43 protein-coding genes (2 of these 43 running past the window's edge) are annotated in these 57,671 nt (G+C 70.8%); 13 read left to right on the top strand and 30 right to left on the bottom strand.

Translation table 11 applies throughout. The features are described 5' to 3' along the window. The 15 genes from P1K89_RS00750 to P1K89_RS00680 form a co-directional block, all read right to left on the bottom strand. A protein-coding gene (locus P1K89_RS00750; RefSeq protein WP_284614437.1) for a TonB-dependent receptor crosses the window boundary here: on the bottom strand, positions 1 to 1,871 show its 5' portion. It extends 358 nt beyond the left edge of the window; only the first 1,871 of its 2,229 coding nucleotides appear in the window; the start codon lies at positions 1,869 to 1,871; the stop codon falls past the left edge of the window. Between the two features lie 220 nt (positions 1,872 to 2,091). Next, entirely contained in the window at positions 2,092 to 2,853 is a 762-nt protein-coding gene (locus P1K89_RS00745) for an oxygen-binding di-iron domain-containing protein (protein WP_284614436.1), read from the bottom strand. A gap of 92 nt (positions 2,854 to 2,945) precedes the next feature. Further along, entirely contained in the window at positions 2,946 to 5,468 is a 2,523-nt protein-coding gene (locus tag P1K89_RS00740) for a hypothetical protein (RefSeq protein ID WP_284614435.1), read from the bottom strand. 169 nt (positions 5,469 to 5,637) lie between these two features. Next, positions 5,638 to 6,036 carry a GtrA family protein gene (locus tag P1K89_RS00735; RefSeq protein WP_284614434.1) on the bottom strand — a complete coding sequence of 133 codons (399 nt, stop codon included), beginning with the start codon at positions 6,034 to 6,036 and terminating at the stop codon, positions 5,638 to 5,640. Beyond that, positions 6,036 to 7,388 (bottom strand): NAD(P)/FAD-dependent oxidoreductase, encoded by a 1,353-nt coding sequence (locus P1K89_RS00730; protein ID WP_284614433.1) that lies wholly within the window; start codon positions 7,386 to 7,388, stop codon positions 6,036 to 6,038. Before P1K89_RS00730 ends, P1K89_RS00735 begins: the two co-directional genes overlap by 1 nt. Continuing rightward, complete coding sequence (locus P1K89_RS00725) at positions 7,388 to 8,341, bottom strand: NAD-dependent epimerase/dehydratase family protein (RefSeq protein WP_284614432.1); 954 nt, start codon at positions 8,339 to 8,341, stop codon at positions 7,388 to 7,390. The genes P1K89_RS00730 and P1K89_RS00725 overlap by 1 nt, the downstream gene beginning before the upstream one ends. A 19-nt stretch (positions 8,342 to 8,360) precedes the next feature. Beyond that, complete coding sequence (locus P1K89_RS00720) at positions 8,361 to 10,172, bottom strand: hypothetical protein (RefSeq protein WP_284614431.1); 1,812 nt, start codon at positions 10,170 to 10,172, stop codon at positions 8,361 to 8,363. Further along, the gene (locus tag P1K89_RS00715) at positions 10,172 to 10,936 is read right to left on the bottom strand and encodes an SDR family NAD(P)-dependent oxidoreductase (RefSeq protein ID WP_284614430.1); all 765 of its coding nucleotides are present in this window, start codon (positions 10,934 to 10,936) and stop codon (positions 10,172 to 10,174) included. Before P1K89_RS00715 ends, P1K89_RS00720 begins: the two co-directional genes overlap by 1 nt. Continuing rightward, entirely contained in the window at positions 10,933 to 12,249 is a 1,317-nt protein-coding gene (locus tag P1K89_RS00710; RefSeq protein WP_284614429.1) for an FAD-binding oxidoreductase, read from the bottom strand. The genes P1K89_RS00715 and P1K89_RS00710 overlap by 4 nt, the downstream gene beginning before the upstream one ends. Then, complete coding sequence (locus tag P1K89_RS00705; RefSeq protein ID WP_284614428.1) at positions 12,237 to 13,676, bottom strand: UbiA family prenyltransferase; 1,440 nt, start codon at positions 13,674 to 13,676, stop codon at positions 12,237 to 12,239. Before P1K89_RS00705 ends, P1K89_RS00710 begins: the two co-directional genes overlap by 13 nt. Before the next feature lie 189 nt (positions 13,677 to 13,865). Further along, positions 13,866 to 14,903 (bottom strand): AraC family transcriptional regulator, encoded by a 1,038-nt coding sequence (locus P1K89_RS00700; RefSeq protein ID WP_284614427.1) that lies wholly within the window; start codon positions 14,901 to 14,903, stop codon positions 13,866 to 13,868. Between the two features lie 95 nt (positions 14,904 to 14,998). Beyond that, positions 14,999 to 15,313 (bottom strand): hypothetical protein, encoded by a 315-nt coding sequence (locus P1K89_RS00695; RefSeq protein ID WP_284614426.1) that lies wholly within the window; start codon positions 15,311 to 15,313, stop codon positions 14,999 to 15,001. Between the two features lie 112 nt (positions 15,314 to 15,425). Further along, complete coding sequence (locus P1K89_RS00690; protein ID WP_284614425.1) at positions 15,426 to 17,099, bottom strand: GGDEF domain-containing protein; 1,674 nt, start codon at positions 17,097 to 17,099, stop codon at positions 15,426 to 15,428. Positions 17,100 to 17,190: 91 nt separating this feature from the next. Further along, positions 17,191 to 21,192: a phosphoribosylformylglycinamidine synthase gene (gene purL / locus P1K89_RS00685; RefSeq protein WP_284614424.1), complete on the bottom strand. Its 4,002-nt coding sequence runs from the start codon at positions 21,190 to 21,192 to the stop codon at positions 17,191 to 17,193. Between the two features lie 97 nt (positions 21,193 to 21,289). Beyond that, a complete protein-coding gene (locus P1K89_RS00680) occupies positions 21,290 to 22,870 on the bottom strand; it encodes a methyl-accepting chemotaxis protein (protein ID WP_284614423.1) in 1,581 nt (526 codons plus the stop codon). 329 nt (positions 22,871 to 23,199) lie between these two features. Here P1K89_RS00680 and P1K89_RS00675 point away from each other — a divergent pair, with 329 nt between their 5' ends. The 4 genes from P1K89_RS00675 to mnmH are packed head-to-tail and all read left to right on the top strand — an operon-like array spanning position 23,200 to position 28,118. Further along, positions 23,200 to 23,571 carry an ANTAR domain-containing protein gene (locus tag P1K89_RS00675; RefSeq protein ID WP_284614422.1) on the top strand — a complete coding sequence of 124 codons (372 nt, stop codon included), beginning with the start codon at positions 23,200 to 23,202 and terminating at the stop codon, positions 23,569 to 23,571. A gap of 26 nt (positions 23,572 to 23,597) precedes the next feature. Beyond that, positions 23,598 to 24,401 (top strand): type I methionyl aminopeptidase, encoded by an 804-nt coding sequence (gene map, locus P1K89_RS00670; protein WP_284614421.1) that lies wholly within the window; start codon positions 23,598 to 23,600, stop codon positions 24,399 to 24,401. Between the two features lie 4 nt (positions 24,402 to 24,405). Beyond that, a complete protein-coding gene (locus P1K89_RS00665) occupies positions 24,406 to 27,042 on the top strand; it encodes a [protein-PII] uridylyltransferase (RefSeq protein WP_284614420.1) in 2,637 nt (878 codons plus the stop codon). After that, positions 27,039 to 28,118, top strand: a complete 1,080-nt coding sequence (mnmH, locus tag P1K89_RS00660) for a tRNA 2-selenouridine(34) synthase MnmH (protein ID WP_284614419.1) — start codon at positions 27,039 to 27,041, stop codon at positions 28,116 to 28,118. The genes P1K89_RS00665 and mnmH overlap by 4 nt, the downstream gene beginning before the upstream one ends. On the opposite strand, the gene phbB is transcribed toward mnmH, so the two are convergent. The 3 genes from phbB to phaC all read right to left on the bottom strand — a co-directional run bounded on the left by phbB (position 28,087) and on the right by phaC (position 31,882). Next, positions 28,087 to 28,824, bottom strand: a complete 738-nt coding sequence (gene phbB, locus P1K89_RS00655; protein WP_284614418.1) for an acetoacetyl-CoA reductase — start codon at positions 28,822 to 28,824, stop codon at positions 28,087 to 28,089. The two genes, mnmH and phbB, sit on opposite strands and share 32 nt — an antisense overlap. A 117-nt stretch (positions 28,825 to 28,941) precedes the next feature. Further along, positions 28,942 to 30,123: an acetyl-CoA C-acetyltransferase gene (locus tag P1K89_RS00650; protein ID WP_284614417.1), complete on the bottom strand. Its 1,182-nt coding sequence runs from the start codon at positions 30,121 to 30,123 to the stop codon at positions 28,942 to 28,944. A gap of 70 nt (positions 30,124 to 30,193) precedes the next feature. Next, positions 30,194 to 31,882: a class I poly(R)-hydroxyalkanoic acid synthase gene (gene phaC / locus P1K89_RS00645; RefSeq protein ID WP_284614416.1), complete on the bottom strand. Its 1,689-nt coding sequence runs from the start codon at positions 31,880 to 31,882 to the stop codon at positions 30,194 to 30,196. 173 nt (positions 31,883 to 32,055) lie between these two features. On the opposite strand from phaC, the gene P1K89_RS00640 reads away from it, so the two are divergent. Beyond that, positions 32,056 to 32,328: a hypothetical protein gene (locus P1K89_RS00640; RefSeq protein ID WP_284614415.1), complete on the top strand. Its 273-nt coding sequence runs from the start codon at positions 32,056 to 32,058 to the stop codon at positions 32,326 to 32,328. Here P1K89_RS00640 and pgeF read toward each other — a convergent pair. The 3 genes from pgeF to P1K89_RS00625 form a co-directional block, all read right to left on the bottom strand. Further along, positions 32,257 to 32,988, bottom strand: coding sequence for a peptidoglycan editing factor PgeF (gene pgeF / locus P1K89_RS00635; protein WP_284616283.1), 732 nt, complete (start codon positions 32,986 to 32,988; stop codon positions 32,257 to 32,259). The genes P1K89_RS00640 and pgeF overlap by 72 nt on opposite strands. An 85-nt stretch (positions 32,989 to 33,073) precedes the next feature. After that, positions 33,074 to 33,709, bottom strand: coding sequence for a maleylacetoacetate isomerase (gene maiA / locus P1K89_RS00630; protein ID WP_284614414.1), 636 nt, complete (start codon positions 33,707 to 33,709; stop codon positions 33,074 to 33,076). A gap of 16 nt (positions 33,710 to 33,725) precedes the next feature. Beyond that, entirely contained in the window at positions 33,726 to 34,418 is a 693-nt protein-coding gene (locus tag P1K89_RS00625) for a fumarylacetoacetate hydrolase family protein (RefSeq protein ID WP_284614413.1), read from the bottom strand. An 83-nt stretch (positions 34,419 to 34,501) separates the two neighbouring features. Here P1K89_RS00625 and P1K89_RS00620 point away from each other — a divergent pair, with 83 nt between their 5' ends. After that, positions 34,502 to 35,053, top strand: coding sequence for an NUDIX hydrolase (locus tag P1K89_RS00620; RefSeq protein WP_284614412.1), 552 nt, complete (start codon positions 34,502 to 34,504; stop codon positions 35,051 to 35,053). Here P1K89_RS00620 and P1K89_RS00615 read toward each other — a convergent pair. From P1K89_RS00615 to aceE, 5 genes are all read right to left on the bottom strand, one after another. Next, positions 35,032 to 37,053: a bifunctional diguanylate cyclase/phosphodiesterase gene (locus P1K89_RS00615; RefSeq protein WP_284614411.1), complete on the bottom strand. Its 2,022-nt coding sequence runs from the start codon at positions 37,051 to 37,053 to the stop codon at positions 35,032 to 35,034. The genes P1K89_RS00620 and P1K89_RS00615 overlap by 22 nt on opposite strands. Before the next feature lie 214 nt (positions 37,054 to 37,267). Continuing rightward, complete coding sequence (gene lpdA / locus P1K89_RS00610) at positions 37,268 to 39,067, bottom strand: dihydrolipoyl dehydrogenase (RefSeq protein WP_284614410.1); 1,800 nt, start codon at positions 39,065 to 39,067, stop codon at positions 37,268 to 37,270. 38 nt (positions 39,068 to 39,105) lie between these two features. Continuing rightward, positions 39,106 to 39,690 carry an Ntn hydrolase family protein gene (locus P1K89_RS00605; protein ID WP_284614409.1) on the bottom strand — a complete coding sequence of 195 codons (585 nt, stop codon included), beginning with the start codon at positions 39,688 to 39,690 and terminating at the stop codon, positions 39,106 to 39,108. Then, entirely contained in the window at positions 39,687 to 41,387 is a 1,701-nt protein-coding gene (gene aceF, locus P1K89_RS00600) for a dihydrolipoyllysine-residue acetyltransferase (protein ID WP_284614408.1), read from the bottom strand. The genes P1K89_RS00605 and aceF overlap by 4 nt, the downstream gene beginning before the upstream one ends. 24 nt (positions 41,388 to 41,411) lie before the next feature. Beyond that, positions 41,412 to 44,126 carry a pyruvate dehydrogenase (acetyl-transferring), homodimeric type gene (gene aceE / locus P1K89_RS00595; RefSeq protein ID WP_284614407.1) on the bottom strand — a complete coding sequence of 905 codons (2,715 nt, stop codon included), beginning with the start codon at positions 44,124 to 44,126 and terminating at the stop codon, positions 41,412 to 41,414. Between the two features lie 171 nt (positions 44,127 to 44,297). Here aceE and P1K89_RS00590 point away from each other — a divergent pair, with 171 nt between their 5' ends. The 5 genes from P1K89_RS00590 to P1K89_RS00570 all read left to right on the top strand — a co-directional run bounded on the left by P1K89_RS00590 (position 44,298) and on the right by P1K89_RS00570 (position 51,292). After that, positions 44,298 to 46,964, top strand: coding sequence for a PAS domain-containing sensor histidine kinase (locus P1K89_RS00590; RefSeq protein ID WP_284614406.1), 2,667 nt, complete (start codon positions 44,298 to 44,300; stop codon positions 46,962 to 46,964). Continuing rightward, on the top strand, positions 46,961 to 47,587 hold the full coding sequence (locus tag P1K89_RS00585) for a response regulator transcription factor (protein ID WP_284614405.1): 627 nt from the start codon (positions 46,961 to 46,963) through the stop codon (positions 47,585 to 47,587). Before P1K89_RS00590 ends, P1K89_RS00585 begins: the two co-directional genes overlap by 4 nt. 69 nt (positions 47,588 to 47,656) lie before the next feature. Further along, on the top strand, positions 47,657 to 48,508 hold the full coding sequence (folD, locus tag P1K89_RS00580; RefSeq protein WP_284614404.1) for a bifunctional methylenetetrahydrofolate dehydrogenase/methenyltetrahydrofolate cyclohydrolase FolD: 852 nt from the start codon (positions 47,657 to 47,659) through the stop codon (positions 48,506 to 48,508). A 58-nt stretch (positions 48,509 to 48,566) separates the two neighbouring features. Beyond that, positions 48,567 to 50,630 (top strand): M3 family metallopeptidase, encoded by a 2,064-nt coding sequence (locus tag P1K89_RS00575; protein WP_284614403.1) that lies wholly within the window; start codon positions 48,567 to 48,569, stop codon positions 50,628 to 50,630. A gap of 56 nt (positions 50,631 to 50,686) precedes the next feature. After that, positions 50,687 to 51,292, top strand: a complete 606-nt coding sequence (locus P1K89_RS00570; protein ID WP_284614402.1) for a glutaredoxin family protein — start codon at positions 50,687 to 50,689, stop codon at positions 51,290 to 51,292. Between the two features lie 48 nt (positions 51,293 to 51,340). On the opposite strand, the gene P1K89_RS00565 is transcribed toward P1K89_RS00570, so the two are convergent. The 3 genes from P1K89_RS00565 to P1K89_RS00555 form a co-directional block, all read right to left on the bottom strand. Further along, positions 51,341 to 52,504, bottom strand: coding sequence for an MFS transporter (locus P1K89_RS00565; RefSeq protein WP_350079684.1), 1,164 nt, complete (start codon positions 52,502 to 52,504; stop codon positions 51,341 to 51,343). 202 nt (positions 52,505 to 52,706) lie between these two features. Beyond that, on the bottom strand, positions 52,707 to 54,086 hold the full coding sequence (locus P1K89_RS00560; RefSeq protein ID WP_284614401.1) for a DNA recombination protein RmuC: 1,380 nt from the start codon (positions 54,084 to 54,086) through the stop codon (positions 52,707 to 52,709). 73 nt (positions 54,087 to 54,159) lie between these two features. Next, positions 54,160 to 55,086 (bottom strand): LysR family transcriptional regulator, encoded by a 927-nt coding sequence (locus tag P1K89_RS00555; protein ID WP_284614400.1) that lies wholly within the window; start codon positions 55,084 to 55,086, stop codon positions 54,160 to 54,162. A gap of 65 nt (positions 55,087 to 55,151) precedes the next feature. On the opposite strand from P1K89_RS00555, the gene P1K89_RS00550 reads away from it, so the two are divergent. Then, entirely contained in the window at positions 55,152 to 56,360 is a 1,209-nt protein-coding gene (locus tag P1K89_RS00550; RefSeq protein WP_284614399.1) for a YbfB/YjiJ family MFS transporter, read from the top strand. Next, positions 56,326 to 56,937: a carboxymuconolactone decarboxylase family protein gene (locus P1K89_RS00545; protein WP_284614398.1), complete on the top strand. Its 612-nt coding sequence runs from the start codon at positions 56,326 to 56,328 to the stop codon at positions 56,935 to 56,937. The genes P1K89_RS00550 and P1K89_RS00545 overlap by 35 nt, the downstream gene beginning before the upstream one ends. A gap of 7 nt (positions 56,938 to 56,944) precedes the next feature. On the opposite strand, the gene P1K89_RS00540 is transcribed toward P1K89_RS00545, so the two are convergent. Next, positions 56,945 to 57,671 carry the 3' portion of a 2-hydroxyacid dehydrogenase gene (locus P1K89_RS00540; RefSeq protein ID WP_284614397.1) on the bottom strand. Its footprint extends 260 nt past the window's final position, so the window shows 727 of its 987 coding nt (coding positions 261-987); its start codon lies off the right edge, out of view; the stop codon is at positions 56,945 to 56,947.

The raw sequence follows: 57,671 nt of genomic DNA, 5'->3' as shown, positions 1-57,671 counted from the left end.
ACGTTGCGCGGCGGCTGCATGTTGCGCAGATCGGTGTTGACGAAGTCGGTGTAGGTCGGGTCCATCAGGCCGATGCCGACACCCAGCGTCCAGTCGGCCGCGGGCTTGACGCCCAGTTCCATCTCCAGCCCGTGGATGCGCGCCTTCGACGCGTTGGTCAGGATCACCGTCGCGGTGCCGACCTGCGAGACCTGCATGTCCTTGTAGTCGGTCGAAAAGAGCGCCGCGCTGAACGCGCCGCGGCGCTGCCAAAAGCTCGACTTGAAGCCGAGCTCGAGGCCGAGCGATTTCTCCGGCCGCACCAGGTTGCCCTGCACCGAGCCCAGGTTCACCGCGCCGGACTTGAAGCCGCTGGCGAGGCGGGCATAGGCCAGCGTGTCGGCGCTGAACTTGTACTCGGCGCCGATCGATGCCGGCGTGCTGGTCCAGCTGTCGCTGGGCGTTCCGCGGCCGGCCAGGCCGAAGGCGGCGATGTTCAGGTACTCGTCGGCACGCTTGCTGTCGCGGTTGTAGCGGATGCCGCCCAGCAGCGCGAGCTGCGGTGTCAGCGCGTAGCGGAAGTCGCCGTAGACGGCGCTGGAACGGGTGTAGACCTTGCCACCGAGCGCGAAGTTGACGCCGCCGGGCACCGGCACGGTGAACGGCGCGCCGGGCACCAGGAAGCCGAGCGGAATCTGCGTCTGGATGTCGATGTCCTGCTGCTGGTCGAATCGCAGGTGCGTCGCGCCGACCAGCCACTGCAGCGCCTGGCCGTCCTCCGACGCCACGTGCACGTCGATGCTGCGGTCGGTGCTGCGGGTGGAGAAGCCGCTGGTCGCCACCGCCGCCTCGGTGGTGTCGGAGTCCCAGAAGCGGTCCGCTTCGCTCTTGCGCCAGCTCAGCGTGGCGCGCAGCGTGTGGGCGCCGATCGGCTGCTCGAGGATCGTCTGCAACGAGCTGACCTCGATGCGATTGCTGGCTCCCTGGCTCTCGACGCTCCGCGGATCGGTGCTCGGCAGTGCGCCGAACAGCAGCTGCGGAATCGTGACCGGGTCGGCCAGCAGCGGCATGCTGGGACCCGCGTCCTTCTGACGATAGTGTCCGGCGATGATGCGCAGGTTGGTGCCGCCGGAGAAGTCGGTGGCGGTCTGCAGGCGCAGCGCGCGCGAGTCCTGGTCGTCCAGCTTGTCGGGGCCCACCGTGCTGCGGCCGCCCGGCAGCACCGGGCCGAAGGCCTGACCGGCCAACGGGTTGCTGGTATAGCCGTCGAGCTCCTTGACCTGGAACGACAGCCGCCCCAGCGTGCCGGCCCCGAGGGGTCCGGAGACGAAGCCTTCGGCTTCCTTGCGGCCGTGGTTGCCGAACAGCAGCCCGCCCCTGGCCTGGAAGTCCGCCGTCGGCCGCGCCGAGATCAGGTTCATCGCGCCGCCGGTCGCATTGCGGCCGTAGAGCGCGCCCTGCGGACCGCGCAGCACCTCGACGCGCTGGGTGTCGAAGAGGCTGACGTTCGAGCTGGTCTGGTCCGACACGTAGCTGCCGTCGGCATACAGCGCCACGCCGGGGTCGCCGCCGGCGAGGATGAAGACGTTGCCGATGCCGCGCACGAAGATCTGCGACGCACCCTGGCCCGTCGTGAAGCTGGTGTTCGGGCTGAGGCTCAGCATGTCGGCGAAGCTCGTCGCGCCCTGCTCGGCGAGTTTCGTCCCGCTCAAGGCGGTGATGGCCGCGGGCGTCGTGTCGAGCACGGTCACGCGCTTCTCGGCGGTGATCGTGATGCGCTCGATCTGCGTGCTGCCCGGCTCGGGCGCGGCCTGCGCGCGGGCGCCGATGCTCACGCCGGCCAGCAAGCCGCCGACGATCACCTGGGTCACGGGATTCAGGGTCCACTTCATCGCGTCGTCTCCGAGTTGCGCCCGCCCTCGTTCGGGTCTGGACGGCATCGTCGGCGCGCGTGGACCACGCGTCTATGGCGGATCGGAAGCGCGTTGTCGCGAATCGGAACTCGCGGGTAAGCCCGGGGAGCATCGCGCGCCCGCCCGCATGCGATCAGCGCGCTCCCGCGCGCGTGCGATCAGCGCGGCGGCACCGCCGGCGCGCGGCGCAAGCGCCCGGTCACACCGGCAAGGCGTAGTCGGCCTGGCTCATGCGGTCGATGCCGCACTCCAGGTCCTGCACCCATTCGATGAACTCGTTCACCGCCGGCCCCTCGAGCGGTGCGCCGTGCTGCGGCACGATCATCCGGATCGGCAGCGGCTTCACCATGCGGGCCCACAGGCGGAGGATCTTGCCGCTGGCCATGTAGCGGCGGTGGAACGGCACCATGTGCGGCAGCTGTTCGGCCAGCGAACGAACCGCCGTGCGCGGGTCGACGCCCAGCGAGACGCCCAGGTCGCCGGAGAACAGGATGCCGGCTTCCGGGTGCCAGAAGTGGAAGTTGCCTTCGGCGTGCAGGAAGTGCGCCGGCAACGCCCACAGCGGGCTTTGGCCCACTTGAAGGCGGGCCCCCTCGTCCGGCAGGCCGACGATGCGGCCTTCGGTCTTGCCCGGCTTGCAGAAGTGCGGCGCGAAGCGCTCCCACAGCCGGCTGATGTAGACCTTGGCCGGCGTGGCGGTCATCCAGCGATCGAGCGACGCGATGATGTCCGGATCGGCGTGCGACGCGAGGATGGCCGACAGCCGGCTCGGCGGAAAGTAGCGCGTCATGCCCAGGTACAACTCGTGATAGGCGAGGTTGCCGCCGGGATCGATGATGGCGCCGGTGTCGTCGTCGACGATCAGGAACTGGTTGGCTTGCACCGCCTCCTCGCCCGGACCGCTGAGGTCGCTGAACATCAGGCACAGATGGCCATTGCGGCGGAACAGTTCGACGGGCATGGAAGTGGTGCGGCCTGCGCTGGCCGTGCCAAGGAGAAACCCTGAAGTCTAGGCAGCAATGGGCGCGGGCCTTTGACGCCGATCAACGGCCGTCATGAGGCCCCTACGACAGGCAGGTAGGCGAGCCCGGAGTCCTGCAGTCCCGCGAGGCCGATGTTGGCGGCGTTCAAGACCGAGTCGCAGGCCAGCTGCGCCAGCTGTGCCTGCGTGACGCTGCCTTGATCGATCAGCGCGACATACGCCGCCCGCTCGTCCGCCGTCGGCGCGTGGCCGAACACATGGCGGTAGACGATGTCGACGAAGGCCGCATGGGAGTACGCCCCGCCGGCTTGCGCCCGGAAGAGCTCGCTGTCGACCGCGGCCGCGACGAGGGTCGGGTAGTCGAGGCCGGCGTCGAGCAGCGACAGCCCCAGGCCGACGAGCGCGCGATCGGCCACCGCCTGCGGACCGAACAGTGCGCCGAGCACACGGGCCACCGAGCCGGCGTGGCCGTCGAGATCGAGCGCGAGGCCGGCGTCGGTGCCCTGCACGCGCTCGACGGCGGTCAGCGAGGCCGCCCCGCCGGCGCTGAGATTTGTCAGCGTCCACCGGCCCCCCGCGTACTCGGCGAGCATGGTACCCAGCGTGGCATCGACAACGAGGGTGTCGATGCCGTCGCCGCCCTCGACGACGTCGCCGTCCAGCCGGCTCTCGATGCGATCGTTGCCGGCGCCCGCCTGGATGAAATCCGGCCTTGCACTGCCGGTCAGGACGTCGTCGCTCTCGGAGCCGATGAGGGGCAAGCCCGCCGGCTCGAAGCCCGTGTTGGCATTCAGCCATTCTCCGTTGGCCGGCAGATCGGCTTCGTCGTCGGCGCCTGGTTGCCAGTGCTCGACCTGCACGGTGTAGCTCGTCACGAAGCGCGGCCGCACGATGTAGACGCCGTCGGCCGGCGCGAAGAAGAGTGCACCTTTCATGCCGGCCGGCCAATGGCCGTCGACCGTCAACAGCGGCTGCGCGCCGCCGGCCAGCGACACTTCGAGCCGGGGCGAGAAATCCGGGTACCACATCGAGGGCAGGTCGAGCGGTGTCGTCAGGGCAAAGCTGTAGGCCTGTCCGGCGACGAGCGACACGGCGAACAAGTCCTCGTCGCCGGGGCCGCTCAACGCGCCGGTGAGCGGCGAGCCCAGCGCCAGCGGCGTGGCGGCAGCGGCGGACTCGGCGTGATCGTCGGGCGCGACCGCGCGCAGCTCGACGCGCCAGTCGGCCGACAGATCCAGCGTGCGCGGCAGCAGCGCCAGATAAACGGGTCCGGACGTGTCTGCCGTGAAGTACCACGAGCTCGCGGGCTGGAGGTCGCGATAGCGCGCCTCGCCAACGTGCGTCGGCACCGGCTCGCCGTCCTCGATGAAGAAGGCGTCGGTCCGGCCTGACGTTCCGGTCGGTCCCTTGATCTCCGCGACATAACGCTGGCCGGCCACGGCCTCGAAGCGGAACACGTCGACATCGCTGCCGCCGTCGAAGCGGAACGTGGCCGTGCCACCGACGGCGAGCAGCGAGGCGTCGCCGGGGGTATCGGCGCGGTCGTCGGCGGGGATCGGCTCGACGCGCAGCCGGTAGCCCACCGGCGACGTCGCGCGCTGCAGGTCGTTGCTGCCTTCGACGGCGATGTAGTAGGTGCCACCGCCCATGGCGCGGTACACGAGCCCGGCGTCGGGGTCGGAGCGGACCAGCTCGTATCCGCCGGCACCGAGCGAGACGACGAGGTCGTTGTCGACGAGCGCCTGGTCGTCGACGAGCGTGATGCGATAGCGCTGACCGAAGGCCAGGTCGACACGGAACCAGTCGCGATCGCCCGACAGCTCGATGCGGCCCGTGGCCTCGGTGCCGACCTTCATCGACGTCGCGCCGAGGTACCCGTCGGCATGGTCGTCCGGCGGCAGCAGCGCGGTCTCGATGTGGTAGCTGAGGACATTGGCGTCGCCCGGCGATGTGGTTCCGTCGGCATTGCGCAGCTCGATGAAGTAGGTGCCGGCGCTGGTCGCGGAGAAGGCGAAGGAGATGCCGACCGCGCCCGACGAGATCTCCCGCACGTCGTTGTCGTTGGGGCCGAGCACGCGCACGACCGGGTCCTCGTTCGGGAACGGGGCGCTGTGGCGGATCGTCACCTGGACCCGCTGTCCGGCGGCCAGCGCCAGCGCGAAGCAGTCGATGTCCTGCGAGAGGTCGAGCGTGCCGTCGACATGGCCGCCCAGCTCGATTCGGCGAGCCATCCAGCGCTCGTCGGGGACGTCGTCGACATTCGTGGTCCCGATCGACAGCGCGTAGTCCGTCGGCTGCACCCAGTTCGCCGAGCCGCCGGTGACCTGAAGCGCATACGTGCCATTCGCCGGGGCGACGAACGACAGCGACGACCGGATCATGCCCCGGTCGGTGACGGCGTTGCCCCCCGTGGCGAGCGCTTCGCCGTGGTCGTCGAGCAGTGCGAGGTCGATCGGGCCGTGGGCGATCAGCTCGACGAAGTAGCGCTCACCTTGAACCAGCTCGACGCGGAAGCAGTCGACATCCTCTGTCGCGTGGAGCCGGCCGAAGGCCAAGCCAGGTTCGAGCTGGAGGAACGGATCGGTGAAGGGCATCGACGGAAGCGCTGCGGCGCGTCAGGTGGACGAAGCGGCGAAGGATACGCGGCGGCCACGGTGCAGCATCGTCGCAACCGCGCCAGAGCCTCCGTCGATCTAGGGAGCGCCTGCACCGGCACGGCAGCCATCCGATGTCAGCGGGTGACCGCCGGCCCGAGCGGCCCTTTCACCGGAACGACCAGTGCTTGTGGCCGAGGAAACTGGTGAACACCGGCACGATCACGCCGACGCCGTGGGCAATCTCGTGCACGAAGCGCGTGACGCCCAGCGCCGGCAGGCCGTAGTCGGCCAGGCCGACGCTCACCGCCCAGGTCTGCGCCACCGCCAGCAGGTTGACCAGCGCGAACTTGCCCGCCGCGTGGTGCACCGGCTGCGCGCCGGGGCCGAAGACGAAGAGCCGCGCCAGCACGAAGGCGGTGACCATGCCGGTGAGGTAGGCCAGCACCACCGCCCCGGAGAACGGCAGCCACTGGCTGTAGGCGATGCGCGAGCCGAAGTTCACCAGCGCCGCGAAGCCGCCGGTGACGAGGAAGGCAAGGAACTGGCGCGACGCGAAGGCACGCATCAGCGTCTGTCGGCGCCACCGACGGTGTCGTTGGCCGCGTCCTTCGCGAGCTGGCGGCCGAAGCCGATGCTTTCGGAGATGCCACGGTCCTCGGGGTAGTAGTACGAGGTGTCGGCCACCCACAGCCCCTGCACCGGCCCGTGCACCGGCGGCAACTGCTCGAGGTGCCCGGGCTCGCACACCGGCTGCGCATGGCGGTAGCGGCTGGCGCGGATGTCGATGAAGTCGCCGTCCTGCAGCGCCGGGTTGATGCGCTTGAGATACCGCCTGACCTTGTCGGTGAAGACGCTGTCGGGCTCCTGGTACTTCGGATGTTCACCCGGCATGTAGAACGGCACGTAGACCACGTGCTGGTCCAGCGGCCGCAGGTTCGAGTACTCGACGAGGCCGGGGATGTCCATCTCCGGGTCGTTGGTGTTGAGCCAGAAGTTCTCGGTGACCGGGCGCTTGAGCTTGGCGATGACGCAGACGACGGCGATGTTCTTCAGCGCGCGATAACGCGCGAGCAGCGCGTCCGGCAGCTGCGGCAGCAGCCGCGGCACGATGGGCATCGGCACGGTGCTGATCACGCGGTCGAAGGCCTCGATGCCGTCGGCCGTGCGCACGCCGACCACGCGCTGCGCGGCGCCTGCCTCCCCTTCCAGCACCACCTGCTGCACCGGGCACTTCAGCCGCAGCTCGCCGCCGCCGGCCTCGATCGCCCGGCGCAAGGCCTGCAGCAGGGTCGCGGAGCCGCCTTCCAGGTAGCCCAGCTTCTCGCGCATCAGGCTGTAGCGCGAGCGCCCGATGCGGCGGATGCGGCTCCAGATCCACGCCGCCGACAGGTTGTGGGCCTGGTCGTAGAACTTGTAGTCGAATAGGCGCCGCCACAGCACCTCCCAGGCCTCGGCGCCGACCCAGCGCCGGATCCACGCGCTGGCTTCGACATGGTCCAGCGGCTTCCAGTCGTCGCGGCGGACACAGGCCAGCGCGTGCAGCGCGTAGCGGATCTTCGCCACCAGGCCCAGGCCCTTGAAGCGCAGCAGCGCGACCGGATTGCTCCACGGCTGCACGCGGCCCTGGTACCAGTAGCCCATGCGCGTGGCGACCCAGCGCATGCGATCGGCCAGGCCCAGTTCCTTCAGCACTTCGAGGAACGCGTGGTCCGAGGTGCAGTGGAAGTGGTAGTAGCGCTCGATTTCGAGGCCGTTGAAGTCGAAGGTGGCGGTCATGCCGCCGACACGGTCGTCGGCCTCGAACAGCACGGGCCGGTGACCGTCGCGCACCAGCTGGTAGGCCACCGCCAGCCCCATCGGGCCGGCGCCGAGCACGGCGATGCGCTGGCCGCCGCCGGCCGAGGGAGCGCTCGCCATCAGAACTCCAGCGCCACGGCGGCGAACTGCGGGTGGCGGAAGGTCTCGTCGATCGCTTCGGCGAACGGCGTGCAGCGCACGCCGAACAGGCCCGGCCAGTCGATCACCTCGAACTCGTCGCGCGCGACCAGCGCCGCCAGCTGCTGCGTGGTGAACGGCGGGTTGCGGTCGACGCAGGACCAGGCCCACAGCAGCGCGTGGAACAAGCCGTACGGGATGTGCACGATCGGCGTGCGCGCACCGATGCTGCGGCGGATCGCGTGGATGATGTCGACGTAGTCGATGCGCTCGTGGCCCGAGATGTTGAAGATCCCGCTGGTCACCGGCTTCTCGATGCAGGCGATGATGATGTTGCAGAAGTCGCCGACGTACAGCGGCTGGCGCATGTAGCGGCCATGGCCGGGGATCGGGAACACCGGCACGCGGCGCATGAAGCGCGCCAGCCAGCCCAGGTGCTTGCGGTCGAACCAGCCGAACATCAGCGTCGGCCGCAGGATCGGGCACGGCAGCCCGCTGGCGAGCACCAGGGCCTCCTGCGCCCGCTTGCTGCGGGTGTAGAAGTCGTCGGCCACCGACTCGACCACCGACGAGCTGATGTGCACCAGCCGCGGCACCGCATGGCGGCGCACCGCGTCGAGGATCAGCCGCGTCGATTCGACGTTGTTGCGCTCGAACTCGGCGTAGTCCAGACCGCCGATCTGCGCCTGCAGCATCACGCAGACGCCGGCGCCGTCGAAGTGGCGTTGCCACTCGCCGGGCGACGCGAGGTCGGCGTATTCGGCGGTGACGCCGGGCTGCAGGCGCTTGAGCACCTCGAGGTTGGCGCGGTGCTTGTCGAGCACGACGATGTCGCGGTAGCCGCGCTCGCGCAGCCGTGCGACGAGGTTCTGGCCGACGAGGCCGGCACCGCCCGGCAGCACGATGCGCGTGCCGCGGTCCGGCGGGAGGGTCATCACGGAGTTCATCATTTCTTCAGGGCCTGGGCCATTGCAGCGGCAGGTGGCAGGCGCCCGCATCGTCCTGCAGCACCAGCGGGGCGCCGGCCGGGTGGTTTGCCAGTTGGTTCGCCCGGGGGTTCGCCAGTTCGTCGACCAGCACGTAGCCGCGGAACCCGGCCCCGCGTGCACGCCAGCCGACGGCCTGCGCGACATCTTCGCGCGGGCCGCCCGTCAGCGCGAAGCCGGCGGTGCGGCCCTCGGCGGTGACGAAGCGCGCGCGTCGCGGTACCGACCGGCTCACCGGATCGAACAACCAGCCACTGACGCGCAGGAAGCGCGGATCGGTGCCGAGCACTTCCACCGCATCGACGAAACCGCGGCACTGCGCGACCGGCCGTGCCGGCGCCGGCTGGCCGAGCTGCTCGCGCAGCCGCTCGAACGGGAACTGGCCGTAGATCGCCAGCCGCGCCTGCTCGGCGTGGTCGGCGGTGCGCCGCAGCGGTTCGTAGACCGGATAGAGGTGCAGCACCTGGTGTTCGTCGCGCACCTGCAGGACCAGCGCCAGCGCACCGGATTCGAGCTCCAGCACCTCGCCCGAACGCGGCTGCAGCGCCTCCAGCTGCGCGTTGAGCATCGGCAGCGCGAACAGCAGGCCTGCGGCGAGCGCGGCGCGCGGTCGCGCGCCGAACCAGCGTGCCAGCGCTGGCGCATGCAGCACCAGCAGGCAGCCCCAGGCCATCAGCGCCGGCGTCGTGTAGCGCGACGAGAAGGCCTGCTCGATGCCGAAGTTGACGCGCCCGCCGGCCGTGGCCAGCGCGGTGGCGCAGAAGTAGGCGATGAAGGCCAGCAGCGCCAGCTCCAGCGCCGACGCCGCCGGGCGGCGCAGCGCGCGCGCCGCGGCGGCCAGCGCCAGCAGCGCGAAGACCGCGCCCATCACGACGGCCAAGGTGCGGCCGTGGTTCGTCATCGCGGCCAGCTTCTGGAACGGCCCGCCGACGTAGGCGAGCCAGTAGTGCACCAGCGCCAGCGGCTGCTCGCGCAGCGCCTGCCCCAGCGAGCCGTGGCCGCGGATCGCGAAATAGCCGTGGAAGTACGCGGCCAGCGTCAACGCGGCCAGCAGTCCCAGCACGGCGATGCGCCGCCAGCCCTGGCGGGTCAACGCGGCGTACAGCACCATCAGCGGCAGCGCCAGCACGCCGTTGGCCATCGTGCCGATCGAGGCGACGCCGAGCACGCAGGCGATCACGAAGTCGCGCCGCGGCGATGTCGGCACGGTCGCCCGGTACAGGAAGTACAGCGCGGCCAGCGGCACCAGCGTGGCGAGGAAGAACTGGCTCTGGAAGGGCCGCGTCAGGTTCTCGAACTGCATCCACTGGAACAGCCAGGCGGCCAGCCCCAGGGTGAACAGCCGTTCGGCGTCCGGCGCGCTGCCGCCGTCGCGCCGGAAGGCGCTGCGCACCAGCGCCGCGAAGAGCGCGATCGCGGCGACGACCAGCGCGTAGTTCGCGACGATCAGGAAGACGGTGCACCCGCCGAAGAGCTCGAAGTCCAGCCAGAACAACAGTCGCGCCAGCACGATGCGGTGTTCGTTGTGCTGCGCCCACCAGATGCCCAGGGACCCCGCCTGCTGGTGCAGCCGGAAGCCGACGATGCCGTCCCACGCGTCGCCGATCGGAACCGGCGTGAACCAGCGCACGCCGCCGTACAGCGCGGCACCGATCATCGCGGCGGCGAAGAGCAGCATCGCCAGGCGCCACGGCCGCGCCCCCGCGCGCCGCAGCAGCGTGCCGGCATTCGCGCCGGCGGCCAGGGTGGGGGCGCCTGCGGCGCCGATCGAGGGGACCATCAGATGTCCATCCGGTTGAAGACGGCGCGCGGCAGGTGCCGGATGACGCCCATGATCAGCGCCCACTTGCCCGGCGTGTAGCACACCGGCGTGCCGCGGGCGACCGCGCGCACGATGTCGGCGGCGACGCGATCGACCGGCGCCAGCGCCCGTCCGCCGTTCGCGAGGTGCGCGGTCATCGGCGTCGCGGTCGGCCCCGGCTTGACCAGCACCACGCGCACCGCCGTGCCGGCGAAGCGGTGCTGCAGGCCTTCGGCATATCGCGCGACCAGGCCCTTGGCGGCGCCGTAGACGTAGTTCGAGCGCCGGCCGCGGTCGCCGGCCACCGAGCCGATGATCGCCAGCGTGCCGCGGCCGGAATGCTGCAGCGGCGCGGCGAAGGCTTCGGCGAAGAGCACCGGCGAAACCGCATTGATCTGCAGCGCGGCACGGTTGGCTTCGAGGTCGGCCTGCACCACCTGCTGCTCCGGCAGGCTGCCGTGGGCGATCAGCACGATGTCGATCGCGCCGGTCGCGGCCAGCGTCGTGGCCAGGGCCTGGATCGCGCGGGGATCTTCGAAATCGGTCGTGCGCACGTCGATCGCCGATTGCGGCGAACGCACCCGCAGGTCGGCGGCCACGCGTTCGGTGCGCGCCGCATCGCGGCCGACCAGCGTCAGCGTCGAGGGGCCTTCGGCCAGCCATTGGCGCGCGCAGTGCTCGGCGATCGCCGAGGTGGCGCCGACGATCACGATGCGGCGCGGGGAAGAGGAAGGAATCGTCATGCCATCACGCGACGGAAGAAGGCCGACTCGATGCCGGGGTCGCGGAAGGCCCGGAAATCGGCATGGCGCGGATAACCCGCCTCGAACAGGTCGCGCGGCATGCGCGCGTCCTTGGCCGGGTAGATCGCGCCGCCGGACTCGCGCAGGATCGCGTCGAGCCGTTCGAAGAGCTGCAGTGTCGATGCGCCGTCGTTCGGAAAGTCCAGCGCCAGCGTCGTGCCGGGCCGTGCGAAGCTCAGCAGGCCGGGACCGGCGCGCTCGCCGAAGGTCTTCAGCACCGCGAGGAACGAGCCGCTGTTGGCGCGCGCGATCTCGGCCAGCAGCGCGGCGGTCGCGGCCGCTGCCTCGCGCGGCGGCACCACGCACTGGTACTGGTAGAAGCCGCGCGGTCCGTACAGGCGGTTCCAGTGCTGCACGCCGTCGAGCGGGTAGAAGAAGGGTTCGCTGTGCACGGTGCGCCGCCCGGTGCGCGACTTGTTCAGCGCGAAGTAGGCGGCATTGAAGGGCCGCAGCGACCAGCGGTTGACCAGCGAGACCGGTGGTGCCGCGGGCACCGACCACTGGCGCTCGCGCGGTGCGCGCGCGCCATCGCCCGCGCCCGCCGCGGCGGCGTTCGCGCGCATGAAGAGCCCGCGGCCCGGGGCCCCGCCGCGAGCGAAGGACAGGCAGTCGATCCAGGCGACGGTGTGCTCCCAGTCCGCTTCGGACGATTGCGCCAGCGCGAAGAACGCGTCCAGCCCGGCGAAGGGCAGCGTCTCGGCGTCGAGCCAGGGGCCGGCCTGGCGCTTGAGCTGCAGCTCGGCCTCAGTGATCAGGCCGGTGAGCCCGAGGCCGCCGACGGTGGCGGCGAACCACTCCGGCCGCAGCGCGGGGCCGCAGTCGATCAGCTCGCCATCGGTGCGCAGCAGGCGCATGCGGGCGACGTGGTCGCCGAAGCTGCCGAAACGGTGGTGGTTCTTGCCATGCACGTCGTTGGCGATCGCGCCGCCGACGGTGACCCACTGCGTGCCCGGCACCACCGGCAGCGACCAGCCGCGCGGCACCATCAGGCGCTGGATGTCGCGCAGCAGCACGCCGGCCTCGCAGCGCAGGCGGCCGCTGGCCTCGTCGAACTGCAGGAAGCGGTCGAGGCCGGTGGTCTTCCAGGCATGGCCGCCCGGGTTCAGCGCGACATCGCCGTAGCTGCGGCCCATGCCGTGCGCGATGCCCGGCAGGCGCGCGGCGATCTGCGCCGGCAGCGGCTGCGCGTGGTCCAGTTCGAGCACGTCATGGTTCCACGTGCCGAGCCGACCCCAGGCGGTCAGGCCGACCATGGCCACCCGACGGCGCCCAGCGCCAGCACGCCGCCGAACAGCAGGCCGGCGATCAGGCTGGGCACGTCCTTGACGGCGAAGACGAGCGGGTCGTCGTGCATCTGGCCGCGGTGGGCCTTCATCCACATGCGGCTGATCCAGAACAGCACCAGCGGCAGCGTGCCCCACACCAGCTCCGGCGCGCGGTACAGGTACTGCACCGAGGCGCTGTTGATGTACAGCGCCAGCACCAGCACCGCGGCGTAGCCCGAGGTCACGCCCATGGTCTGCAGCAGCGGCGAATCGCTGCTGCGGTAGCCGCGCCCGTGCGGCGCCTCGACCCCGGCGCCCGCCTGCAGCGCGAGCTCGGCATAACGCTTGACGAAGGCCAGCGACAGGAACAGGAACACCGAGAACGCCAGCAGCCAGAACGAGAACTGCAGTTGCGCCGCCGCGGTGCCGGCGACGATGCGCAGCGTGTACAGCATGGCCAGCAGCAGGCAGTCGACCAGCACGATGCGCTTCAGGCCCCATGAGTAGGCGCAGGTCGCCAGGAAGTACAGCCCCATCCAGCCGAGAAAGGCCTGCGACACCTGCGCCGCCAGCGCGAAGCCGCCGGCCAGCAGCACGGGCGCCAGCACGACGCCGCGCCACACGGGGATGTGGCCCGACGCGAAGCCACGCTCGCGCTTGCGCGGATGCCGGCGGTCGCTCTCCAGGTCCATCAGGTCGTTGGCCACGTAGACCGCCGATGCACACAGGCTGAAGGCGAAGAAGGCCAGCAGCAGCCGCAGCCAGGCGCCGGCGTCGTCGAAGCGGTGGCCGGCCGCCAGCGGCACGAACAGCAGCAGGTTCTTCAGCCACTGGTGCAGCCGCAATGCGCGGCGCCAGCCGGTGAAGCCCACGCGCGGCGGCGGGAAGATGCGCTCGACCTCGCACAGCGTGCGCGCCTGGCGCGCCAGCGCGGCGGACGCATTGACCACCACCGCGCCGTGCGCCCGTTCCCACACCGGCAGGTCCGCCCGCGAGTTGCCGGCGTAGTCGAAGCCCCGTGCGCCGTAGCGCGCGGCCAGCGCGTCGGCCTTGTGGCGGCCGGACAGGTTGGTGCGGCCGTCGCTGGCGATGACCTCGTCGAACAGGCCCAGGTGCTGCGCGATCGCCTCGGCGATCGACGCGTCGGCCGCGGTGCACAGCACCAGCGTGCGGCCGCCCGCGCGCTGCTCGCGCAGCCAGGCGAGGAAATCGAGGTTGTAGGGCAGGCCCGCCGGGTCGAAGCTCGACCGCAGGGCCAGGCGCTGCTTCAGCAGCGCCTTGCCGCCGGCGAGCCACACCGGGATGTACAGCGTGTCCCAGGGCTTGTCGCGCAGCACCCTGAGGGCCGACTCGTGCAGCATGTCGGTGTGGATCAGGGTGCCGTCGAGGTCGACGACGAGCGGGCGGGTACTCAAGCGCTTCCTTCCTTGCAGCCTCCGGACGGGCCGCCAGCCCCACGAAGGGGGTCGTTTCTTCTGGTTTCCGGCGCACCCGACGCGCCGGCGGGTGCGAATCGTATCAGCGGCGCATGCGGCAAAGCGCCGGCCGCGGCCCTGTGGCGCGCTGCGGGCCCCTTTGGCCGCGCCTTTCGGACGTTGGGGTGGTCAGCCCGGCGGGATCAGCGGCGAGCGCCGCAGCGTCTGGCTGGGCGATTCTCCGAAGCGCTCGCGGTAGCGTGCGGCGAAGCTGCCCAGCTGCAGGAAGCCCCACTGCACCGCGACCTCGGTGACGGTGGTCTCGCCGCCGGGCGCCAGCAGCGCCTCGTGCACGCGGTCGAGGCGGTACTGCTGCAGGTAGCGCTGCGGCGACACGCCCAGGTGCTTCTCGAAGCCGCGCGCCAGCGCGCGCACGCCGACGCCGGCGGCCGCCGCGATGTCGCCGATCGACGGCAGCTCGGCCGCGTGGGCATGGATGTAGTCGCGCGCGCGCCGCGTGCTCAGCGGCAGCGCCGCCGGCTGCTCGAGGTGGTGCGCGTAGTTGTTGGGCCAGGCCAGCAGGATCTCGAACAGCGCCGCGTCGCGCAGGCTGCCTTCGAGCCGGCTGGCGGCGGCCAGTGCGTAGGCGGGCGTGGCCGCCAGGTGCGTCATCACGCGCAGCAGCGCGGCGGTCTGCGGGCTGTGGGCGGGCACGCGTTCGTCGAAGCGCAACGGATGCGCGAGGTCGGAACCGAGCAGCGACCGGCACGCGGCCAGCATCTCGGACTGGCCGACGCGCAGGTTGCGCATCTCCATGTCGGCGGACATGCGCAGCTGCTGCACGCTGTCGGGCGCCATCACCGCCGCTTCGCCCGGCACGTAGGGGCGCGGCTGCACGTCGGTGGCGACGCTGCCGCTGCGCAGGTACGAGAACACCCAGTGGCCATGCGCCTGCGACATGCTGGCCACGGCCGGCTGCCCGTAGCGCACCTCGCCCAGGTGCAGGTGCGCGAACTCGAAGGCCCGCAGGCGCATGTTCAGCGTGTGGCCGCCGCCGCCCAGCGTCAGCGCATGCGGACCGTAGACGCGCGACAGGAAGGCCTCGGCATGCTCGGGCTCGCGCGTCTCGAACAGCGAGACGAAGCGCCGGTCGGCGAGCACCGCCTCCAGCTCGTCGGCCGAAGGCTCGGGCGCGAAGCGGGACTCAGGCGGAACGGCTGCGGCCATCCCGCTTTCTAGAGCAACTCCCCCGCCCCCGCCATCGGGCCGAGTGCGGCCTGTGGCGCAATCGCCCCGCCCCGGACAGGGGGTGCCCCCGCGAATCAGGGCATCGCGACGCCGTCGATGCGGTCCAGGCGCAGCACGATGCGGCTGTACTGCTGGCTGCGCAGCTCGACCCACTGGCCGGCCTCGATCTTCACGACCGCGCCGCCGATCTGCTGGCCGCCGACGTACACATAGATGCCCTTCTTGCTCTCCTGCGCGGCGGCCAGGGCCTGCTCGATGCCCTTGTTGACGTCGGCGGCCATCGCGGCCGACGGCAGCGCGGACAAGGCACCGGCGAGCGGCAGCGTCAGGGCGCCGGCGAGCGCGGCAACGCGGGCATGGCGCAGCGAACGGACGGGAACGGTTTTCATCGGCAGGCCTCTTCGGGGAATGTCGTGGAAGTGTGAAGCCGCGGCATGTTCGCAGCGGCGCGTTTCAGCGCAGCTTCAGGCGCGCTTCATTTGCGGCCGCAACGGGGCCGCCTCAACCGACCACGACGCGGTTGCGCCCGTCACGCTTCGCGCCGTACAGCGCCGCGTCGGCCCGGGCCATCAGCAGCCCGCTGTCGTCCTGCGGCGCCAGCGCCGAGACGCCGAGGCTGATCGTCAGCACCAGGTCCGGCGGCACGCCCTCGCCCCAGCGATGGCGCTCGACCGCGGCCCGCAGCTGCGCGCACTTGTCGGCCGCCTGCTCGATCGTCGCCCCCGGCAGCACCAGCAGGAATTCCTCGCCGCCGACACGCGCCAGCAGGTCCGAGCTGCGCGTGTGCTGGCGCAGCAGCTGCGCGAGGCTGGCCAGCACCCGGTCGCCCACCGCGTGGCCATGGCCGTCGTTGACGCGCTTGAAGTGGTCGACGTCCAGCATCACCAGCGCCAGCGGCGTGGCCGCGGACAGCGCCGCCCGCAGCACGGCGGGCAGCATGTCCTCGATCAGGCGGCGGTTGTGCAGCCCGGTCAGCGGGTCCTCGTGCGCGGCGCGGGCCATCGCCTCGGCCCGCGCACGCAGGCGGTGCTGCTCGATCTCCAGCTCGATGGCCCGCGCGCGCTGCGCCTGGGCATCGTCGCGCGCCAGCGCGAGCTCGCGCTTGGCCTTCTCGAACTCCAGCCGCTCCAGCAGCACGCGGGCCTGCGCGTCGGCGCGCTGCACGAGGTGCTCGCGTTCCAACCTCGCATGCACCTCGTGGTGCGCCAGCGCCTGCGCGGGACGGGCCAGCGTCTTGTTCGACACGTACAGCGCCTGCTCGACCTTGCGGCGGATCTCGGTGTTGGCTTCGGCGGGCAGTTCGCGCAGCAGCGCGTCGAGCTGCGCGACGGCGCCGGCGTGGTCGCCCTCGCGCTGGCGCAGGCTCGCGTGGTCCAGACGCGCGGCGAGCTCCAGCGGCCGGAAGCCCTGGCGTTCGGCCAGCTCGCCGTATTCGGTGATCAGCGCGGCCGCGCCACCGTTGTCGCCGTCCTCGACCAGCGCCTCGGCGAGGTTGCTGAGCGCCAGCACCTCGCGGTGCACGTTGCCGGAGCGGCGCGCGAGCGCCAGCGCCTCGGTGGCATGGTTGCGCGCGGCGCTGATGGCCGCTCCGGCGGCCGCGAGCCGGCCGCCGTCGCGGTGGCCGGTGGCGGCCACCAGGGCGTTGCTGGCCAGGTTGCACAGCGCGGCGAACTGCTCCTCCTCGCCGCCGTGGCTGCGCGCGAGCGTCAGCGCCTCGTGCAGGTAGCGCGCGGCGAGCTCGGCATCGGCGAGCGCCTCGTAGGCCACGCCGATGCGGTTCAGCGCCCAGCTCTCGATGCGGCGGTCACCCGATTCGCGGGCCGCGGCCAGCGCGCGCACCGCGGCATCCAGCGCATCGCGGTAGAGCCCGAGCGCGACATAGGCCATGCACAGCGAGACCAGCGTCTCGGCTTCGCCGGCGGCATCGCCGAGCTGGCGGTACAGCGCCAGCGCGCGCTGCCCGGTGTGCACCGCGCGCTCGGGCTGGCCGAGCCGCCACAGGTTCAGCGTGATCAGCCGGGTGGCCAGGGCGCGGCCGGCCTCGTCGGCGGCCGGCAGCAGCGCGAGCGCCTGCTCGGCACGCTGCAGCCCTTCGCGGTGGTGGCCGCGCCGCACCGCGTCGAGGGCCTGCTGCAGCAGCACCTCGATCGGATGCGGGTCGCGGGTCTTGCTCATCGCGGTACTTCACTCGCCGCGGGCGCGAGCGCCTCAGTATCGGGCGCCGCCGGAACTTCAACAAGCGCCGCGGGGCGCCCCCGGGCGGTGCTCAGCCCAGACGCTTGCGCGCGTTGGCGAACATGCGCATCCAGGGGCTGCGCTGCGCGATGTCCCCGGGCGTCCAGCTCATCAACACGTTGCGGAATACGCGCTCCGGGTGCGGCATCAGCACCGTGAAGCGGCCGTCCGCCGTCGTCACCGAGGTCAGGCCGCCGGGGCTGCCGTTGGGGTTGAACGGGTAGGCCTCGGTCGGTGCGCCATGGTGGTCAACGTAGCGCATCGCGCGGTGCACCGCGGCGGCGTCGCCGCGCTGCGAGAAGTCGGCGTAACCCTCGCCGTGCGCGACGGCGATCGGCAGCCGGCTGCCGGCCATGCCGTCGAAGAAGATCGACGGGCTCTCGAGCACCTCGACGAGGCTGAAGCGGGCCTCGAACTGCTCGCTGCGGTTGCGGGTGAACTTCGGCCAGGCCATCGCGCCGGGGATGATCGGGCTCAGCGCGGCCATCATCTGGCAGCCGTTGCAGACACCGAGCGCGAAGCTGTCGGGCCGGGCGAAGAAGGCGGCGAAGGCTTCAGCGAGCGCCGGGTTGAACAGGATCGAGCGCGCCCAGCCTTCGCCGGCGCCCAGTGTGTCGCCGTAGCTGAAGCCGCCGCAGGCGACGAAGCCCTGGAACTGGTCGAGCCGTGCGCGGCCGGCCTGCAGGTCGCTCATGTGCACGTCGAAGGTCTCGAAGCCGGCCTGCGCCATCGCATAACTCATCTCGACATGCGAGTTGACGCCCTGCTCGCGCAGGATCGCGAGCTTCGGCTTGGCGCCGCCGGCGACGAAGGGCGCGGCCACGTCGACCGCCGGATCGAAGCTCAGCTGCACGTGCAGCCCCGGATCGCCCTCGGCGCCGGCGGCCGCGTGTTCGGCATCGGCGCAGGCCGGGTTGTCGCGCTGGCGCGCGATGCGCCAGCTGACCTCGTCCCAGGCCTGCTGCAGCTCGCGCAGCGGCGCGCTGAACTGCGCCTTGGTATCCCGCCACACCTCGATCGCGCGGCGCTCGTTGGTCTGCCCGACCACATGGCTGTGCTTGGACAGCCCATGCGCGCGCAGCACCGCCATCACCGCGTCGCGATCCTCGCGCCGCACCTGGATCACCGCGCCGAGCTCCTCGTTGAAGAGGGCCTTCAGCGTCAGCTCGTTGCGGCGCTCGCCGACCTGCGTGGCCCAGTTCTTCGAATCGCCGAACTCGGCGCGGCTGTCGCCGATGCCGTCGCCTTCGGTGACCAGCAGGTCGACGTTGAGGCTGACGCCGCGCTGGCCGGCAAAGGCCATCTCGCAGACCGCGGCCCACAGGCCACCGTCGCTGCGGTCGTGGTAGGCCAGCAGCCGGCCTTCGCCGCGCAGCTGGTTGATCGCGGCGACCAGCGCCTTCAGCTGCGCGGGGTCGTCGAGGTCGGGCACGCCATCCTTCTCGTGGCAACCGAACTGGCCGATCACCTGCGCCAGCATCGAGCCCGCCATGCGGTGGCGGCCCTGGCCGAGGTCGATCAGGATCAGGCTGGTCTCACCCGGCTGCAGCTGCGGCGTCAGCGTGCCGCGCACGTCGGCAAGGCTCGCGAAGGCAGTGACGATCAGGCTGACCGGCGCGGTGACCTGCTTGCCCTGGCCCGCATCGCTCCAGCGCGTGCGCATCGACAGCGAATCCTTGCCGACCGGGATGCCGATGCCCAGCGCCGGGCACAGGTCCATGCCGACCGCCTTCACCGTGTCGTACAGCGCGGCGTCCTCGCCCGGCTCGCCGCAGGCGGCCATCCAGTTCGCGCTGAGCTTGACCCGCGGCAGCTCGATCGGCGCGGCCAGCAGGTTGGTGATCGCCTCGCCGACCGCCATGCGGCCCGAAGCCGGCGCATCCAGCGATGCCAGCGGCGTGCGCTCGCCCATGGCCATCGCCTCGCCGCGGAAACCGGCGTAGTCGGCCAGGGTCACCGCGCAATCGGCCACCGGCACCTGCCAGGGGCCGACCATCTGGTCGCGGTGGTTCAGGCCGCCGACGGTGCGGTCGCCGATCGTCACGAGGAAGCGCTTGCTGGCCACCGTGGGATGGCGCAGCACGCTGAAGGCCACCTCGTCGAGCTTGACGCCGGTGAGGTCCAGCGGCGTCTCGCGGCGCTGGACGCGCGTGACGTCGCGCTGCATCTTCGGCGGCTTGCCGAGCAGCACCTCCATCGGCATGTCGATCGCACGTTCGCCGCCCTCGCCGTCCTCGAGGATCAGGTCGGGTGCATCGGTGGCGACACCGACGACCGCGAACGGGCAGCGCTCGCGCGCGCACATCTGCTCGAACACCGGCATCAGGTCCGGGTCGATCGCCAGGACGTAGCGCTCCTGGCTCTCGTTGCACCAGATCTCCTTCGGCGCGAGGCCGCTCTCCTCGAGCGGCACGCGGCGCAGGTCGAAGCGCGCGCCCTTCTGTGCGCCGTCGACCAGCTCGGGGAAGGCGTTGCTGATGCCGCCCGCGCCGACGTCATGGATCGCCAGCACGGGGTTCGTCTCGCCCAGCCCCCAGCAGTGGTTGATGACTTCCTGCGCGCGGCGCTGGATCTCGGGGTTGCCACGCTGCACCGAATCGAAGTCCAGTGCCGCGGTGTTGGTGCCCGCGGCCATCGAGCTGGCTGCGCCGCCGCCCATGCCGATGCGCATGCCGGGGCCACCCAGCTGCACCAGCAGCGTGCCGGCGCCGAACGGGCGCTTGTGGGTCTGGCCGGCATCGATGGTGCCGAGGCCGCCGGCGATCATGATCGGCTTGTGATAGCCGCGCATCACGCCCGCCACGTTCTGCTCGAAGACGCGGAAGTAGCCGCCCAGGTTCGGCCGGCCGAACTCGTTGTTGAACGCGGCGCCGCCGAGCGGGCCCTCGGTCATGATCTGCAGCGGGCTCGCGATGTGCTCGGGCTTGCCGACCGGGTTGCGCTCCCACGGCTCGGCGAGACCGGGCAGGTGCAGGTTCGACACGCTGAAGCCGGTGAGCCCGGCCTTCGGCTTCGCGCCGCGGCCGGTGGCGCCCTCGTCGCGGATCTCGCCGCCGGCGCCGGTGGAGGCGCCCGGGAACGGCGAGATCGCGGTCGGGTGGTTGTGCGTCTCGACCTTCATCAGCACGTGCGCGGTCGCGGCGCGCGCGCCGTAGGCCGGCGCGTTGGTGAAGCCCTGCGGCAGCCAGCGCTCGACCGGCCCGCCTTCCATCACCGCGGCGTTGTCGCTGTAGGCGACGATGCTGTGCGCGCCGGACACCTGCTCGGTGTGGCGGATCATCTTGAACATCGACAGCGGCTGCGGCGCGCCGTCGATGACGAAGTCGGCATTGAAGATCTTGTGCCGGCAGTGCTCGCTGTTGGCCTGCGCGAACATCATCAGCTCGACGTCGCTGGGGTTGCGTTTCAACGCAGTAAACGCGTCGACCAGGTAGTCGATCTCGTCGTCGCTGAGCGCCAGGCCGAACTCGGTGTTGGCCCGCACCAGCGCGTCGCGGCCGGCGCCCAGCACGTCGACGTGCGCCAGCGGCTCGGCCGGCTGTTCGTCGAACAGGTGGCGCGCGGCGTCGCGCTCGAAGGCGACGCTCTCGGTCATGCGGTCGTGCAGCAGCGCGGCGCAGGCGGCCAGTTCGTCGGCCGACAGCGGCTTGGCCGAGCCGAGCAGCGGCGCCTTCAGCTGCAGCCGGAACTCGGTGACGCGCTCGATGCGGTGAATGCCGAGCCCGCAGTTGTGCGCGATGTCGGTGGCCTTGCTGGCCCACGGCGACACCGTGCCCAGGCGCGGCATCACGACGACCAGCGCGCCCTCGGCGCCCGCCGCGGCCGGATCGCCGTACTTCAGTAGGCCGGACAGCTTGTCGAGCTCGCCGCGGTCCAGCGGCTGGTCGCTCCACGCCCAGTGCACGTGGCGCGCAGCGACGCCGGTGATGCGCGGGCTCACCGCCTGCAACCGCCCGAGCAGCGCCTGCGCGCGAAACGCGGAGAGGGCATCGCCCCCTTCGAAATGCATCAGGTGCTTGGCGGCGGCGGTCATGCTGGAGAGGGCCTTCGGGGGAAACCCGGGATTGTAGGGACCCCCGACCGGCCGCCGGGCGTGCCGAAGCACGCCCGGATGCAGGCGCCGCGCCCGGCTACACCGCGTGCGCCGGGTGCCGCTCGTCGCTGCCGTCGAGCCGGAACACCGACACCGCCTCGACCAGCCGCTGCGCCTGCTGGCGCAGGCTCTCCGCCGCGGCCGCCGATTCCTCAACCAGCGCCGCGTTCTGCTGCGTCACCTGGTCGAGCTGGCCGATCGCGGTGCCGACCTGGTCGAGCCCGGTCGACTGCTCCACCGTGGCCGCCGTGATCTCGGAGATCAGGTCGTCGACCCGCCTGACCTGCGCGACGATGTCCTCCATCGCCTGGCCCGCGCTGCCGGCCTGCTGGCCGCCGAGCTCGACCTTCTCGGCACTGGCGCCGATCAGCGTCTTGATCTCGCGCGCCGCCGCGGCGCTGCGCTGCGCCAGCGTGCGCACCTCGCTGGCGACGACCGCGAAGCCGCGGCCCTGCTCGCCGGCCCGCGCCGCCTCGACCGCGGCATTGAGCGCGAGGATGTTGGTCTGGAACGCGATGCCGTCGATGACGCCGATGATGTCGCCGATGCGGCGGCTCGCGTCGCTGATCTGCTCCATGGTCTGCACCATCTGGGTGACGACGTCGCCGCCGCGCTGCGCCGCCTCGGTGGCCGAGCGTGCGAGCTGCGCGACCTGGCGCGCCGAGTCGGCGTTGTTCTGCACCGCGCTGTTGAGTTGCTCCATCGACGCGGCGGTTTCCTGCAGGCTGGAGGCCTGCTCCTCGGTGCGCTGCGACAGGTCCTGGTTGCCCACGGCGATCTGACCCGAGCCGGTGGCGATCGAGTCGCTGCTGCGTCGCACGGTGCCGACGACGTTCGCCAGGCTCTCGTTCATCCGGCGCAGCGCGCCCAGCAGCTGTGCGGTCTCGTCGCGGCCGTTCACCTCGATGCGCGACCCGAGGTCGCCGGCGGCCACCGTCTCGGCCACGCGCACCGCGTCGCCGATGGGCCGCGTGATCGAGCGCGTCAGCCACCACGCGAAGCCGGTGCCGACGACCAGCGCGACGAGGCCCAGCACCAGCATCAGGTCGCGCGTCGTGGCGACCGTGTGCTCGATGCGCCGGCCCGCGCTCGTCGCGAGCTGGCCCTGCAGCGCGCTGAGCGCCTGGACCTCGGCCTGCAGGGCCTCGATGGCCGGCAGGGTCTCGCCGATGAGGCGCCGCGTGGCCTCGTCGCGATCGCCTTGCTGCAGCAGCTGGTCGACCTTGGTGAACGAGGCCACGAAGGCGCCGCGCCGGTCCTTGATGCGCGCCATCAGTGCGCGGCCCTCGGGCAGGTAGACGAGCTTGTCGAGCGTCTCCAGCGCCTCGGTGATGTGCTGCCGGTTGGCGGCCATCAGCTCGCGCACCTTCGCGAGCCGGGCCTTGTCGTCGTGAAAGAACAACTCCATCGTGCGCTGCGCATTGGCGCGCGTCAGGGCCGTCAGGGTCGACGCGGCCTGGGCCTTGACCCACTCCTTCTCGACGATCTGTTCGGTGCCGTCGCCGATGGATTGCAGCCGCATCACGGCGGCAATGGCCATGAGGGCCGTCAAGGCGAGCACCGCGGCGAATCCCGCACCGAGCCGGGCGCCGATGCGCCAATGGCGAATGAAGTTCATGAGACCTCCCTGCGAGGGCTCGAACACCGCCGAACTCGGGAATCCGTGTGGCGGATTCGCGTCGGCGGCATGAGCCGGAACACGTGGGCAACGGGGTCTCGGTTGCGAGTGCCGGCATCGTGCCGGCCACGCGGGGCGGGCAATCTCCTGAACAAGAAGGATGACATGTCGCTTTCAACCCGATTGCGACGCAGAAGAATGGTTGATTCGCGCGCGCGCTCCGCGCATCATGTTGAAAGCGGTTGCAGTCGCAGGGCCCGACAGATCCACCCACGGGTCGGGCGTTCCTCGCAATGCCCCCCGTAGAAGAAAACGGCGGCAGGAGAGGAATGAAGCGACCCCGATTCCAATTGGCGGTGACCGACACGGCACTGCGCGACGAATTGGCGCGCCTATTGCAGGCGGCCGGCTACGAAGTCCGCACCGACATCGACGGTCATCAAGACTCCGACTTTGCGTTGCTCGAAACCAGCGAGCTCGCGCAGCGGCACGCCACCTGGCAGCAGGCGATCCAGACCAGCCGCAGCATCGCCACCGCGGTCGGCATGCTGATGGAACGCCACGGGCTGTCGCCCGAGCACGCTTTTGATGCACTGCGCCGCCAGGCCCGCACTGAGCGCACCCAGATGGTGCAATTGGCCCGCGACATCGTCGCCGGGAGCGCGCGGTTGCTGACCCCCGGCCCCCCGCCGGCAGCGTGAAAGGCCGGGTGGGATAATCCCGCCCCATGTCGATCACCCTGAAAACCGCTGCCGACATCGAGGGCATGCGCATCGCCGGCCGCCTGGCCTCCGAAGTGCTGGACATGCTCACCGGGCACGTGAAGCCCGGCGTCACGACCGAGCAGCTGGACAAGCTGGCGCACGACCACATCGTGCATGTGCAGGGCGGCACGCCGGCACCGCTGAACTACGCGCCTCCCGGCTACATCCCGTACCCGAAGTCGATCTGCACGTCGGTGAACCACCAGGTCTGCCACGGTATCCCGAACGACCGGCCGCTGAAGAACGGCGACATCGTCAACATCGACGTGACCGTCATCAAGGACGGCTGGCACGGCGACACCAGCCGCATGTTCGTCGTCGGCGAAGGGTCGATCGCCGCCAAGCGCCTGTGCAGCTTCACCTACGAGGCGATGTGGAAGGGCATCGCGAAGGTCAAGCCGGGCGCGCGGCTCGGGGACATCGGCCATGCGATCCAGACCTTCGCCGAGGCGAACGGCTTCTCGATCGTGCGCGAGTTCTGCGGCCACGGCATCGGCCGCAAGTTCCACGAGGAGCCGCAGGTGCTGCACTACGGCCGCCCCGGCACGCTCGAGGAGCTGGTGCCCGGCATGGTGTTCACGATCGAGCCGATGATCAATGCCGGCCGGCGCGAGATCCGCGAGATGGGCGACGGCTGGACCATCGTCACCAAGGACCGTTCGCTGTCGGCGCAGTGGGAGCACACCATCGTGGTCACCGACACCGGCTACGAGGTGCTGACACTCTCGGAAGGCTCGCCCAAGCCGCCGGCCTTCATCTCGGGCTGATCGAATGCTCATTGCCGCGCAGCCGACGCCCGCCGGCGGAGTCGCCACGCTGCGCGCGCGATTGCGCGACGGCAAGAAGGCGCTGATCGAGCATTTCCTGCAGAGCCGCGCCAGCGCGCCCGCCGCGACGCGGCTCGTGAAGCAGCTGACGCGCCATGTCGACGCGACGCTGTGCGACCTCTGGCGCAACGCCGGCATGCCCACGGGCGCGGCGCTGGTGGCCGTCGGCGGCTACGGCCGCGGCGAGCTGTTCCCGCATTCCGACGTCGACGTGCTGGTGCTGCTGCCGGACCACCTGCCGGGCGAGCGCCTGCGCGGCGCGGCCTCGACCGACTCGATGCGCGCGTCGGTCGAGGGCTTCATCACCGCCTGCTGGGACATCGGGCTGGAGATCGGCTCGTCGGTGCGCACGGTGGACGAATGCGTCGCCGAGGCGCGCGCCGACGTCACGGTGCAGACGGCGCTGCTCGAATCGCGGCTGATCTGCGGCACGCGGCGGCTGTATGCCCACTTCAAGCACGCGACCGCCGCGGTGATGGACCCGGCCGCGTTCTATCGCGCGAAGACGCTGGAACTGCGCCAGCGCCACACCAAGTACGAGGACACGCCCTACTCGCTGGAGCCGAACTGCAAGGAAAGCCCCGGCGGCCTGCGCGACCTGCAGGTGGTGATGTGGGTGGCGCGCGCCGCTGGCCTCGGCCGCAGCTGGAGCGAGCTGGCGACGAACGGGCTGATCACGCCCTTCGAGGTCAAGCAGCTGCAGCGCAACGAGGGCACGCTGAAGCTCATCCGCGCGCGCCTGCATGCCATCGCCGGCCGGCGCGAGGACCGGCTGGTGTTCGACCTGCAGACCGCCGTCGCCGAGAGCTTCGGCTACACCGCGAGCAAGGCGCAGCGTTCGTCGGAAGTGCTGATGCACCGCTACTACTGGGCGGCCAAGGCGGTCACGCAGCTGAACCAGATCCTGATGCTCAACATCGAGGAACGCATCGCCGGCAACGAATCGCCGCCGATGCGCGTGATCAACGAGCGCTTCCTCGACCGCAGCGGCATGCTCGAGGTGGCGCGCGACGAGCTCTACGTCGAGGACCCGCACGCGATCCTCGAGACCTTTCTGGTCTACCAGCAGACGGCGGGCATCAAGGGCCTGTCTGCGCGCACGCTGCGCGCGCTGTACAACGCGCGCAACGTGATGGACACGCGCTTCCGCAAGGACCCCGCGAACCGCGCGCTGTTCATGCAGATCCTGCGCCAGCCGCAGGGCATCACGCACGCCTTCCGGCTGATGAACCAGACCTCGGTGCTGGGGCGCTACCTGTGGGTGTTCCGGCGCATCGTCGGGCGCATGCAGCACGACCTGTTCCACGTCTACACGGTGGACCAGCACATCCTGATGGTGCTGCGCAACGTGCGCCGCTTCTTCATCGCCGACCATGCGCACGAGTACCCGTTCTGCTCGCAGCTGGCGAGCGAGTGGGACAAGCCCGAGATCCTCTACATCGCGGCGCTGTTCCACGACGTCGCGAAAGGCCGTGGCGGCGACCACTCGACGCTCGGCGGCGACGAGGTGCGCCGCTTCTGCCGCGAGCACGGCCTGCCGCGCGAGGACGCGGCGCTGGCCGAGTTCCTCGTTCGCCACCACCTGACGATGAGCACGGTGGCGCAGAAGGAGGACCTGTCGGACGCCGATGTGATCCGCGCCTTCGCGCTGAAGGTCGGCAACGTGCGGCGGCTGACGGCGCTGTACCTGCTGACGGTGGCCGACATCCGCGGCACCAGCCCGAAGGTGTGGAACGCCTGGAAGGGCAAGCTGCTCGAGGACCTCTACCGCCGCACCCTTGGCGCGTTAGGCGGCGCCAAGCCCAACCTCGACGCCGAGACCGAGGCGCGCAAGCAGGAAGCGCGGCAGATCCTCGCGCTGCACTCGGCACTGCCGGGCACCGAGGGCCCGCTGTGGAAGACGCTGGAGCTGAGCTACTTCGTGCGCCACGACGCGACCGAGATCGCCTGGCATGCGCGTTCGCTGTGGCGCCACATCGAGGGCCAGGTGCCGGTGGTGCGCGCACGGCCGTCGCCGGTGGGCGACGGGCTGCAGGTGCTGGTGTATTCGCCCGACCGGCCCGACACCTTCGCGCGCATCTGCGGCTACTTCGACGGCGCCGGCTTCTCGATCCAGGACGCCAAGATCCACACCAGCAAGACCGGCTACGCGCTCGACACCTTCCAGATCGTCAAGCCCGGCTACGAAGGCGACCAGGCGAGCTACCGCGACCTGATCTCGCTGATCGAGCACCAGCTGGCCGCGGCGCTGGCCTCGACCGGCCCGCTGCCCGAGCCCAGCCGCGGCCGGGTCTCGCGCCGGGTCAAGTCCTTCCCGATCCTGCCGCGCGTGTCGCTGCGGCCCGACGAACGCGCGCAGCGCTGGCTGCTGTCGGTCAGCGCCAGCGACCGCTCCGGCCTGCTGTACGCCGTCGCCCGCGTGCTGGCGCAGCACCATGTGAACCTGCAGCTGGCGAAGATCACGACGCTGGGCGAACGCGTCGAGGACACCTTCCTCGTCGACGGGCCGGTGCTGCAGCAGACGCGTGCGCAGCTGCAGATCGAGAGCGAATTGCTCGACGCGCTGGCGGCACCCAAGTGAGTTTGAAATCGGTTCCTGCGCCGGCGACGATCGGCGACTTACAGCGCTTCGACGCCATCATCGACGTGCGCTCGCCGGCGGAGTACGCCGAGGACCACCTGCCCGGCGCCGTCAACTGGCCGGTGCTCGACGACGAGGAACGGCGCGTCGTCGGCACGCTGTACGTGCAGGACTCGCCGCTCGCCGCGCGCAAGCTCGGCGCGATGCTGGTGTCGCGCAACATCGCGAACCACCTCGAGCGCTGGGTGCAGGACAAGCCGCGCGAGTGGCTGCCGCTGGTCTACTGCTGGCGCGGCGGCCAGCGTTCGGGCTCGCTGGCGCTGGTGCTCGACCAGATCAGCTTTCGCACGGCCCGCCTCGACGGCGGCTACAAGGCCTTTCGCGCCCGCGTGCGCGACGACCTGCAGACGCTGCCCCAGCGCTTCGACTTCCACGTGCTGACCGGTCGCACCGGCAGCGGCAAGACGCGGCTGCTGCATGCGCTGGCGGCCGAAGGCGCGCAGGTGCTGGATCTCGAGGGGCTCGCGCAGCACCGCGGCTCGGTGCTCGGCGGATTCGCCGACCGGCCGCAGCCGGCGCAGAAGCGCTTCGACACGCTGCTGTGGCAGGCCTTGCAGCAGCTCGACCCCGCACGGCCGGTGTTCGTCGAATCCGAGAGCCGCAAGATCGGCACGCTGCTGGTGCCCGATGCGCTGATCAGCCGCATGCATGCGGCCGGGCGCTGCATCCGCGTCGACATGCCGGACGCCGCGCGTGTGCAGCTGCTGATGGCCGACTACGCCGAGCTGATCGCCGAGCCGGAGCGGCTGTGCGCGCTGCTGCAAGGGCTGGTCGAGCTGCGCGGCAAGGAGACCGTCGCGCGCTGGCAGGCGCTGGCCCGGGCGGGCGACTGGGCGGCGCTGCTGCCGCAGCTGCTGCACCAGCACTACGATCCGCTGTACCTGCGCTCGATCGACAGGCACTACGCGGGCTACGCGGACGCGCAGCCCGTGGCGCTGCAGGATGCCGGCCCGGCGACGCTGCGCGCCGCCGCCGGCGCCCTGCTCACCCCATGTGCATCCCGCCGTTGCAGCTGAAGTCCGCACCGGTGGAGAACCCGGAATCCTCGCTGGCCAGCCAGGCCACGATGGAGCCGATCTCTTCCGGCTTGCCCAGGCGCTTCACGGGGATGGTCGCGACGATCTTCTCGAGGATCTCGGGCTTGATCGCGCGCACCATGTCGGTCCCGATGTAGCCGGGGCTGACGGTGTTGACCGTCACGCCCTTGTTGGCCACTTCCTGCGCCAGCGCCATCGTGAAGCCGTGCATGCCGGCCTTGGCGGCCGAGTAGTTGGTCTGGCCGGCCTGGCCCTTCTCGCCGTTGACCGACGAGATCTGGATGATGCGGCCCCAGCCCTTCTCGACCATGCCCGGCACCACCTGCTTGGTGACGTTGAACATGGAGTTCAGGTTGGTGTCGATGACCGCCTTCCAGTCCTCGGGCGACATCTTCAGGAACATGCGGTCGCGCGTGATGCCGGCGTTGTTCACCAGCACGTCGATCGTGCCGTGCTCGGCGACCGCCTTCGAGAAGGCCTCGACCGTCGAGTCCCAGTCGGCGACGTTGCCCACCGACGCGTAGAAGGTGTAGCCCAGCGCCTTCTGCTCGTCGAGCCACTTGTTGTAGTCGCGGCTCGGGCCGCAACCGGCGATGACCTTGAAGCCTTCCTTGTGCAGGCGCTGGCAGATCGCGGTACCGATGCCGCCCATGCCACCGGTGACGTAGGCCGTTTTCTGACTCATGACTCTCTACTCCTTCGATGTGGATTGTTCGAAGCGCACAGCAGACTGATCCGGCGCCGGATGGCGGTCAAGTCGGGTCCGACCCTGCTGTGCCCGTCCCTGGGAATGCGTGATGCTCTAGCGTTCGACCGTCAGGGCCACGCCCATGCCGCCGCCGATGCACAGCGACGCGATGCCCTTCTTCGCGCTGCGGCGCTGCATCTCGTGCAGCAGCGTGACCAGGATGCGGCAGCCGGACGCGCCGATGGGGTGGCCGATGGCGATCGCGCCGCCGTTGACGTTGACCTTGTCCAGGTCCCAGCCCATCTCGTTGTGCACCGCGCACGCCTGCGCGGCGAAGGCTTCGTTGATCTCGAGCAGGTCGAGGTCGGCGGCCTTCCAGCCGGCGCGCTGCAGCGCCTTCTGCGAGGCCGGCACCGGGCCCATGCCCATGTACGCCGGGTCGAGCGCGACGGTGGCGTAGCTGGCGATGCGCGCCAGCGGCGTCAGGCCGAGCTGGTCGGCCCGCTTCGCGGTCATCACGATGACGCCGGCGGCGCCGTCGTTCAGGCCCGAGGCGTTGCCGGCCGTCACGCTGCCGGCCTTGTCGAACGCCGGCTTCAGGCCCGCCAGCGCTTCGGCGTTCGTCTTGCGGTTGATGTACTCGTCCGCGTCGAAGGCGACCGGATCGCCCTTCTTCTGCGGGATCAGCACCGGCACGATCTCGTCCTTGAACTTGCCGGCGTCCTGCGCGGCCGCGGCCTTCTGCTGCGAGGCCAGCGCCAGCGCGTCCTGCTTCTCGCGCGAGATCTCGTACTTCTTCGCGACGTTCTCGGCGGTGACGCCCATGTGGTACTTGTTGTACACGTCGAAGAGGCCGTCGACGATCATCGAGTCGAGCAGCTTCCAGTCGCCCATGCGCTGGCCGTCGCGCGAGTTCGGCAGCACGTGCGGCGCCATGCTCATGCTCTCCTGGCCGCCGGCGATGATGATGTCCGAGTCACCGGCCTGGATCGCCTGCGCGGCCAGCATCACGGCCTTCAGGCCCGAGCCGCAGACGGCGTTGATCGTCAGCGCCGGCACGCCTTGCGGCAGGCCCGACTTCACCACCGCCTGGCGCGCCGGGTTCTGGCCGGCGCCGGCCTGCAGCACCTGGCCGAGGATGACCTCGCCGACCTGGTCGCCCGAGAGCTTCGCGCGCTCGAGCAGCGCCTTGATGACGGTGGCGCCGAGCTCGGGCGCGGCGATCTTGGCGAGCGAGCCGCCGAACTTGCCGACGGCGGTGCGGGCGGCGGCGACGATGACGATGTCGTTGGACATGAGGGTCTCCTTCGGGGACGAGAGGTCGTGAGTCGGGCGGGATCGGAGGGGCAGGCCCTGTCGGGACTGGTCAGGCTTTCTGCTTCACGTAGCGACCGGGCGCGGGCTCGATCGTCTTGTACTTGCGGCTGCCGTAGGACTTCGGGGCAGCGATCTGCTTGCCGGCATGGCCCTTGAGCCAGCCGGACCAGTCCGGCCACCAGCTGCCGGGCTTTTCGGTCGCGCTGTCGAACCAGTCGGACGCGGCCGCGGGCTGCTTGGCATTGACCCAGTGGCTGCGCTTGTTCTTGGCGGCCGGGTTGATGACGCCGGCGATGTGGCCGGACGCGCCGAGCACGAAGCGCTTCGGGCCCTTCAGGACGCGGGTGGACGCATAAGCCGCGGTCCACGGCACGATGTGGTCCTCGCGCGAGGCATAGATGAAGGCCGGCGCGGCGATCCGGCCGAGGTCGAGCTTCTCGCCGCAGACGGTGAGCTTGCCCGGCTGCTTCAGGTCGTTCTGCAGGTAGGTGTGGCGCAGGTACCAGCAGAACATCGGGCCCGGCAGGTTGGTCGAGTCACCGTTCCAGTACAGCAGGTCGAACGGCGGTGGCGCCTCGCCCTTCAGGTAGTTGCCGACGACGTAGTTCCAGACCAGGTCGTTCGGACGCAGGAAGCTGAAGGTGGTGGCCAGCTCCTGGCCCTTCAGCAGGCCCGGACCGTTGGGCGACTGGCCGCCGATCGTCAGCTCGCGCATTCGCACCGCGGCCTCGTCGATGAAGACCGACAGCACGCCGGTGTCCTCGAAGTCGAGCAGCGTGGTCAGCAGCGTCACCGACGCCGCCGGCTGTTCGCCGCGCGCGGCCAGCACCGCGAGCGCCGTGCTGAGGATGGTGCCGCCCACGCAGAAGCCGAGCGTATTGATCTGTTCGGCGCCGGTGATCTCCTGCACCACGCGGATCGCCTCGATCGGACCTTGGGCGATGTAGTCGTCCCAGGTCTTGCCGACCACCTCGTTGTCCGGGTTGCGCCAGCTGATCACGAAGACGCGATGGCCCTGCTCGACCGTGTAGCGGATCACCGAGTTCTCGGGCTGCAGGTCGAGGATGTAGTACTTGTTGATGCACGGCGGCACGAACAGCATCGGCCGCTCGTAGACCTTGGCGGTCAGCGGCTTGTACTCGATCAGCTGGAACAGCTCGTTCTCGAACACCACCGCGCCTTCGGTCGTCGCGACATTGCGGCCGACCTCGAACACGCTCTCGTCGGTCTGCGACATGTGGCCCTTGCCGATGTCGTGCCACAGGTGCTGCAGGCCCTGCGCGATGCTCTCGCCCTTGGTTTCCAGCGCCTTGCCGAGCGCCTCGGGGTTCAGCGCCAGGTAGTTCGCCGGGCTCGCCGCATCGACCCACTGCTGCACGGCGAAGCGGATGCGCGCACGCGTCTTCTCGTCGGCCTGCACGCTGTTGGCCAGCTTCAACAGGGTGCGCGCGTTCAGCAGATAGCTCTGCGCGGCCATTGCCGCGGCCGGGTTGCTGGCCCAGGCCTGGGCGGCGAAACGTTTGTCGGACACCGGGGTGGCCTCGGCCGCCGCGGCCCCGCCGAGCGCGCCGTTCCACAGCCGCGTCACCTCATTGACGTAATCGGCCTGCAGGCTGGCCAGCGTCTCCATCGGCAGGTTGATGCCGGAGACCGTCTTGAGCATCTCGCCCATCGCACTGCCGAAAGCCTGCGCCTGTGCGCTGACGGCATCGAGGGACGGGACGGACGGGCTCTTCATACGCTGGTCTCCTTGGGGCCCGGCATCGGGCTGACTCGGCACGCCGTTGTCTGTGCAATGCTCCACGGCGCGCGTGCTGTTGTACAGACGGGAGCTTACCCGAGGATGACCCTGGTTTTCGATAAGTGATATTGCGTATCACAATTTGAAATGCAAGATTTGCCGTTCTTACGATGCTGATCGTCGCCGTCGCCTGGATGTTCGTCGTCCTGCTGATGACGCTGGCCGAAGCCACGTCGACGCAGGGCACGTTGCTGGGCGCGTTCTTCACGCTGCTGCTCTACGGCGTGCTGCCGCTGGGCATCGTGCTGTACGTGATGGGCACGCCGGCGCGGCGGCGCGTGCGCCGGCAGGCCGAAGCCGCGCAGGAGAACTCAAGCGCGCAGCGCGATGGCGGCGGCGAGCCGGCCGGTGACCCGGTCGCGCCGGAACGAAAAGAACCGTGACGGCGCCTCGACGGTGCACCAGGTGCCGCCGCTGATCGCACCGACGCCTGCGGCGCGCAGCCGGTCGCGCGCCAGCTGCGGCAGATTCGCCAGCCAGCGCGGCGATCCGTCGTCACGCGGGCGGTAGACGAAGCGCGCCGGATAGGCGCCGGCCGGATCGGCGCCGAACGCCTCCAGCACATCGGCGCCGACCTCGAACTGCCGCGGGCCGATGCAGGCGCCGAGCCAGGCGACGACGTCGGCGGGCGCACAGCCGGCCGCGTCGCACAGCGCGCCCAGCGTGTGCTCGATCACGCCGCCCGCCAGGCCGCGCCAGCCGGCATGGGCCGCGCCGACGGCGCGTCCGCCGCGATCGCAGAGCAGCACGGGCAGGCAGTCGGCCACCAGCACGGCGCAGCCGATGCCGGGTTCGGTCGTGACACTGGCATCGGCGCGCGGGAACGGCGCATCCGGCGCGAGGTGGTCCGGTGTCAGCCGGACGACGTCGGCGCCATGCACCTGGTCCAGCCAGACCGGCCGGGCGCCGAGCGCCGCGGCGAAGCGGCGCTGGTTCTCGCGCACCGCGCCGGGCTCGTCGACCGCATCGCCGCGCAAGCCCGGCGGACGCAGGTTCAGCGTTTCGAACGGCGCTGCGCTGACGCCGCCGGCGCGCGTGCTCATCAGCGCGGCGACGTTCGCCGGCGCCGGCCACTCGGGCCGCAGCGCATCCGGCAGCAGCCGGTGGGCGTCCGGCAGCGGCGTCACGTCAGCCGGCCGCATCCGGGCAGGCCGAGGGCTGCGCGCGCTGGAAGGCCTCGTGCGCCATGCAGGCCTCGAACACCTTCATCACCTGCGGCACGTGGTCGAGCCGGCAGTCGAAGCGCTGCGCGTTGAAGATCTGCGGCACCAGCACGCAGTCGGCCAGCGTCGGCGTGTCGCCGTGGCAATAACGCGATGGCGACGCGGCCAGGCGCTGCTCGACGACGTCGAGCCCGGTCTCGACCCAGTGCCGGTACCAGGCGTTCTTGTCCTCGTCGCTGACCTTCAGCGTCCCGACCAGGTAGCGCAGCACGCGCAGGTTGTTCAGCGGATGGATCTCGCAGGCGATGTCCTGGGCCAGCGAGCGCACGCGCGCGCGGCCGAGCGCATCGGCCGGTAGCAGCGGCGGCTCGGGATGCGTCTCGTCGAGGTACTCGATGATCGCCATCGACTGCGTGATCAGCGCGTCGCCGTCCTTCAGCAGCGGCACCAGCTTCGCCACGGTCAGCGCGCCATAACCCGGCGTCAGGTGCTCGTTCTTCACCAGCGACACCGGCTTGTAGTCGTAGGCCAGGCCCTTCAGTTCCAGCGCGATGCGCACGCGCGTCGAGGCCGACGAGCGGAAGTAGTTGTAGAGCTCCATCGAAGCGCCCGCCGCCTCAGCGCACCGCGACCCGCAGCGTGCCCAGGCCTTCGATCGCGCCCTCCATCACGTCGCCGCGCACCACCGCGCCAACGCCGGCCGGCGTGCCGGTGAAGACCAGGTCGCCCGGCTGCAAGGTCCAGGCCTTCGACAGCGTCGAGATCGTCTCGGCGACGTTCCAGATCAGGTCCGACAGGTCGCCACGCTGGCGCGGCTGGCCGTTGACCGACAGCGTGATGGCGCCGCGGCTCAGTTCGCCGGTGGTGGCGATCGCGCGCAGCGGGCCGATCGGCGCCGACTGCTCGAAGCCCTTGCCGATCGACCACGGCCGGCCCTGCTTCTTCATTTCGCCCTGCAGGTCGCGGCGCGTCATGTCCAGGCCGACGGCATACCCCCAGATGTGCTTCACCGCGTCTTCCACCGCGATGTCGCGCCCGCCGCTGCCGAGCGCGACGACGAGCTCGATCTCGTGGTGCAGGTCGTTGGTCAGCGGCGGGTAGGCCATCTCGCCGGTCGCGCCTTCGGCGACCGGCAGCACGGCGTCGGCCGGCTTCATGAAGAAGAACGGCGCCTCGCGGCCGCTGTGGCCCATCTCCTTGGCATGCTCGGCGTAGTTGCGGCCGACGCAGTAGATCCGGTGCACGGGGAATTCGCCGCCGCCATGGACGGGAACGACGGCCTGGCGCGGTGCGGGAATGACGTAGCTCATGGTGCGGAGGAAGGTCGGTGGGGGCGGTGTAAGGACCGGGGACGGGCGAGCCGTCGATGATGCCACCGCTACACTGACCCCCCATGTTGATCGACCCGCGCCGCATCAAGCACTGCCGCCGCTGCGGCCAGCCGGTCGACTACCGCATCCCCGCCGACGACAACCGCGAACGCGCGGTGTGCCCGGCCTGCGGCGAGATCCACTACGAGAACCCGCTCAACGTCGTCGGCACCGTGCCGGTATGGGGCGAACAGGTGCTGCTGTGCAAGCGCGCGATCGAGCCGCGCTACGGCCTGTGGACGCTGCCCGCGGGCTTCATGGAGCTCGGCGAGACGGTCGCCGACGGCGCGCTGCGCGAGACCACCGAAGAAGCCGGCGCCAAGGTCGAACTGCAGGGCCTGCTGACGCTGATGAACGTCGTGCGTGTCGGCCAGGTGCACCTGTTCTACCGCGCGCGCATGCTGGACACGACGCTCGATCCCGGCCCCGAGTCACTCGAGGCGCGGCTCTTCCACGAGCACGAGATCCCCTGGGACGAGATCGCCTTCCGCACCGTGCGCGAGACCTTGCGCCACTTCTTCGATTGCCGCCGCGCCGGCGACGGCTTTCCGCTTCACACGGCCGACATCGGGTGAGTGTCGATCTCGGCGTTGGCCTGCTCGGCCACGGCCGTGGTGACCGCCGGACCGGTGGCCGCGTCGAAGCCCAGCGACCACAGCAGCTGCAGGTCGCGCTCGTCGTCGACACCTTCGGCGGCGATCGAGATGCCCACGCTCTGCACCAGCTGCACCAGCCCGCGCAGGTAGCGGCGGGCGTCGTCGCCATCGTCCGCCGCCGCCAGGCCGCGCACGAAGCGCGCATCGATGCGCACGCAGTCGAGCCCGAGCTCGGTCAGGCGGTGGATGCGGGCGAGGCCTTCGCCCGCGTGTTCGAGGCCGAGGTAGACGCCCAGCGGCCGCCAGCGCCGCGAGGCTTCCTGGACCAGCGCGGGGCGGTCGAGCGCCAGGGCTTCCGGCAGGTCGATCCACAGCCGCGTCGCGGCCTGCGGTGCGCCTTCGAGCCGGCGTGACACCGCGGCCATGAAGTCGCTGACACCGAGCGACTGCGCCGACAGGTTCACGCAGCGGGCCTGGCCGTCGGCGTCGATCGCCTGCAGCGCGAGCTCGATCGCGCGTTCGTCGACCGCCGCGGCCAGCCGCGCACGCTGCGCCTGCGCCAGCCAGCGCACGGCGGGCTCGAACGCCCCACCGGGTTCGAACTGCACGCGCATCGGGCAGTCGAGGTGCAGCACGCGGCCGTCGGCGGAGGTCACCGGGAACTCGGCGAGCATCACGCGGCCCTGCTCGAGCGCCTGCGACAGGCCCTGTTGCCAGTCCGATGCGGTGCGGGCCGCGTTCATCGCGCCGGCGCCGCCGTCGGCGATCGTCACCGCGGAATACGGCCGCATCGCCTCGGCCTGCACCAGCGCCTCGTCGGCGAGCGCGAGGGCCTGCTGCAGCGACCGGCCGCCGCCGAGCTCGACCGCGCCGATGGCCACCGACGCAGCCGCGTCCAGCGTCACGAGCGGCAGCCGCAAGCCGCGCGCCAGCGATTGCGCGGTTTCGTCGGCCACGCCGCCGACCGGCAGCACCAGCGCGAAATCCGAACCGTTCAGGCGGCCGGCGAAGCAGCCGTCGGCGCGCTGCGGATAACTCTGCAGCACGTGGGCGACGGCCTGCAGCACCTGGTCGGCCGTGGCGTGGCCGACACGCCGGTTCATGCCGGCGAGGTCGCGCACGCGCAGCAGCACCAGCCCCAGCTCGGCCGGTGCCGCTTCGCTGCCGAGCGCCTGCTCGAGCCGCGCCATGAAGTGCCGCCGCATCGGCAGCGCGGTCAGCGCGTCGAGGTGCGCCTGCCGGCGCAGTTGTTCGAGATCGGCCGCCTGGGCCGCGAACAGCGCCTGCACCCGTTCGCCGAGCAGGTTCATGCTGGCGGCCAGCGGCTGCAGCTCCGGCAGCGCCGGGGCGGGAACGCGGGTGTAGCGGCCGTCGCAGAAGGCGTTGGCCTGCTCGACGGCATCGGCCAGCAGCCGGCGCAGCGCACGCACGCCCCAGGCGGCGGCGATCAGCACGCCCAGGCCCAGCAGGCCGAGCACGAGCGCCGACTGCAGCAGGCCCTGCCACAGCACGTCGACCGCATCGCCGCCCTGCGCCTCGACCAGCACGTTGCCGGCCGGCGCGCCGCCGGGGCCGCGCAGCGGGGCGCTGGCAGACGTGTCGTCCAGCGCCAGCAGCCGCGCATAGATCGCCGGCGCCCAGACCGGGGCGACCGCCACCTCCTGGCGCCAACGCACGCGGCCTTCGGAATCGCGCAGGATCACGCGCTGCAGCCGCGCCGAGGCGACGTGCGCGGCGAGCACGGCATCGCGCTTCGTGGGCTCGGCCAGCACCTCGCCCTGCAGCGCCAGCGCCAGCCAATGCGCCGACGCGCGGTTCTGCTGCGCCAGCTGCTGCACCACGGCCTCGCGCGCAGCCCACTGCTGCACGCCCAGCGCGGCGAGCAGGCACAGCAGCACCACGCCGGCCAGCAGCCAGTACTGCTGGCGCGCCAGCAGGGCCGGACGCGTTCCGCCGTGCGGCGCGGTGGGGGTCGGCATCGGCGCCGGTCGGGCAGCGACGGCGTCGACGGAGAGGTCGGAAGCAGGCGGCATGGACACACGCAATCAGGGGCCTGCCGGGGGGCACGCCTGATAGGTTGTCGACCGTTGCAGCCGGTAACTTGAGGCAACAGCGGCGGCGCAGAGTGCGCCGCGTGTCACGAACGGCTGTCGGGAGGACACGATGGCCGCGTCCTCGCCGTGGCAGCGCTGCTCAGCGCCTCTGCGGCGGCAGGTCCGTGCAGGTGCCGTGCGCGACCTCGGCCGCCATGCCGATGCTCTCGCCGAGCGTCGGGTGCGGGTGGATGGTCTTGCCGATGTCGACCTCGTCGGCGCCCATCTCGATCGCCAGCGCGATCTCGCCGATCATGTCGCCGGCATGCGTGCCGACGATGCCGCCGCCGAGGATGCGATGCGTCTCGGCATCGAACAGCAGCTTGGTGAAGCCTTCGTCGCGGCCGTTGGCGATCGCGCGGCCCGACGCGGTCCACGGGAACAGGCCCTTCTTGACCTTGATGCCGCGGGCCTTGGCCTCGTCCTCGGTCAGGCCGACCCAGGCGACCTCGGGGTCGGTGTAGGCCACCGACGGGATCACGCGCGCATCGAACTGCGCCTTGCTGTCGCCCGAGGCGACCTCGGCCGCGACGTGCGCCTCGTGCACCGCCTTGTGCGCCAGCATCGGATTGCCGACGATGTCGCCGATCGCGAAGATGTGCGGCACGTTGGTGCGCATCTGCACGTCCACCGGAATGAAGCCGCGTTCGCCGACGATCACGCCGGCCTTCTCGGCGCCGATCTTCTTGCCGTTCGGGCTGCGGCCCACCGCCTGCAGCACGAGGTCGTACAGCTGCGGTTCCTTCGGCGCGCCCTCGCCTTCGAAGCGCACCAGGATGCCGTCCTTGGTCGCCTCGGCGCCGACGGTCTTGGTCTTCAGCATGATGTTGTCGAAGCGCGGCGCGTTCATCTTCTGCCACACCTTGACCAGGTCGCGATCCGCGCCCTGCATCAGGCCGTCGAGCATCTCGACGACATCCAGCCGCGCGCCGAGCGTGGAGTACACCGTGCCCATCTCGAGGCCGATGATGCCGCCGCCGACGATCAGCATGCGCTTCGGGTTGTCGCGCAGCTCCAGCGCACCGGTGGAGTCGACGATGCGCGGATCGTCCGGCAGGAAGGGCAGGCGCACGGCCTGCGAACCGGCCGCGATGATGCAGTGCTTGAAGCGGATGGTCTGCGTCTTGCCGGTCTTGCCCTGCCCGTCGCCCGAGGTTTCCTCGACCGTCACGTGGTGCGGGTCGGCGAACGTGCCGTAGCCGCGCACGACGGTGACCTTGCGCATCTTGGCCATCGCCGTCAGGCCGCCGGTCAGCTTGCCGACCACCTTGTTCTTGTGCGCGAGCAGCTTCTTCAGGTCCAGCTTCGGCGCGCCGAACTCGACGCCCAGCGCCGCGAAGTGGCTGACCTCGTCCATCACTGCGGCGACGTGCAGCAGCGCCTTCGACGGGATGCAGCCGACGTTCAGGCAGACGCCACCGAGCGTCGCGTAGCGCTCGACCAGCACGGTCTTCATGCCGAGATCGGCGGCGCGGAACGCGGCCGAGTAGCCGCCGGGACCGGCGCCCAGCACCAGCATGTCGCACTCGAGGTCGGCACCGCCGGCGTAACTGGCGGCCTGCGGGGCCGGTGCAGCGGCGGCCGGTGCCGGCGCGGGCGAAGCGGCCGCAGGAGCCGGCGCAGCAGCCGGCGCAGGGGCCGGCGCGGCGGCCGCTGCCTGGCCGCTGCCTTCGAGCAGCAGCAGCAGCGAGCCTTCGTTGACCTTGTCGCCGAGCTGCACCTTCAGCTCCTTGACGACGCCGGCCGCGTTCGACGGAATCTCCATCGAGGCCTTGTCCGACTCCACGGTCACCAGGCTCTGCTCGACCTTGATCGCATCGCCCGGCTTGACCAGGATCTCGATCACCGCGACGTCCTTGAAGTCGCCGATGTCGGGCACCTTCACTTCGATCAGCGCCATCGCTGTCAACCTTTCGTTGTTGCTTGTCGGGCAGGAAATCAGCGCACGCTGTCGGCGCGCAGCTTCATGAAATGCACCCGGATCGGGCCAGCGGAGTTCTTGTCGAACTCGCAGCCGGCGCGCACGCCCATCTCTGCGACCTCGCGCGCGGTCTTCGCCTTGTCCCAGGTCGCGAGCATCGCGCCGAGCGCGAAGCTGCGGCCCGAGCCGATGGCCCAGAAGCGGTCGAACTCGAACACCTCGCGGTACGAGTAGACGCCGAAGATGCCGCTCGCATTGGCGATCAGCACCGTGAACTGGCTGCTCTCGTACGGGTCGGCATCCTCTTCCTTGGTATTCAGGAAGAAGTGGTCCTTCAGCTTCGGGTGCAGCTTCAGGAAGGTGTCGAACACCTCGTCGCGCGAGTGCAGCTTCAGCTCGTCCGGCGGCAGCCCGCCCAGGGCCTTGCGCAGCACCGGGAAGTGAGCAGTCGTACCAGCCATGCCGACCCACGAGTCCCCGATGCGAAAGACCTTGTCGTTCGCTTCGTAGCCGTGGGCCAGGCGCGTGTCGCCGAAGGTCACCAGCGCATCGGCGGCGATCGCGACCTGGCCGTTCTTGCGAGCGACCGCGACGGTGGTCATAGCAGGACGCGGCGGAAGTCGGCCAGGATAGACGCCAGATAGGCGTTGAAGCGCGCGGCCGACGCCCCGTCGATCACGCGGTGGTCCCAGCTCAGGCTCAGCGGCAGGATCAGGCGCGGCACGAAGGCCTTGCCGTCCCAGCGCGGCTCCATGCTGCTCTTGCAGACACCGAGGATCGAGACTTCCGGCGCGTTGATGATCGGGGTGAAGTAGCGCCCGCCGATGCCGCCCAGCGAGCTGATGCTGAAGCAGCCGCCGCTCATGTCCGCCGGGCCCAGCTTGCCGTCGCGCGCCTTCTTCGCCAGCTCGCTCATCTCCTGGCTGATCTGCAGCACGCCCTTCTTGTCGGCGTCCTTGATCACCGGCACGACGAGGCCGTTCGGCGTGTCGGCCGCGAAGCCGATGTGGAAGTAGTTCTTCATCACCAGCTGCTCACCGTCGAGCGAGCTGTTGAACTCGGGGAACTTCTTCAGCGCGGCGACCGAGGCCTTGATCAGGAAGGCCAGCATCGTGACCTTGATGCCGGACTTCTCGTTTTCCTTGTTCAGCTGGACGCGGAAGGCCTCGAGCTCGGTGATGTCGGCATCGTCGTGGTTCGTGACGTGCGGGATCACCACCCAGTTGCGGTGCAGGTTCGCGCCCGAGATCTTCTTGATGCGCGAGAGATCCTTGCGCTCGACCGGGCCGAACTTCGTGAAGTCGACCTGCGGCCACGGCAGCAGGCCGGGGAACGCGCCGCCGGCGGCCGCGCCCGCGGCGGCCGGGGCCTTGGCCTTCTGCGCCGACGTCTGCACGGCACCGGCCATCACGTTCTTGACGAAGCCCTGCAGGTCGTCCTGCGTGATGCGGCCCTTCGGTCCGCTGCCCTTGACCTCGTCGAGCGGCACGCCGAGCTCGCGCGCGAACTTGCGGATCGATGGCGACGCGTGCGGCAGCGCGCCCTTCGGTGCGCTGGGCTCGTGCGGCGGCAGCGCGGCGGTGGGCGAAGTGCGCTCGCCGGCGGCCGGCGCAGGGGCCGATGCGCTCGCGGCCGGTGCCGGCGCGGCGGCGGCTGCCGCGGGTGCAGGCGCGGCAGGCGCAGGTGCCGGCGCGGCCGCACCACCGGCGGCTTCGACCACCAGCACCGCCGAGCCCTTGGACACCTTGTCGCCGACCTTGACCTTGATCTCCTTGACGACACCGGCATGGCTCGACGGGATCTCCATCGACGCCTTGTCGGACTCGACGGTGATCAGGCTCTGCTCGACCTTGATCGTCTCGCCGGGCTTGACCATCACCTCGATCACCGCGACCTCGGCGAAGTCGCCGATGTCGGGCACGGTCACCTCGACGAGGCCACCGGCGGCCGGTGCCGACGCGGGGGCCGCGGCAGCGGGGGCGGCGGCGGGCGGCGTCGGTGCGGGGGCGGCCGCGGTCGCGGCCAGTGCCGCCGCCGGCGCAGGGGCCGGTGCGGCGGCACCGTCGGTCTCCAGCATCGCCAGCAGCGTGCCTTCGTTGACCTTGTCGCCCATCGCGACCTTGAGTTCCTTGATGACGCCCGAGTGGCTCGACGGAATCTCCATCGACGCCTTGTCGCTTTCCACCGTGATCAGGCTCTGCTCGGCCTTGACCGTGTCGCCGGGCTTGACCAGCAGCTCGATCACCGCGACGTCCTTGAAGTCGCCGATGTCCGGGACCTTGACTTCCACCAATGCCATGGCTCGTTGTCTCCGCGGTTGGTCTTATGCGTAGAGCGGGTTGATCTTGTCGGCGTTGATGCCGTACTTGGCGATCGCCTCGGCCACCTTGGCGACCGGCACGGTGCCTTCGTCGGCCAGCGCCTTCAGCGCGGCGACCACGATGTAGTGGCGGTTGATCTCGAAGTGCTCGCGCAGCTTGCTGCGGAAGTCGCTGCGGCCGAAGCCGTCGGTGCCCAGCACCTTGAACGTGCGGCCCTTGGGCAGGAACGCGCGCACCTGCTCGCAGTAGTTCTTCATGTAGTCGGTCGAGGCGATCACCGGGCCGGCGTGCTTGTCGAGCTGCTGGGCGATGAAGGGCACGCGCGGCGTCTCCGTCGGGTGCAGCAGGTTCCAGCGCTCGGCATCCTGGCCGTCGCGGGCCAGCTCGTTGAAGCTCGGGCAGCTCCACACCTTCGCGGCGATGCCCCAGTCCTTCTCGAGCAGTTCCTTCGCGGCCATCGACTCGCGCAGGATGGTGCCCGAGCCGAGCAGGTTCACGCTCGGCTGCTTGGCCTTCGGCTTCGCATCCTGCAGCAGGTACATGCCCTTGATGATCTGCGCTTCGGTGCCCGGGGTCAGGCCGGGCATCGCATAGTTCTCGTTGAGCAGCGTGATGTAGTAGAAGACGTTGTCCTGCTGCTCGACCATGCGCTTCAGGCCATGGTGCATGATCACCGCGACCTCGTGCGCGAAGCTCGGGTCGTAGCAGACGCAGTTCGGGATCGTGCCGGCCAGGATGTGGCTGTGGCCGTCCTCGTGTTGCAGGCCCTCGCCGTTCAGCGTCGTGCGGCCCGAGGTGCCACCGAGCAGGAAGCCGCGCGCCTGCATGTCGCCCGCGGCCCACGCCAGGTCGCCGATGCGCTGGAAGCCGAACATCGAGTAGTAGACATAGAACGGGATCATGATGCGGTTGTTCGTCGAGTACGACGTCGCCGCGGCGATCCACGAGCTCATGCCGCCCGCCTCGTTGATGCCTTCCTGCAGGATCTGGCCGGCCTTGTCCTCCTTGTAGTACATGACCTGGTCCTTGTCGACCGGCGTGTACTTCTGGCCCTCGGGGTTGTAGATGCCGATCTGGCGGAACAGGCCTTCCATGCCGAAGGTGCGCGCCTCGTCGACGAGGATCGGCACCGTGCGGGGGCCCAGCTGCTTGTCGCGCAGCAGCGCGGTCAGGAAGCGCACGTAGGCCTGCGTGGTCGAGATCTCGCGGCCTTCGGCCGTCGGCTCGAGCACGGCCTTGAAGGTCTCGAGCGGGGGCACCGGCAGCTGCTCCTCTGCCTTCGGACGGCGCTTGGGCAGGTAGCCGCCCAGCGCCTTGCGGCGTTCCTGCAGGTACTTCATCTCCGGCGTGTCGTCGGCCGGACGGTAGAACGGGATGTCCTTGGCGAGCTGCTCGTCGCTGACGGGGATGTTGAAGCGATCGCGCATGCTCTTGATGTCGTCGTCGGTCAGCTTCTTGGCCTGGTGCGCGGTGTTCTTGCCTTCCGCGGCCTTGCCCATGCCGAAGCCCTTGACGGTCTTGATCAGCAGCACCGTCGGCTGGCCCTTGTGGTTGACCGCGCGGTGGTAGGCCGCGTAGACCTTCTGCGGGTCGTGGCCGCCGCGCTGCAGGCGCCAGATGTCGTCGTCGCTCATCTTGGCGACCATCTCCAGCGCCTTCGGATGCTGGCCGAAGAAGTGCTTGCGCACGTAGGCGCCGTCGTTGGCCTTCATCGCCTGGTAGTCGCCGTCGACGGTGTCCATCATGATCTTGCGCAGCACGTGCTCCTTGTCGCGCGCCAGCAGCGGATCCCAGTAGCCGCCCCACAGCAGCTTGATGACGTTCCAGCCCGAGCCGCGGAACTCGCCTTCGAGCTCCTGGATGATCTTGCCGTTGCCGCGCACCGGACCGTCCAGGCGCTGCAGGTTGCAGTTGATGACGAAGATCAGGTTGTCCAGCTTCTCGCGCGCCGCGAGGCCGATGGCGCCCAGCGATTCCGGCTCGTCCATCTCGCCGTCGCCGCAGAAGACCCAGACCTTGCGGTTCTCGGTGTTGGCGATGCCACGCGCGTGCAGGTACTTCAGGAACCGCGCCTGGTAGATCGCCATCAGCGGGCCCAGGCCCATCGAGACGGTCGGGAACTGCCAGAACTCAGGCATCAGCTTCGGATGCGGGTAGCTCGACAGGCCCTTGCCGTCGACTTCCTGGCGGAAGCTCAGCAGCTGCTCTTCGCTGATGCGGCCTTCCATGAAGGCGCGGGCGTAGATGCCGGGCGCCGAGTGGCCCTGGATGTACAGCAGGTCGCCGCCGTGGTCCTCGGTGGCGGCATGCCAGAAGTGGTTGAAGCCGGCGCCGAACATCGTCGCCACCGACGCGAACGACGAGATGTGGCCGCCCAGGTCGCCGCCGTCGGCCGGGTCGAGCCGGTTGGCCTTGACGACCATCGCCATCGCGTTCCAGCGCATGTAGGCGCGCAGGCGCTCCTCGATCTCCAGGTTGCCGGGGCAGCGCTCTTCCTGGTCCGGCGGGATGGTGTTGACGTAGGCGGTGTTGGCCGAGAACGGGCGGTCGATGCCGGCCTGGCGGGCCTCGTCGATCAGCTGCTCGAGCAGGAAGTGGGCGCGCTCGGGGCCCTCGTTGGCGATGACGGCGTCGAGCGCTTCGAGCCATTCACGGGTTTCCTGGGCATCGGCATCGTTCGCGGCGGCACCGAGGAAGGAAGAGGGCACTGCGGACATCGCGGGGTCTCCTGTGGCAATTCGTCTGGGTCGGGCGGGGCGCGCGAAGTTTGACACAGACGCCATCAGTTTTCAAATGGCGCGAGTCGATTTTGCATCGTGAAACTACGTAGAGGCTTCCCTTCGCCCGGGTGGCTGTCGGAGCCAGCCAGCCCCGGATAATCGGCCGCCATGACTCCCTCGAAGCCTGCCCCCGCCGGTCCCGGCGTCACGCCGCTGGGGCGCCGACTGCTGGGGCGCTGGTGGCGGCGGCAGTCGCCGGCCCGGCAGGACCGCTTCGCGACGCTGGGGCCGCTGGTCTCGGTGCTGCTGTTCCTGGCCGCGATCATTTCGGCCTTCTGGTACTTGCGCAACGAGGAAATCGATCGCGAGGCCGAGGCCGTCAAGCGCGACACCGAGATCGCTCAGCAGCAGATCCGGCTGCGGCTGATCGAGAACCAGGAACAGCTGGTGCGCATGGCGCGCGAGATCGTCACCCGCGAGCTCGAGGCGCCGAACTTCCTGGCGCAGGCCGCCCGTTTCACCGCCGACCGGCCCGAGATCCTGCAGCTGAGCTGGGTCGGTTCCGATCGCCGGGTGCGCGCCCGCCAGTCGGCCTTCTCCGAACGCGAGCTGCCGCCGCCGCCGAAACCGGCGCCCGCCGGCCGCTTCGCCGCGCGCTCGGCCGCGCAGGCCGCGGCCGCCAGCGCAGCGGAAGCCGCCGCGTTGGCGGCTGCCGCAGCCAGCCGCCCGAGCGAGGCCGACTGGGCGTTCATCGCCGCGCGCGACGTGCGCCAGCCGATCTACTCGCGGCCGTTCAAGGACCCCGCCGGCACGATGGTCTTCGAGCTGCACGTGCCGCTGCTGGACCGCGGCAGCTTCTCCGGCGCGCTGGTCGTCGAGTACTCCATCGACGTGCTGCTGCGCCACTTCGTGCCGGCCGAGGTCACCTCGCGCCACGCGATCGCGGTGATCGACGAGCGCGAGCGGGTGATCGCGAGCTCCGTGACACCGATGCCGGGGATCGTGCGCGCGCCGGCGCTGGTCAACGACGTGCCGCTGGCCCCCGCGGCCAACGGGCTGATCCTGCGCGGCACCGGCTACCGCACCTCGGTCGGCCTGATCGGCAATACGCTGTTCTGGATGGTCGTCGCGCTGTCCGTGCTGACGGTGTGGATGCTGCTGGGCACCTGGCGCCACATGCGGCGCCGGTCGCAGATCCAGAGCGCGCTGGTCGCCGAGACCAACTTCCGCCGCGCGATGGAGAACTCCATGCTGACCGGCATGCGCGCGATGGACCTGGAAGGCCGCGTCAGCTACGTGAACCCGGCCTTCTGCGCGATGACCGGCTTCACCGAGAACGAGCTGATCGGCCGCCTGCCGCCCTACCCCTACTGGCCGCACGACCGCATCGACGAGAACAGCCGCCTGCTGCAGCAGGAGCTGCAGGGCCGCAGCCCGGCCGGCGGCATCGAGGTCAAGGTGATGCGCAAGAACGGCACGCTGTTCGATGCGCGCATGTACGTCTCGCCGCTGGTCGACGCCCGCGGCCACCAGACCGGCTGGATGACCTCGATGACCAACATCACCGAGGCCAAGCGCATCCGCGACCAGCTGTCGGCCTCGCACGAACGCTTCACGACGGTGCTCGAGGGCCTGGACGCCGCGGTGTCGGTGCTGTCGGTGCAGCAAGGCGAGCTGCTGTTCGCCAACCGCTCGTACCGGCTGTGGTTCGGCGCCGATGCGCGTGGCCACGGCCTGCTGGCCAGCGGCGCCGGTCCCGCCGTGCCCTTCATCGCCGAGCCCGACGATGCGGTCGACGGCCTCTCGGGCCTGCCGACGCAGGAGCTGACCAGCATCGGCACCAACCCGCGCGAGGTCTACACGCACCAGCTCGACAAGTGGTTCGACGTGCGCTCGCGCTACCTGCAGTGGACCGACGGCCGCCTGGCGCAGATGCTGATCGCCACCGACATCACCGCGCGCCGCCGCGCCGAGGAGCAGGCCTCGGCGCAGGCCGAGAAGGCGCAGGTCTCGAGCCGGCTGATCACGATGGGCGAGATGGCCTCGTCGGTGGCGCACGAGCTGAACCAGCCGCTGACCGCGATCACCAACTACTGCAGCGGCATGGTCTCGCGCGTGAAGGCCGAGACCATCCAGCAGGCCGACCTGATCGCCGCGCTGGAGAAGACCGCGCGCCAGGCCGAACGCGCGGGGCAGATCATCCACCGCATCCGCGCCTTCGTGAAGAAGAGCGAGCCGCAGCGCCAGCCCGCGCATGCGAAGGACATCGTCGAGGACGCGGTGGAGCTCGCCAGCATCGAGCTGCGCCGCCGCAATGTCGCGATCCACCACTACGTCGCGCAGCGCCTGCCGCTGCTGAAGTGCGACCCGATCCTGATCGAGCAGGTGCTCTTGAACCTGCTGAAGAACGCGGCCGAGGCGATCGACTCGGCCAAGCTGCCGGCCGCGCGCCGCCACATCGAGCTGCGCGTAATCCCGCGCCACACGCCGGAAGAAGGCGGCGTGATCGAGTTCAGCGTCACCGACATGGGCCCCGGCCTGCCCGACGAAGTGATCAACCGGCTCTACGAGGCCTTCTTCTCGACCAAGGCCGAAGGCATGGGCATCGGGCTGTCGCTGTGCCGCTCGATCGTGGAGTCCCACCGGGGGCGGATCAAGGCGCAGAACCTCTACAATGGCAGCTCTGTTGCAGGATGCCGGTTCGCCTTCACCCTGCCCGTCGAAACCAGTGCGCGGCACGAGGAGACAACGCTGCCACCGCCTCCGCTGAACTCCCGGCGGACGACCGTAGCGCCCGACGCTGACGCACCACCTGCGGCCAACACCACTCCATGAGCCTGATCCCCAAGAAGGGCACCGTGTACGTCGTCGATGACGACGAGGCGGTGCGCGATTCGCTGCAATGGCTGCTCGAAGGCAAGGACTACCGGGTCAAGTGCTTCGACTCGGCCGAATCCTTCCTCTCCCGCTTCGACCCGCGCGAGGTCGCGTGCCTGATCGCCGACATCCGCATGGACGGCATGAGCGGCCTGGAACTGCAGGACCGCCTGCTCGAGCGCAAGAGCCCGCTGCCGGTCGTCTTCATCACCGGCCACGGCGACGTGCCGATGGCGGTGACGACGATGAAGAAGGGCGCGATGGATTTCATCGAGAAGCCGTTCAAGGAGGATGACCTGCTCAACCTCGTCGAACGCATGCTCGATTCGGCGCGCGCCGCGTTCAGCCAGCACCAGGAACAGGCCAGCCGCGACGCGCTGCTGTCGCGCCTGACGACGCGCGAGGCGCAGGTGCTCGAGCGCATCGTCGCCGGCCGCCTGAACAAACAGATCGCCGACGACCTCGGCATCAGCATCAAGACGGTCGAGGCGCACCGCGCCAACATCATGGAAAAGCTCAACGCGAACACCGTGGCCGACCTGCTGAAGATCGCGCTCGGGGCGAATACCGCGAAAGCCTGACCGCAACACATCCCGTTCGAGGCCGCTGCAATCCAGCGGCCTCTTGCATTTCCAAGGAGCTCTTTCACCATGACCGCCCAGTTGATCGACGGCAATGCCCTCGCGAAGCAGATCCGCGGCGAGGTCGCGCAGCGCGTGGCCGCCCTCGCCGCCCGCGGGCGCCAGCCCGGCCTGGCGGTGATCCTGGTCGGCGACGACCCGGCGTCGCAGGTCTATGTGAAGCACAAGGTGGCCGACTGCGAAAGCGTCGGCATGCGCTCGATCCTCGAACGCTACCCGGCCAGCCTGAGCGAAGCCGATCTGCTGGCCCGCCTGCAGGCGCTCAACGCCGACCCGACGGTGCACGGCATCCTGGTGCAGATGCCGCTGCCGAAACACATCCACCCGCAGCGCGTGATCGAGACCATCTCGACCGCCAAGGACGTCGACGGCTATTCGGTGCAGAGCGCCGGCGACCTCGTCTGCGGCCTGCCCGGCTTCCGGCCCTGCACGCCTTACGGCTGCATGAAGCTGATCGAGACCACCGGTGTCGACCTGAAGGGCAAGCACGCGGTGGTGATCGGCCGCAGCAACACCGTCGGCAAGCCGATGGCGCTGCTGCTGCTGCAGGCCAACGCCACGGTGACCGTCTGCCACAGCGGCACGCCAGACCTCGGCGCGCACACGCGGCAGGCCGACGTGGTGGTTGCCGCGGTCGGCCGCCGCAACGTGCTGACCGCCGGCATGGTCAAGCCGGGCGCGATCGTCATCGACGTCGGCATGAACAAGAAGGACGACGGCAAGCTCTGCGGCGACGTCGACTTCGACGGCGTGAAGGAAGTCGCGGGCTGGATCACCCCGGTGCCCGGCGGGGTCGGTCCGATGACGCGCGCGATGCTGCTCGTCAATACTCTTGAATCCGCCGAGCGCGACGCGACCTGATCCCGGTACGTCGGCTGCCCGCGCGGAACCCGACGCCCACGACGCGAATCGAGATTCCATGAGCGACACCTCCGACAACCCGCTGCTGCGCACCGGCGGCCTGCCCGCTTTTGCCGAGATCCGGCCCGAACACGTCACGCCGGCCTTCGACGTGCTGCTGCCCGAGGCCGAAGCCGCGCTCGAACGCGCGGTGAGCCCCGACACGCCGGCCGACTACGACGCGCTGTCGCGCGTGCTCGACGTGCCGCTGGAGCGCCTGGGCCGCGCCTGGGGCGCCGTCGGCCACCTCAATGCGGTGGCGAACACGCCCGAGCTGCGGGCCGCCTACAACGAGAACCTCGGCCGCATCACCGAGCTGTACACCCGCCTCGGCGCCGATGAGCGGCTCTACGCCAGGTACAAGGCGATCGCGCAGGCGCCCTCCGCAGCCACGCTGAGTGCGTCGCGCCAGAAGGCGCTGTCGAACGCGATGCGCGACTTCGTGCTGTCCGGCGCCGAGCTGCAGGGCGAGGCCAAGGAGCGCTTCAAGGCGATCCAGGAAGCGCATGCGGAGAAATCGCAGGCCTTCTCCGAACACGTGCTCGATGCCACCGACGGCTTCTCGCTGATCGTCGGCCCCGAGCGCCTCGCGGGTGTGCCGGACGACGTGCTCGCCGCGACGCGGGAGGCCGCGCAGGCCGGGCAGCAGGACGGCCACAAGCTGACGCTGCACGTGCCCGTGTGGCTGCCGGTGATGCAGTACGCGCACGACCGCGCGCTGCGCGAGGAGATGTACCGCGCCTACGTCACCCGCGCCAGCGAGCACGGGCCTGCCGAGCGCGACAACAGCGCGCTGATGCGCGAGCTGATCGAGCTGCGCCAGGAAGAGGCGGCGCTGCTCGGGCATGCGAACTACGCCGAGCTGTCGCTGGTGCCGAAGATGGCCGAGTCGCCGGCGCAGGTGATGCAGTTCCTGCGCGAGCTCGCCGCCAAGGCGCGCCCGCATGCCGAACGCGACCTCGCCGAGCTGCGCGCCTTCGCCGCCGAGCAGCTGTCGCTGCCCGACCTGCAGCCCTGGGACGTCGCCTACGCGTCCGAGAAGCTGAAGGAGGCGCGCTACGCGTTCAGCGAGCAGGAGGTGAAGCAGTACTTCACCGAGCCGCGCGTGCTCGACGGCCTGTTCCGCATCGTCGAGACGCTGTTCGAGGTGCAGGTGCGGCCCGACACCGCCGACGGCACCTGGCACGACAGCGTGCGCTTCTACCGCATCGAGCGCGCGGCCGGCGGCGCCGCGGATGGCGCGGGCGCGCGCGAGCTCGTCGGCCAGTTCTACCTCGACCCGTACGCGCGGCCCGGCAAGCGCCCAGGCGCGTGGATGGACGACGTGCGCGGCCGCTGGCTGCGCCCGGACGGCGTGCTGCAGACACCCGTGGCGCAGCTGGTCTGCAACTTCGCCGCGCCGGTGGCGGGCAAGCCGGCGCTGCTGACCCACGACGACGTCATCACGCTGTTCCACGAGTTCGGCCACGGGCTGCACCACATGCTGACGCAGGTCGACGAGCTGGCGGTTGCCGGCATCTCGGGCGTCGAGTGGGACGCGGTCGAGCTGCCGAGCCAGTTCATGGAGAACTTCTGCTGGGAATGGGAGGTGCTGTCGCGCCTGACCGCCCATGTCGACACCGGCGCGCCGCTGCCGCGCGCCCTCTTCGACCGCATGACCGCCGCGCGCAACTTCCAGAGCGGCCTGCAGACGATGCGTCAGGTCGAGATGGCGCTGTTCGACATGCGGCTGCATGCCGAGGCCGGCGCGGCCGCACACATCCAGGCGCTGCTGGACGACGTCCGGCGCGAGGTCGCGGTGATCATCCCGCCCGCGTACAACCGCTTCCAGCACACCTTCTCGCACATCTTCGCGGGCGGCTACTCGGCGGGCTACTACAGCTACAAGTGGGCCGAGGTGCTGTCGGCCGACGCCTTCGCGGCCTTCGAGGAGGCCAGCCTCTTCGATGCCGAGACCGGTCGCCGCTACCGCCGCGAGATCCTCGAGGCCGGCGGCAGCCGCCCGGCGATGGACAGCTTCCGCGCCTTCCGCGGCCGCGAGCCGACGATCGACGCGCTGCTGCGGCACCAGGGCATGACGTGAAGCGGGCCTCACGAGACCGCTTGAGCGGCCCCCGCCCCCTCGGCTAGATTCGACGCATGAAACGATCCCTCGTGCTCGCCGCGGCCTGCCTGGCTGTCCTGCCCGCGTTCGCGCAATACAAGGTGGTCGGTCCCGACGGCCGCATCACCTACACCGACCGGCCGCCGCCGGCCGCGCAGGGCCAGGTGAGCGCGATGCGCCGCGACGGTGCGGTCGCGTCGACTCCGGCCGCGCCGCTGCCGGCCGAACTGCGCCCGGTCGTCGCGCGCTTCCCGGTCGTGCTGTTCACCGCGCCCGAGTGCGAGCTCTGCGACAACGCCCGCACGATGCTGAAGCAGCGCGGCATCCCGCTGACCGAACGCCAGGTGATGCGGCAGGAGGACCTCGTCGCGGTCGAACGTGCCACCGGCAGCCGCGGCATGCCGGCCATGACCGTCGGCGCGCAGGCGATCAACGGCTGGTCGTCATCGCAGTGGAACGCGCTGCTCGACCTCGCCGGCTACCCGCGCGAATCGAAGCTGCCGCGCGACTACCAGGCCGCGGCGCCCCAGCCGATCACGCCGCGCCCGGCCCCGCCGCCACCGGTGCCGGTGGCGCCGCCCGCGCCATCGCCGGACGTGCCGGAGGCACCGGAGCCGGCGGCCTCGGGCATCCGCTTCTGACGCTGCGCGGCTGACAGCGGCCGCCCGGGCCCGCCGGGCAGTCGGCGCCTAACGGGCCGGATCGCCGGCCGTCGCCGCGCGCGTGATGCCCTTCGCGACCCAGTTGCCGGCACCGACCGCGGCGCCCATGATCCAGAACATCACGCCCGGCCCGAGCATCGAGCCCAGCACGCCGAAGGCCAGCGGCATCACGCTGCTGGACGCGTTGATGGCCATCGAGCGGAAGGCGATCGCCTCGCCATGGCGGTGCTCGGGCGTCAGGTGGTGCAGGGTCGACATGATCATCGGCTGCACCGCGCCGAGCGTGAAGCCGAGCAGGGTCGCGCAGATGCCCATCAGCCACGCGGTCTGCGCGAACGGATAGGCGGCGAACACCACGCCGGTCAGCACCATCGCGAAACGCAGCACGGTCACTTCGCGCAGGCGGTGCGCGACCATCGGGATCACGAAGCGCACCAGCGTCACCGCCAGCGTGAAGCTGCCGAGCACGAGGCCGATCGTCGATGCGCTGTAGCCGCGGCCATGGCCGAGCACCGGCACCGCGAAGCTGTGCACGTCCCAGCTCGCCGACAGCAGCCAGTTGACGAACAGCAGCCGCTTCAGCCCTGGCGTGGCCAGCAGGTCCCAGGCGCCGCCGCCGGCGGCGCTGCCGCGCGCGGGCCCCTGGCGCGCGACCACCGGCACATAACGCGCCGCGACCAGCGAGCCCAGCGGCAGCGCGCACATCAGCGCATAGGCCGATGCGAAGCCGCCGGCATCGATCATGAAACCCGCGGCCACCGGCCCGACCACGTTGGCCAGCGACGGTGCCATGCCCAGCCAGCTGAAGACGCGCAGCCGCTCGGTCGAGCTGACCGCCAGCATGCCCGCGGTGCGCTGGATCGCGATCAGGCCGACGTTGGTGCCGACGCCGCTGAGGGCCGCGCCGACGCACAGCAGGCCGAAGCGCCACCAGCCGTCGACGAAGCAGGCGATGAACGCGAGGCCGGCGCCGACCATCGTCGCGCCGACCGCCACCCGCAGCGGCCGGTGGTAGCCATGCCGGTCGGCCATGCGCCCGGCGGCCAGCGCGGTGACCACCGGCAGCGCGGCGAACAGCGCCAGCAGCACGCCCACGGACCACGCGCTGTAGCCCTGCTGCAGCGCCTGCAGCGGCGCCGCCATGCGCTGGCCGGCCATCGCCGCATGCAGCGCGATCTGCCCGGCGATCAAGGCCGGCAGAAACTGCGCAGCGTTGTTCGCCGCGCCGTTCGAGCCGTCAGGCGGCCCCCACGTCGCTTCGCTCCTGCCCCCCGAGGGGGGTGAGCCCGGACGAGGACAGTCCGGCGGACTGTTCTCGCCTGGCGAACGGCCGGTCCGCCAGGACCAGCGCGGCCTGCAAGGCCGAGCCGCCTTGGGGCGGCCCGGCGGCGGCTCAGGCCTCGTCATCGCCCTCCGCCGGAATGCCGGGCAGCACCTGCTGCGCATAGGCATCGCCCACCGCCTCGACACCGCGCAGCTGGCGCGCCATCGCCCGCGTGCGCACTTCGGCGGCCTCGATCGTATTGCCGGCCTCCTGCAGCTTCTTGCGCGTGCGCGCCAGCACCTCGCCGAACTTCGCGAACTCGGTCTTCACCGCGCCCAGCACCTGCCAGACCTCGGCGCTGCGGCGTTCCAGCGCCAGCGTGCGGAAGCCCATCTGCAGGCTCGACAGCGTGGCCAGCAGCGTGGTCGGCCCGGCCAGCATGATGCGGTGCTCGCGCTGCAGGTGCTCGACGAGACCGGGGCGGCGCAGCACCTCGGCATACAGGCTCTCGGTCGGCACGAAGAGGATCGCGAAATCGGTGGTGTGCGGCGCGGCGAGGTACTTCTCGCGGATCGTGCGCGCTTCGAGCTTCATGCGGCTCTCGATCGCGCGCGCCGCGGACTCGACACCGGCCACGTCGGCACGCTCCTGCGCCTCGAGCAGGCGCTCGTAGTCCTCGCGCGGGAACTTGGCGTCGATCGGCAGCCAGACGTGCGTGCCCGCCTCGTGGCCATGGCGGCCCGGCAGCTTGATCGCGAACTCGACCCGCGCCCCGCTGCCCGGCACGGTCTCGACGTTGGCCGCGTACTGCTCGGGCGTGAACACCTGCTCCAGCAGGCCGGCCAGCTGCACCTCGCCGAAGATGCCGCGCGTCTTCACGTTGGTCAGCACGCGGTTCAGCGAGCCGACGTCGCGCGCCAGCACCTGCATCTCGCCCAGGCCGCGGTGCACCTGCTCGAGCCGCTCGGCGACCTGCTTGAAGCTCTCGCCCAGCCGCTGCTCGAGCGTCGCGTGCAGCTTTTCGTCGACCGTCGCGCGCATCTGCTCGAGCTTCTTCTCGTTGCCGTCCTGCAGTGCGAGCAGGCGCCCTTCGACGGCCTGGCGCACTTCGGCCAGGCGCCGCTCGTTGGCCTCGCTCATCGCCCGCAGGTGTTCGGTCAGCTGCGCGGTCAGCGCCTGCAGCGACTGCGCGACCGCCTGCTGGTGCTGCGCGAGCTGGCCGCGGAAGGAATCGATCTGCTCGTTCTGCGTGCGCGCGACGTCGCCGCTCTGCGCGAGCAGGGTCTGCTGCAGCAGGGCCAGCGAGCCGGCCAGCTCCTGACGCGTCGCCCGCGCACCGTCCTGCAGCTCGGTGCGCAGCGCGCGCTGGTATTCCTCGTCGCGCGACCGCTGCGCGCGCTGCGCCTCGTCCTCGCGCGCCCGCCGCTCCTTGTCCCCCGACCGCAGCCACCAGCCGATCAGCAGCAGCGTATCGAGTGCCAGCAGCGCCAGCACGATCCATTCAGTCATCAGTGCCCGCCCGGCCGCCCGAAGGGCACTGAGCGCCCCTCGGGGGCCGCGAACGGAGTGAGCTGGGGGCAGGTCATCCAGCGATTGTGTCAGCAGCCTTGCGACGGGCGGGCAGCGCGGATGCACGCGCCGCCGGCGGCAACGCATCGAGCAGCGTGATCAGCCGCTGCAGTGCCGGCGACGGATCGCCGCGCCAGACCAGGTGCGTGCGGTTGCGGCGCACGCGCTCGGGCAGGACATGCTCGGCGACATCGGCCGCGGCGCGCAGGGTCTGCAGCACCGAACGCGGCGCGATCGCACAACCGGTGCCGGCGGCGACGCAGGCGATGATCGCCGGGTAGCTGGCGAACTCCAGCACACGCTCGGGCAGCACGTCGGCCTGGCCGAACCAGTCTTCGAGCCGCTTGCGGTACGAGCAGCCCTGCGCGAACGCCAGGATCGTGCCGCGCCCGAGGTCCGCCGCGCGCTTCACCGGCGCATGGCCGCGCGCGGTGATCAGCACCAGCTCCTCCTCGAACACCGGCATCGTCTGCAGGCCCGGCGCGGTGAAGGGCTCGCTGACGAAGGCCGCTTCGATACGGTAGTCGAGCACGCGCTGCAGCAGCGCGCCGGTGTTCGCGGTGCTCAGCTCGATCACCACCGCCGGATGCAGCCGGTGGTAACGCGCCAGGATCGCCGGCAGGCGGCTGCCGGCCGTGCTCTCCAGCGCGCCCAGGCGGAACGGTCCTCGGGCCGGCCCTTCGCGCAACGCGCTCTCGGCTTCGTCGGCCAGCCGCAGCAACTGCTCGGCATGCACCAGCAGGCCCTCGCCTTCGGCCGTCAACGCCAGCGATCGACCCTGGCGCTTGAACAGCGCGACGCCCAGCCGCTCCTCGAGCTGCTTGATGCGCGTGGTGACGTTGCTCTGCACGCGGTTCAGCCGCGCCGCCGCGCGGATCACGCCGCCCTCGCGCGCAACGCTGCGGAAGATCTCCAGCGAGTCGAGGTCGAGTGTTCTCATGACGAGAATGATAGTTCTCGATTATTCATTTGTGCAGCGGAGCGGAAACCGCTCCAATGCGGCGCATGGCCCCCCCGGCATCGCCCCCTACCGCCCGCGCCGACGCGCTGCGGGTCTCCCTGGCCGCGCTGCTGGCGCTGGCGGTCGCGATGGGCATCGGCCGCTTCGCGTTCACGCCGCTGCTGCCGCTGATGCAGCGCGAAGGCCTGCTCGACGGCGACGGCGGCGCGGCGCTCGCGGCGGTGAACTACCTCGGCTATTTCGCCGGTGCGCTCAGCGCCGCGGCGCTCGCGCGCCGGCCACGCCGGCTGGTGCTCGGCGGCCTGCTGGCGACCGCCGCGGTGACCGCCGGTGCCGGTGCGCTGCACGGCCTGCCCGCCTGGCTGGTGCTGCGCGGCCTGGCCGGCGTGTTCAGCGCCTGGGTGATGGTCGGCATCAGCATCTGGGCGCTTGGCGAGCTGGCCCGCCTCGGACGGGCATCGCTCGGCGGCGTGGTCTTCGCGGGGGTCGGCTGCGGCATTGCGGCGGCGGGTGCCCTGGCGTGGTGGCGGGCCGCCGACGGCGCGGCCGCGCTGTGGTGGCAGCTCGGCGCGCTGGCGCTGGCCGCGACGGCGGTGATCGCCGCCTGCTGGCGACCAGGCGCAGCCGCGTCGGTGGCCACCCCGCCGCCGCCGCGCGCGCCGCTGCCGCGCGGCAGCACCGGCCTGATCGCCTGCTACGCGACCTTCGGCTTCGCCTACATCCTGCCGGCAACCTACCTGCCGGCGCTGGCGCGCGAGCTGGTCGACGATCCGCAGCGCTTCGGTCTGGCGTGGCCGGTGTTCGGCCTCGCCGCGGCGGCGTCGACGCTGCTCGCGGCCCGCGCGCTGCGCCGCTGGCGCCAACTGGACGTCTGGGCCGCCTGCCACCTGCTGCTGGCGGCCGGCTGCGCGGCGCCGCTGCTGGGCCGCTCGCCTTGGCTGATAGGCTTCGCGGCGCTCGCGGTCGGAGGCTCGTTCATGGTCGCGACGATGGCCGGGCTGCAGCAGGCCCGGCTGCTGGCACCCGCGCACCCCGCGCCGCTGCTCGGCCGCATGACGGCGGCCTTCGCGCTCGGCCAGATCGCCGGCCCGCTGGTCGCGCTGGCCTGGTCGCGCGCGCCGCTGCCGGGTCGCACCGGCATCGAGTCGACGCTGCTGCTGGCGGCGTTGCTGCTGGTCGCCAGTGCCGGCTGGCTGCGTTTCAAACAGGAGAGTCCGCATGTCCGAACCGACCCCCTCGCCGCGCCCCGTTGAACAGGGGCGCGGCGGCGAACGCCTGCCGCTGCCGCCGATGGATCAGCTGAACGCCGAGCAGCGCGCCGCCGCGCAGGCGTTGATCGACGGGCCGCGCAAGGCCGTCTATGGCCCCTTCGTGCCGCTGCTGCGCACGCCGGCGCTGCTGGACCGCGTCGCGCAGCTCGGCGAGGCGCTGCGATTCGGGGGCACGCTCGACGCCCGCGTGCGCGAGCTCGCGATCTGCGTCGCCGCACGCGAGGTCGGCAACCAGTTCGAGTGGGTGATGCACCGGCCGCTGGCCGAAGCCGCCGGCGTCGCGGCCGCCGCGCTCGAAGCGGTGCGGGTCGCCGCGCGGCCCGAGGGCCTGAAGGCCGACGAGCAGGTGGCGGTCGACGTCGCGACCGAACTGCTGCAGCGCAACGGCCTCGCCGATGCCACCTACGCCCTTGCGGTCGAGACCTTCGGCGAAGCCGGCGTCGTCGAGCTGTCGACGCTGGTCGGCTACTTCGTGATGGTGTCGTGGGTGATGAACGTCGCGCGCACGCCCTCGCGGCCGACCGCCGACGTCACGCCGCTGCCGTCGTGGCCGCTCTGATCCGGCGCTAGCGCAGCGGCAGCACCTCGGGATTCAGCGCCGTCGGCGGCTGGCCGGCGCCGCCACCCAGCGCCGCGATCAGGTTGTCGGCCGCCAGGTTGGCCATCGCGCGCCGCGTCGGCAGGCTGGCGCTGGCGATGTGCGGCGTCAGCACGACGTTCGGCACCTCCAGCAGCGCGGGGTGCACGGCCGGCTCGCCTTCGAACACGTCCAGGCCCGCGGCCGCGATGCGGCGCTCGCGCAGCGCCTGCGCCAGCGCCGCGTCGTCGACGACCCCGCCACGCGCGACGTTGGTCAGCGTGGCGGTCGGCTTCATCAACGCCAGCTCGGCCGCGCCGACGAGGTGGTGCGAGGCCGGGCTGTACGGCACGACGATCACCAGGTGGTCGGCCTCGCGCATCAGCGTCGCCTTGTCGACCCAGCGCGCACCCAGTTCCTGCTCGACGGCCGCGTCGAGCCGTGAGCGGTTGTGGTAGATCACCGGCATGCCGAAACCCAGTGCGCCGCGCCGCGCGATCGCCTGGCCGATGCGGCCCATGCCGAGTACGCCCAGGGTCGCGCCGTGCACGTCGGCGCCGGCGAAGAGGTCGTAGCGCCATTCGGTCCAGCGGCCGGCGCGCAGGAAGTGTTCGCTTTCGGCGATGCGGCGCGCGGTGGCCATCATCAGCGCGAAGCCGAAGTCGGCGGTCGTCTCGGTCAGCACGCCGGGCGCGTTGCTGACCAGCACGCCGCGC

The sequence above is a fragment of the Aquabacterium humicola genome, assembly GCF_030167915.1.
In the GTDB taxonomy this organism is placed as follows: Bacteria; Pseudomonadota; Gammaproteobacteria; order Burkholderiales; family Burkholderiaceae_C; genus Pseudaquabacterium; species Pseudaquabacterium humicola.
Note: the sequence above shows the minus strand (reverse complement) of the source record. Positions and strands in the feature narration are given on the sequence as shown.

Excerpts from the sequence above, each read along its gene's own strand:
- map (WP_284614421.1), top strand. The coding sequence starts at position 23,598 with ATGTCGATCACCCTGAAAACCGCTGCCGACATCGAGGGCATGCGCATC.
- P1K89_RS00730 (WP_284614433.1), bottom strand. The coding sequence starts at position 7,388 with ATGGCGAGCGCTCCCTCGGCCGGCGGCGGCCAGCGCATCGCCGTGCTC.
- P1K89_RS00735 (WP_284614434.1), bottom strand. The coding sequence starts at position 6,036 with ATGCGTGCCTTCGCGTCGCGCCAGTTCCTTGCCTTCCTCGTCACCGGC.
- P1K89_RS00650 (WP_284614417.1), bottom strand. The coding sequence starts at position 30,123 with ATGTCCAACGACATCGTCATCGTCGCCGCCGCCCGCACCGCCGTCGGC.
- aceE (WP_284614407.1), bottom strand. The coding sequence starts at position 44,126 with ATGTCCGCAGTGCCCTCTTCCTTCCTCGGTGCCGCCGCGAACGATGCC.
- phbB (WP_284614418.1), bottom strand. The coding sequence starts at position 28,824 with ATGAGTCAGAAAACGGCCTACGTCACCGGTGGCATGGGCGGCATCGGT.
- P1K89_RS00545 (WP_284614398.1), top strand. The coding sequence starts at position 56,326 with ATGTCCGAACCGACCCCCTCGCCGCGCCCCGTTGAACAGGGGCGCGGC.
- phaC (WP_284614416.1), bottom strand. The coding sequence starts at position 31,882 with ATGAAGAGCCCGTCCGTCCCGTCCCTCGATGCCGTCAGCGCACAGGCG.
- P1K89_RS00690 (WP_284614425.1), bottom strand. The coding sequence starts at position 17,099 with ATGAGCAAGACCCGCGACCCGCATCCGATCGAGGTGCTGCTGCAGCAG.
- pgeF (WP_284616283.1), bottom strand. The coding sequence starts at position 32,988 with ATGAGCACGCGCGCCGGCGGCGTCAGCGCAGCGCCGTTCGAAACGCTG.
- P1K89_RS00680 (WP_284614423.1), bottom strand. The coding sequence starts at position 22,870 with ATGAACTTCATTCGCCATTGGCGCATCGGCGCCCGGCTCGGTGCGGGA.
- lpdA (WP_284614410.1), bottom strand. The coding sequence starts at position 39,067 with ATGGCGCTGATCGAAGTGAAGGTGCCCGACATCGGCGACTTCAAGGAC.
- P1K89_RS00555 (WP_284614400.1), bottom strand. The coding sequence starts at position 55,086 with ATGAGAACACTCGACCTCGACTCGCTGGAGATCTTCCGCAGCGTTGCG.
- P1K89_RS00725 (WP_284614432.1), bottom strand. The coding sequence starts at position 8,341 with ATGACCCTCCCGCCGGACCGCGGCACGCGCATCGTGCTGCCGGGCGGT.
- P1K89_RS00745 (WP_284614436.1), bottom strand. The coding sequence starts at position 2,853 with ATGCCCGTCGAACTGTTCCGCCGCAATGGCCATCTGTGCCTGATGTTC.
- aceF (WP_284614408.1), bottom strand. The coding sequence starts at position 41,387 with ATGGCATTGGTGGAAGTCAAGGTCCCGGACATCGGCGACTTCAAGGAC.
- P1K89_RS00615 (WP_284614411.1), bottom strand. The coding sequence starts at position 37,053 with ATGCCGACCCCCACCGCGCCGCACGGCGGAACGCGTCCGGCCCTGCTG.
- P1K89_RS00710 (WP_284614429.1), bottom strand. The coding sequence starts at position 12,249 with ATGGTCGGCCTGACCGCCTGGGGTCGGCTCGGCACGTGGAACCATGAC.
- P1K89_RS00715 (WP_284614430.1), bottom strand. The coding sequence starts at position 10,936 with ATGACGATTCCTTCCTCTTCCCCGCGCCGCATCGTGATCGTCGGCGCC.
- P1K89_RS00740 (WP_284614435.1), bottom strand. The coding sequence starts at position 5,468 with ATGCCCTTCACCGATCCGTTCCTCCAGCTCGAACCTGGCTTGGCCTTC.
- P1K89_RS00695 (WP_284614426.1), bottom strand. The coding sequence starts at position 15,313 with ATGAAAACCGTTCCCGTCCGTTCGCTGCGCCATGCCCGCGTTGCCGCG.
- P1K89_RS00570 (WP_284614402.1), top strand. The coding sequence starts at position 50,687 with ATGAAACGATCCCTCGTGCTCGCCGCGGCCTGCCTGGCTGTCCTGCCC.
- P1K89_RS00665 (WP_284614420.1), top strand. The coding sequence starts at position 24,406 with ATGCTCATTGCCGCGCAGCCGACGCCCGCCGGCGGAGTCGCCACGCTG.
- folD (WP_284614404.1), top strand. The coding sequence starts at position 47,657 with ATGACCGCCCAGTTGATCGACGGCAATGCCCTCGCGAAGCAGATCCGC.
- P1K89_RS00700 (WP_284614427.1), bottom strand. The coding sequence starts at position 14,903 with ATGGCCGCAGCCGTTCCGCCTGAGTCCCGCTTCGCGCCCGAGCCTTCG.
- maiA (WP_284614414.1), bottom strand. The coding sequence starts at position 33,709 with ATGGAGCTCTACAACTACTTCCGCTCGTCGGCCTCGACGCGCGTGCGC.
- P1K89_RS00620 (WP_284614412.1), top strand. The coding sequence starts at position 34,502 with ATGTTGATCGACCCGCGCCGCATCAAGCACTGCCGCCGCTGCGGCCAG.
- P1K89_RS00605 (WP_284614409.1), bottom strand. The coding sequence starts at position 39,690 with ATGACCACCGTCGCGGTCGCTCGCAAGAACGGCCAGGTCGCGATCGCC.
- P1K89_RS00585 (WP_284614405.1), top strand. The coding sequence starts at position 46,961 with ATGAGCCTGATCCCCAAGAAGGGCACCGTGTACGTCGTCGATGACGAC.
- P1K89_RS00590 (WP_284614406.1), top strand. The coding sequence starts at position 44,298 with ATGACTCCCTCGAAGCCTGCCCCCGCCGGTCCCGGCGTCACGCCGCTG.
- P1K89_RS00640 (WP_284614415.1), top strand. The coding sequence starts at position 32,056 with ATGCTGATCGTCGCCGTCGCCTGGATGTTCGTCGTCCTGCTGATGACG.
- purL (WP_284614424.1), bottom strand. The coding sequence starts at position 21,192 with ATGACCGCCGCCGCCAAGCACCTGATGCATTTCGAAGGGGGCGATGCC.
- P1K89_RS00560 (WP_284614401.1), bottom strand. The coding sequence starts at position 54,086 with ATGACTGAATGGATCGTGCTGGCGCTGCTGGCACTCGATACGCTGCTG.
- P1K89_RS00575 (WP_284614403.1), top strand. The coding sequence starts at position 48,567 with ATGAGCGACACCTCCGACAACCCGCTGCTGCGCACCGGCGGCCTGCCC.
- P1K89_RS00675 (WP_284614422.1), top strand. The coding sequence starts at position 23,200 with ATGAAGCGACCCCGATTCCAATTGGCGGTGACCGACACGGCACTGCGC.
- P1K89_RS00550 (WP_284614399.1), top strand. The coding sequence starts at position 55,152 with ATGGCCCCCCCGGCATCGCCCCCTACCGCCCGCGCCGACGCGCTGCGG.
- P1K89_RS00625 (WP_284614413.1), bottom strand. The coding sequence starts at position 34,418 with ATGAGCTACGTCATTCCCGCACCGCGCCAGGCCGTCGTTCCCGTCCAT.
- P1K89_RS00720 (WP_284614431.1), bottom strand. The coding sequence starts at position 10,172 with ATGGTCCCCTCGATCGGCGCCGCAGGCGCCCCCACCCTGGCCGCCGGC.